Annotated in this window: 51 protein-coding genes and 6 pseudogenes (2 of these 57 only partly in view); 35 read left to right on the top strand and 22 right to left on the bottom strand. The window is 69.5% G+C overall.

Annotated features, from left to right (window positions below; all coding sequences use genetic code 11):
* Positions 1-533, top strand: the 3' portion of a protein-coding gene (locus OHU89_RS52585) for a hypothetical protein (protein ID WP_405654161.1). The gene continues 25 nt to the left of window position 1, outside the view; 533 of the gene's 558 nt are visible here — the last part of the coding sequence; its start codon lies off the left edge, out of view; its stop codon occupies positions 531-533.
* Between the two features lie 173 nt (positions 534-706).
* Here OHU89_RS52585 and OHU89_RS52580 read toward each other — a convergent pair.
* Positions 707-982: pseudogene (locus OHU89_RS52580) on the bottom strand (hypothetical protein); the annotation flags it as partial.
* A gap of 538 nt (positions 983-1,520) precedes the next feature.
* Between OHU89_RS52580 and OHU89_RS52575 the strand changes: the two are divergent.
* Both OHU89_RS52575 and OHU89_RS52570 read left to right on the top strand, forming a co-directional pair.
* On the top strand, positions 1,521-2,009 hold the full coding sequence (locus OHU89_RS52575; protein WP_405655085.1) for a DUF3592 domain-containing protein: 489 nt from the start codon (positions 1,521-1,523) through the stop codon (positions 2,007-2,009).
* A gap of 543 nt (positions 2,010-2,552) precedes the next feature.
* Positions 2,553-3,128, top strand: a complete 576-nt coding sequence (locus tag OHU89_RS52570) for a YdeI family protein (protein WP_405654158.1) — start codon at positions 2,553-2,555, stop codon at positions 3,126-3,128.
* A 73-nt stretch (positions 3,129-3,201) separates the two neighbouring features.
* Here OHU89_RS52570 and OHU89_RS52565 read toward each other — a convergent pair whose 3' ends face one another.
* Positions 3,202-3,750: a hypothetical protein gene (locus OHU89_RS52565; protein ID WP_405654156.1), complete on the bottom strand. Its 549-nt coding sequence runs from the start codon at positions 3,748-3,750 to the stop codon at positions 3,202-3,204.
* A 259-nt stretch (positions 3,751-4,009) separates the two neighbouring features.
* Positions 4,010-5,452 carry a hypothetical protein gene (locus OHU89_RS52560; protein WP_405654155.1) on the bottom strand — a complete coding sequence of 481 codons (1,443 nt, stop codon included), beginning with the start codon at positions 5,450-5,452 and terminating at the stop codon, positions 4,010-4,012.
* Positions 5,453-6,170: 718 nt separating this feature from the next.
* Here OHU89_RS52560 and OHU89_RS52555 point away from each other — a divergent pair.
* The 25 genes from OHU89_RS52555 to OHU89_RS52435 all read left to right on the top strand — a co-directional run bounded on the left by OHU89_RS52555 (position 6,171) and on the right by OHU89_RS52435 (position 30,276).
* On the top strand, positions 6,171-7,100 hold the full coding sequence (locus OHU89_RS52555; protein ID WP_405654153.1) for a conjugal transfer protein: 930 nt from the start codon (positions 6,171-6,173) through the stop codon (positions 7,098-7,100).
* The gene (locus tag OHU89_RS52550; RefSeq protein ID WP_327714014.1) at positions 7,097-7,441 is read left to right on the top strand and encodes a hypothetical protein; all 345 of its coding nucleotides are present in this window, start codon (positions 7,097-7,099) and stop codon (positions 7,439-7,441) included. Before OHU89_RS52555 ends, OHU89_RS52550 begins: the two co-directional genes overlap by 4 nt.
* A complete protein-coding gene (locus OHU89_RS52545; RefSeq protein WP_405654151.1) occupies positions 7,438-7,989 on the top strand; it encodes a hypothetical protein in 552 nt (183 codons plus the stop codon). Before OHU89_RS52550 ends, OHU89_RS52545 begins: the two co-directional genes overlap by 4 nt.
* Positions 7,986-10,673: an ATP-binding protein gene (locus OHU89_RS52540; RefSeq protein WP_405654149.1), complete on the top strand. Its 2,688-nt coding sequence runs from the start codon at positions 7,986-7,988 to the stop codon at positions 10,671-10,673. The genes OHU89_RS52545 and OHU89_RS52540 overlap by 4 nt, the downstream gene beginning before the upstream one ends.
* Complete coding sequence (locus OHU89_RS52535) at positions 10,673-11,053, top strand: hypothetical protein (protein ID WP_405654146.1); 381 nt, start codon at positions 10,673-10,675, stop codon at positions 11,051-11,053. The genes OHU89_RS52540 and OHU89_RS52535 overlap by 1 nt, the downstream gene beginning before the upstream one ends.
* Positions 11,054-13,816: a hypothetical protein gene (locus OHU89_RS52530; protein WP_405654143.1), complete on the top strand. Its 2,763-nt coding sequence runs from the start codon at positions 11,054-11,056 to the stop codon at positions 13,814-13,816. It begins immediately after the preceding gene.
* Positions 13,817-13,851: 35 nt separating this feature from the next.
* The gene (locus OHU89_RS52525; protein ID WP_405654142.1) at positions 13,852-14,964 is read left to right on the top strand and encodes a C40 family peptidase; all 1,113 of its coding nucleotides are present in this window, start codon (positions 13,852-13,854) and stop codon (positions 14,962-14,964) included.
* A complete protein-coding gene (locus OHU89_RS52520; protein ID WP_405654140.1) occupies positions 14,961-15,599 on the top strand; it encodes a hypothetical protein in 639 nt (212 codons plus the stop codon). Before OHU89_RS52525 ends, OHU89_RS52520 begins: the two co-directional genes overlap by 4 nt.
* Positions 15,575-18,205 (top strand): ATP/GTP-binding protein, encoded by a 2,631-nt coding sequence (locus tag OHU89_RS52515; protein WP_405654138.1) that lies wholly within the window; start codon positions 15,575-15,577, stop codon positions 18,203-18,205. The genes OHU89_RS52520 and OHU89_RS52515 overlap by 25 nt, the downstream gene beginning before the upstream one ends.
* The gene (locus OHU89_RS52510) at positions 18,196-19,110 is read left to right on the top strand and encodes a replication-relaxation family protein (protein WP_405654136.1); all 915 of its coding nucleotides are present in this window, start codon (positions 18,196-18,198) and stop codon (positions 19,108-19,110) included. The genes OHU89_RS52515 and OHU89_RS52510 overlap by 10 nt, the downstream gene beginning before the upstream one ends.
* A 153-nt stretch (positions 19,111-19,263) precedes the next feature.
* Positions 19,264-19,491: a hypothetical protein gene (locus OHU89_RS52505; RefSeq protein ID WP_405654134.1), complete on the top strand. Its 228-nt coding sequence runs from the start codon at positions 19,264-19,266 to the stop codon at positions 19,489-19,491.
* Between the two features lie 149 nt (positions 19,492-19,640).
* Entirely contained in the window at positions 19,641-20,180 is a 540-nt protein-coding gene (locus OHU89_RS52500) for a hypothetical protein (protein WP_405654132.1), read from the top strand.
* Positions 20,181-20,192: 12 nt separating this feature from the next.
* Complete coding sequence (locus OHU89_RS52495) at positions 20,193-20,501, top strand: hypothetical protein (RefSeq protein WP_405654130.1); 309 nt, start codon at positions 20,193-20,195, stop codon at positions 20,499-20,501.
* 346 nt (positions 20,502-20,847) lie between these two features.
* Positions 20,848-21,396, top strand: a complete 549-nt coding sequence (locus tag OHU89_RS52490; RefSeq protein ID WP_405654128.1) for a hypothetical protein — start codon at positions 20,848-20,850, stop codon at positions 21,394-21,396.
* Complete coding sequence (locus OHU89_RS52485; protein WP_405654126.1) at positions 21,390-22,259, top strand: ATP/GTP-binding protein; 870 nt, start codon at positions 21,390-21,392, stop codon at positions 22,257-22,259. The genes OHU89_RS52490 and OHU89_RS52485 overlap by 7 nt, the downstream gene beginning before the upstream one ends.
* Positions 22,260-22,654: 395 nt before the next feature.
* Positions 22,655-23,206, top strand: a complete 552-nt coding sequence (locus OHU89_RS52480) for a hypothetical protein (RefSeq protein ID WP_405654123.1) — start codon at positions 22,655-22,657, stop codon at positions 23,204-23,206.
* Positions 23,207-23,232: 26 nt separating this feature from the next.
* Positions 23,233-24,057 carry an ATP/GTP-binding protein gene (locus OHU89_RS52475; RefSeq protein ID WP_405654121.1) on the top strand — a complete coding sequence of 275 codons (825 nt, stop codon included), beginning with the start codon at positions 23,233-23,235 and terminating at the stop codon, positions 24,055-24,057.
* A gap of 22 nt (positions 24,058-24,079) precedes the next feature.
* Positions 24,080-24,784 carry an SAF domain-containing protein gene (locus OHU89_RS52470; protein WP_405654119.1) on the top strand — a complete coding sequence of 235 codons (705 nt, stop codon included), beginning with the start codon at positions 24,080-24,082 and terminating at the stop codon, positions 24,782-24,784.
* Positions 24,784-25,626 carry a hypothetical protein gene (locus OHU89_RS52465; protein WP_405654117.1) on the top strand — a complete coding sequence of 281 codons (843 nt, stop codon included), beginning with the start codon at positions 24,784-24,786 and terminating at the stop codon, positions 25,624-25,626. Before OHU89_RS52470 ends, OHU89_RS52465 begins: the two co-directional genes overlap by 1 nt.
* Complete coding sequence (locus OHU89_RS52460; RefSeq protein WP_405654115.1) at positions 25,616-27,124, top strand: CpaF family protein; 1,509 nt, start codon at positions 25,616-25,618, stop codon at positions 27,122-27,124. Before OHU89_RS52465 ends, OHU89_RS52460 begins: the two co-directional genes overlap by 11 nt.
* Positions 27,121-28,071 (top strand): type II secretion system F family protein, encoded by a 951-nt coding sequence (locus OHU89_RS52455; protein ID WP_405654113.1) that lies wholly within the window; start codon positions 27,121-27,123, stop codon positions 28,069-28,071. Before OHU89_RS52460 ends, OHU89_RS52455 begins: the two co-directional genes overlap by 4 nt.
* Positions 28,068-28,955 (top strand): type II secretion system F family protein, encoded by an 888-nt coding sequence (locus OHU89_RS52450; protein ID WP_405654111.1) that lies wholly within the window; start codon positions 28,068-28,070, stop codon positions 28,953-28,955. Before OHU89_RS52455 ends, OHU89_RS52450 begins: the two co-directional genes overlap by 4 nt.
* Positions 28,956-29,003: 48 nt before the next feature.
* Positions 29,004-29,219 carry a hypothetical protein gene (locus tag OHU89_RS52445; protein ID WP_405654109.1) on the top strand — a complete coding sequence of 72 codons (216 nt, stop codon included), beginning with the start codon at positions 29,004-29,006 and terminating at the stop codon, positions 29,217-29,219.
* Entirely contained in the window at positions 29,219-29,701 is a 483-nt protein-coding gene (locus OHU89_RS52440; RefSeq protein WP_405654107.1) for a TadE/TadG family type IV pilus assembly protein, read from the top strand. The genes OHU89_RS52445 and OHU89_RS52440 overlap by 1 nt, the downstream gene beginning before the upstream one ends.
* A gap of 59 nt (positions 29,702-29,760) precedes the next feature.
* Entirely contained in the window at positions 29,761-30,276 is a 516-nt protein-coding gene (locus OHU89_RS52435; protein WP_405654105.1) for a TadE/TadG family type IV pilus assembly protein, read from the top strand.
* A 20-nt stretch (positions 30,277-30,296) separates the two neighbouring features.
* Here the strand turns inward: OHU89_RS52435 and OHU89_RS52430 are convergent, their stop codons facing one another.
* Entirely contained in the window at positions 30,297-30,632 is a 336-nt protein-coding gene (locus OHU89_RS52430; protein ID WP_405654102.1) for a hypothetical protein, read from the bottom strand.
* A 36-nt stretch (positions 30,633-30,668) separates the two neighbouring features.
* Positions 30,669-31,202 carry a DUF4262 domain-containing protein gene (locus OHU89_RS52425; RefSeq protein ID WP_405654100.1) on the bottom strand — a complete coding sequence of 178 codons (534 nt, stop codon included), beginning with the start codon at positions 31,200-31,202 and terminating at the stop codon, positions 30,669-30,671.
* A 371-nt stretch (positions 31,203-31,573) separates the two neighbouring features.
* Between OHU89_RS52425 and OHU89_RS52420 the strand changes: the two genes are divergently transcribed.
* The gene (locus tag OHU89_RS52420; protein ID WP_405654098.1) at positions 31,574-32,026 is read left to right on the top strand and encodes a TadE/TadG family type IV pilus assembly protein; all 453 of its coding nucleotides are present in this window, start codon (positions 31,574-31,576) and stop codon (positions 32,024-32,026) included.
* Positions 32,026-35,493 carry a hypothetical protein gene (locus OHU89_RS52415; protein WP_405654096.1) on the top strand — a complete coding sequence of 1,156 codons (3,468 nt, stop codon included), beginning with the start codon at positions 32,026-32,028 and terminating at the stop codon, positions 35,491-35,493. Before OHU89_RS52420 ends, OHU89_RS52415 begins: the two co-directional genes overlap by 1 nt.
* A 47-nt stretch (positions 35,494-35,540) precedes the next feature.
* Here the strand turns inward: OHU89_RS52415 and OHU89_RS52410 are convergent, their stop codons facing one another.
* Both OHU89_RS52410 and OHU89_RS52405 read right to left on the bottom strand, forming a co-directional pair.
* Positions 35,541-35,996: a barstar family protein gene (locus tag OHU89_RS52410; RefSeq protein WP_405654094.1), complete on the bottom strand. Its 456-nt coding sequence runs from the start codon at positions 35,994-35,996 to the stop codon at positions 35,541-35,543.
* Between the two features lie 72 nt (positions 35,997-36,068).
* A pseudogene (locus OHU89_RS52405) lies at positions 36,069-36,617 on the bottom strand (GGDEF domain-containing protein); the annotation flags it as partial.
* Positions 36,618-37,070: 453 nt separating this feature from the next.
* Between OHU89_RS52405 and OHU89_RS52400 the strand changes: the two are divergent.
* The gene (locus tag OHU89_RS52400; RefSeq protein WP_405654092.1) at positions 37,071-38,660 is read left to right on the top strand and encodes an IS1634 family transposase; all 1,590 of its coding nucleotides are present in this window, start codon (positions 37,071-37,073) and stop codon (positions 38,658-38,660) included.
* A 24-nt stretch (positions 38,661-38,684) separates the two neighbouring features.
* Here the strand turns inward: OHU89_RS52400 and OHU89_RS52395 are convergent, their stop codons facing one another.
* Positions 38,685-39,380: a hypothetical protein gene (locus OHU89_RS52395; protein WP_405654089.1), complete on the bottom strand. Its 696-nt coding sequence runs from the start codon at positions 39,378-39,380 to the stop codon at positions 38,685-38,687.
* A 79-nt stretch (positions 39,381-39,459) separates the two neighbouring features.
* Between OHU89_RS52395 and OHU89_RS52390 the strand changes: the two genes are divergently transcribed.
* Complete coding sequence (locus OHU89_RS52390) at positions 39,460-39,687, top strand: hypothetical protein (protein ID WP_405654087.1); 228 nt, start codon at positions 39,460-39,462, stop codon at positions 39,685-39,687.
* A 66-nt stretch (positions 39,688-39,753) separates the two neighbouring features.
* On the opposite strand, the gene OHU89_RS52385 is transcribed toward OHU89_RS52390, so the two are convergent.
* The 4 genes and pseudogenes from OHU89_RS52385 to OHU89_RS52370 all read right to left on the bottom strand — a co-directional run.
* Entirely contained in the window at positions 39,754-40,068 is a 315-nt protein-coding gene (locus OHU89_RS52385; protein WP_405654086.1) for an integrase core domain-containing protein, read from the bottom strand.
* The gene (locus OHU89_RS52380; protein WP_405655052.1) at positions 40,049-41,248 is read right to left on the bottom strand and encodes an IS30 family transposase; all 1,200 of its coding nucleotides are present in this window, start codon (positions 41,246-41,248) and stop codon (positions 40,049-40,051) included. The genes OHU89_RS52385 and OHU89_RS52380 overlap by 20 nt, the downstream gene beginning before the upstream one ends.
* A 169-nt stretch (positions 41,249-41,417) precedes the next feature.
* Positions 41,418-42,116 (bottom strand): IS3 family transposase, encoded by a 699-nt coding sequence (locus OHU89_RS52375; RefSeq protein WP_405654084.1) that lies wholly within the window; start codon positions 42,114-42,116, stop codon positions 41,418-41,420.
* A gap of 136 nt (positions 42,117-42,252) precedes the next feature.
* Positions 42,253-42,432: pseudogene (locus OHU89_RS52370) on the bottom strand (transposase); the annotation flags it as partial.
* Positions 42,433-42,641: 209 nt separating this feature from the next.
* Between OHU89_RS52370 and OHU89_RS52365 the strand changes: the two are divergent.
* Complete coding sequence (locus tag OHU89_RS52365) at positions 42,642-43,070, top strand: hypothetical protein (RefSeq protein WP_327721772.1); 429 nt, start codon at positions 42,642-42,644, stop codon at positions 43,068-43,070.
* A gap of 30 nt (positions 43,071-43,100) precedes the next feature.
* Here OHU89_RS52365 and OHU89_RS52360 read toward each other — a convergent pair.
* Both OHU89_RS52360 and OHU89_RS52355 read right to left on the bottom strand, forming a co-directional pair.
* Positions 43,101-44,181: pseudogene (locus tag OHU89_RS52360) on the bottom strand (IS630 family transposase).
* Between the two features lie 110 nt (positions 44,182-44,291).
* Positions 44,292-44,980: pseudogene (locus OHU89_RS52355) on the bottom strand (transposase); the annotation flags it as partial.
* A 125-nt stretch (positions 44,981-45,105) separates the two neighbouring features.
* Between OHU89_RS52355 and OHU89_RS52350 the strand changes: the two are divergent.
* Positions 45,106-45,618: a hypothetical protein gene (locus tag OHU89_RS52350; protein WP_405654082.1), complete on the top strand. Its 513-nt coding sequence runs from the start codon at positions 45,106-45,108 to the stop codon at positions 45,616-45,618.
* A gap of 1,437 nt (positions 45,619-47,055) precedes the next feature.
* Here the strand turns inward: OHU89_RS52350 and OHU89_RS52345 are convergent.
* Positions 47,056-47,826, bottom strand: a pseudogene (locus OHU89_RS52345) (DUF2637 domain-containing protein); the annotation flags it as partial.
* Positions 47,827-48,118: 292 nt separating this feature from the next.
* On the opposite strand from OHU89_RS52345, the gene OHU89_RS52340 reads away from it, so the two are divergent.
* Complete coding sequence (locus OHU89_RS52340; protein WP_405654080.1) at positions 48,119-48,334, top strand: hypothetical protein; 216 nt, start codon at positions 48,119-48,121, stop codon at positions 48,332-48,334.
* 823 nt (positions 48,335-49,157) lie between these two features.
* On the opposite strand, the gene OHU89_RS52335 is transcribed toward OHU89_RS52340, so the two are convergent.
* The 7 genes in view from OHU89_RS52335 to OHU89_RS52305 are tightly spaced (at most 39 nt apart) and all read right to left on the bottom strand, a layout consistent with a single transcriptional unit that may run on beyond the window.
* A complete protein-coding gene (locus OHU89_RS52335) occupies positions 49,158-49,961 on the bottom strand; it encodes a class I SAM-dependent methyltransferase (protein ID WP_405654078.1) in 804 nt (267 codons plus the stop codon).
* Positions 49,962-50,000: 39 nt separating this feature from the next.
* Positions 50,001-50,867: a phytanoyl-CoA dioxygenase family protein gene (locus tag OHU89_RS52330; RefSeq protein WP_405654075.1), complete on the bottom strand. Its 867-nt coding sequence runs from the start codon at positions 50,865-50,867 to the stop codon at positions 50,001-50,003.
* Positions 50,864-53,023 (bottom strand): phosphoketolase, encoded by a 2,160-nt coding sequence (locus tag OHU89_RS52325; RefSeq protein WP_405654074.1) that lies wholly within the window; start codon positions 53,021-53,023, stop codon positions 50,864-50,866. The genes OHU89_RS52330 and OHU89_RS52325 overlap by 4 nt, the downstream gene beginning before the upstream one ends.
* Position 53,024: 1 nt before the next feature.
* Complete coding sequence (locus tag OHU89_RS52320) at positions 53,025-54,191, bottom strand: GGDEF domain-containing protein (RefSeq protein WP_405654072.1); 1,167 nt, start codon at positions 54,189-54,191, stop codon at positions 53,025-53,027.
* Positions 54,191-54,907: an HAD family hydrolase gene (locus tag OHU89_RS52315; RefSeq protein WP_405654071.1), complete on the bottom strand. Its 717-nt coding sequence runs from the start codon at positions 54,905-54,907 to the stop codon at positions 54,191-54,193. Before OHU89_RS52315 ends, OHU89_RS52320 begins: the two co-directional genes overlap by 1 nt.
* Positions 54,904-56,097, bottom strand: a complete 1,194-nt coding sequence (locus tag OHU89_RS52310; protein WP_405654069.1) for an enolase C-terminal domain-like protein — start codon at positions 56,095-56,097, stop codon at positions 54,904-54,906. The genes OHU89_RS52315 and OHU89_RS52310 overlap by 4 nt, the downstream gene beginning before the upstream one ends.
* Positions 56,097-56,716, bottom strand: partial view of a radical SAM protein gene (locus tag OHU89_RS52305; protein ID WP_405654067.1) — the 3' portion only. 442 nt of this gene lie beyond the right edge of the window; the window shows 620 of its 1,062 coding nt (coding positions 443-1,062); its start codon lies beyond the right edge, outside the window; it ends in the stop codon at positions 56,097-56,099. Before OHU89_RS52305 ends, OHU89_RS52310 begins: the two co-directional genes overlap by 1 nt.

Raw genomic sequence — 56,716 nt, 5'->3', positions numbered from 1 at the left:
ACGACGCTGAGCGAGCGCAGTGGAGCTTTGTGCCGTTCGAGACTGTTGGCCCGCTTCGGTTCGGCATGAGCATCGAGGAAGTAGCCACATTCATGGGTGCGCAGGGCTTCACCAGCACTCAGTCTTCTATGACCCGGCCTCATGGTGCTCTCGTGCAGCAAGCTGGGTTTCGCTCCAAGGACGCACCACTGTACGAGGAGGCCGTAACGGCCTATTGCAGGGCGTCTGGTGATCTGGCCGCCGTCGCGGTGGACGCCCTGTGTGGACCGCAAGTCTGCATCGATGGCCTCCGCCTGATCGGTCGGGCTCCGTCTGAAATAGCAGACCAGCTCCATGAATACGCGCAGGACCACGGCAGCGTGCCCACATTTTCCGTCGAGGGCGATGCCCTATCGGAGGAACTGGGGCTGCTGGTGCGGGCCCAGCGAGCTGGCGACATCCTCCTGTCGAGGGCCTTCTTCGTCGCAAACTTCCAGGACTGGGCGTACACCCTGCATGACTGCATACCGGCTGATGAGTGGGACGTTCGTTGACGCTGGTCAGTGGCCGTAGCTCTCATCTGGCGAGTCGCCGGTAGTTGATCAAGCGCGCGGCAATGGCAGCGAACGCGAGGACGTGTTCTGCTTGGTGCTCGTAGTCGTGGGCGAGGCGGCACCACCACCGCCGCGCCGCCGACGGGTGACGCACGGCCTGGCCGCGCGCCGCGTCACTTCTCGGTGTCGGTACTCTCGTAGGCGTCAGCCGCCTCCCGTGCATGCGGCACGACCACGCTCTGTACATCGTCCTCGTAGATGACCCGTCCCGGGTCTGCAGACCGCAGAGCCCGGCAATCGACGCCGTGCACGGACAGGATCTCCAGATAACCGGAGACCCGAGCGAGGAGATGCGTGGCTGACGGCTTGAACCAGGCCGCCGCACCAGGGTTGATCTCGTCGTCGTAGACGCTCGGGTCAACGGTTGAGGGATCGGTATACGCGGCGTCGGACAAGCAGGAGTCCTTCCGCCGCCGCAACAACAGTTGGTACGCGCACGTACTCGACGGCCTCACTGTCGCTATCGATCAGCCCCAACAGCACATCCTGCCACCGCTCCGCTCGTCACCCAAGAGCGTCCTACACGGGCCAAACACGCGAACAGGGATAGACCTCTCTTGAGCGGCGGACCGCCGAACGGTCCGGCCAACTCGTGGATCGCGTCGACCCGTTGGCGGAGGCAGTCGAACGAGACGACAGTCGCGCCATTCGCCCGTCACCGCCCCGGACAGAGTCCTCGATCCGTCTCCTGGACGCCTCGGACGTTTTTGACGCTTCTGAAGGCCACGGCCCTCATGTCCGGAGCCGCTCCGTCGCCCTTCGTTGCCGACAGCAGGCAGCCGGGCCGTGTCTGATGTGCCGAATCACTACGTGATGCCAACTCGGCAGACTTTTTTACCCTGTTCAGCAACGAGGTGCAGCCCACGGGTGAGACGTGGCAGGCCGCCTCGACACGAACTGAATCGGATGGTGAGAGTCGTGGTCGGCATGTCGGACCCAGGTGTCTGCGGCGCGCACCGGCAGAACGGTGGCTTGAGACCTCGTACGTCTCTACTGATTTCGCTGGCGCTCGCGCTCCTACTGGGCTCGCTGTCGGCGCTGGTGATGTTTCCAGCGGCCCAGCACCTACGCTCCCTCCAGGACGGCGAGCGGGCTCGTGCGACGTTGCGTACGAGCGGCTCGTGCATGTTGGGCGACTGTCAGGTTAGGTTCGAGGCCGATGGGCGGACCGTGGTGGCGAATCTGCCGGTAGGCAGCGGCGGCGGCAAGGACTCTGTCGGCACTCCGCTCACCGTCCGGTACCAGGCGGACGATCCACAGGTGGTCGCCCGTGAAGAGGATGTCGGGGGCGGCGGGGCAGCCGTATCGGTGGTGATGTCGGGCGCCGGTGCCCTGTTCTTCCTGATGATCTCGGTCGTCGTGGCTGTATTCGCGGTGCGGCAGCGGCGCGCAGGCTCGAGTCCTGGGGCGGGATAATCCGGCTGGCACGCCGGTACAGCGGCAGCCCATCCCCTTGTGGTCGGGTCGCCCGGGAGTGCGATTCCCCCGGGCGACCCGACTTCCAAGCCAACATGGCCGATTCCTGCCCCTATTGAGACCCGCGTCGCCCGGATCCACTGACCGGTGCGTTCAGTTCTCGGGGTTGATCTTCGAGGACAGAGCGAACAGCCCTACCGCCGACGCGATGAGACCTCCGGCCAGTTCTTCGTACCCCTGGAAGTAGGCGATGGGGATGGCGATGGCGCAGGCTGTTCCGACCAGGACGATGACGCGTCCGATGAACCGCCGGAGTCTGCCCGGCTGCGGAGGGTATTGGGGGTTCGGCGGGTTTCCCCAGTAAGGAAAGGGACCCGGCCTGGGTTTCCAGCCCTTCACCGGTCTCGACGTACTTGGCTCCCCAGCGCGACAGGTCCAAGCAGTCCGTCACGGTCGCGGTCGGCTGCTTGGCCTTGTACACGGGCATCCGGGGCCGTGCCCGAATGCGTCATGACAATCGACCGGGTGTGGTTCGCTGCTGGGATGACTCAGGACTTGGAGATCGTCGCATTCGAATCCGCCGCTGCCTTCCAGGCATGGCTCGGCGAGAATCACGCTGCCTCGTCCGGCATCTGGCTCAAGCTTCGCAAGAAGGGCCCCGGAATCGTCGCGCTGGACTACGCCCAGGCGCTCGAGGTGGCGCTCTGCTACGGCTGGATCGACGGCCAGAAGAGCAAGTTCGACGACATGTGGTGGCTCCAGCGGTTCACCCCGCGCAAGCCGCGCAGCAAGTGGTCCAAGGTCAACCGGGACAAGGTGGCCGCCCTGATCGAGCAGGGCCGGATGCAGCCCCCCGGGCAGGCTGAGGTCGACCGCGCTAAGGCGGACGGCCGCTGGGCGGCAGCCTACGACGGCGCGAAGACCGCCGCGGTGCCGGAGGACCTCGCGGCGGCCCTGATGGCCGACCCGGCCGCGGCGGAGTTCTTCGAGACACTGGACCGGCAGAACCGCTACGCGATCCTGTACCGGGTCCAAGACGCCAAGAAGGCCGAGACCCGGGCGCGCCGGATCGAAACGTATGTAGCGATGCTGGCGAAGGGCGAGAAGCTGCACCCGTAGGCGGCGAGCAGCGTGTGAGCGGCTGTGGCAGCGCCTCTCGGCCGTCGGCCGTTGCTGCACCAAGGGTGGTGGTCTACGCAGTGCGGAAGAGCGGAGGAAGCAGACCGTCGCCCGGCCAGAACGGCCGCTCAGCGACGAGGTTGGTGAGGAACCTGTCGACCTCGGCCAGGACGGCGGCGCGCTCCTGCGGCCCGTAGCTGATGACCTGGCCAGCGGGGGCATCGAAGGCCCGCACGTGGCTGTTTGGGCCGACGCAGACAAGGGCGCGCCCGATCTCGAGCAGTCCGAGGCTGAGGGCGTCACACTCTCCCGTGCGGACGAGCTGCACGAGGTCGGTGGTGACGGTCTCCCAGTCGCCGACCGACGGCCAGCTGGCACCGCCGTCCAGTTCATGGGTGAGCGTGGACAGCGGAATGATCTCGCCCGGCTGGCGTCCCCGGGTGAGGCGGTCGTGCATCCGGGCGCCGTCGGGCTGTCGCACCTGGGGGTGGAGCAGGGAGGCGGCGGCGACCACGGTGGTGTTGATCTCCTGGGTGCCGGAGTCGGGGTAGTACGCCTCGTGCGCGAAGAGCAGATAGGTGTCCGTGGCGCGGGCTGAGTCGTTGGTCTGGCTGTGCGTCATGGGCTGGGATCCCTTCAGCAGTAGTGACGTGCCGGGCGCGGACGCTTGGGTTGGCCGAGGCGCTCGCTCGAAGCCGGGCGGGAGCGGGCCCAACGTGCCTTCACCGCCAGGGGGCTGGTCCGCTTGTCCGGACGTTGATGCGGCGCGGGTGCGCTCGAGGGTCTAAGTGACGTGGTCGGCGAGCTGGACCATCAGCCGCTCCCGGTCGATGAGGTGCACCGAGGCCGCCAGGGTGTCCCTATCGGCGATGTGGGGGCCGTCATGGCGTGGTTGCTTCCTGCGCGCGGGCGAGGGCGGAGGTGCACGTGCGGCAGCGGCCGTCGCCGTCGGGGTGGGCACGCCGGGGAGTGGGGCCGGGGCAGGTGTGGCACAGCGGCCAGTCGAGGCAGGTCGGGCAGAGGTCTTCACCGGGAGCAGTACCGGGCCTGCCGCAGCCGGTGCATTCGACGAGCGCCCGGTAGGCCAGGACCTCGGTCACGCTGCGAACGGATGCCGTGGAGGTCCGCGCGGCCGCCAGCGCCCATGGCGCTTCCTCGTCGAGGACGTCGTCGTGCCGGTGGGGGGTCACGGTGGCGGGCGGCGGGTATGCCTGGGCGGCTCGCAGACGGGCGGCGATGATCGCGCCGACGGAGGTACGCACCGGCTGCGGCAGGGACCGGCTGGTGATGACGTGCTGCAGCTGCTCGCGGCTCCAGCCGAGATCCATCATCACGGTGAGGATGCGGCCCTGGTCGGTCAGAGCTTTTCCGGTCAGCAGGAGTTCGGGATGGCTTGCTGCGATTTCCAGCAGCAGTTGGATGCCGGGATGGAGTTCGTCCGCCGGCGGCATGGGTGCGGTCGCGTCCGGGGCGGGTGTCTCGCGGGAGGTGTGCGCGGCGTCGCCGCGCTCGCATGGACGGAGGGGGTTGGTGTTCTGCTGAGTGGTGTTCTTTGGGTTGGTGTTCTTAGTGGGGCGATTACCCGACGTCGGCTCATCCGCTGGCGGAAAATCCGGCATCGGTTGCGACCTGCTGTTTTCCAGGCTCGGCAGGTCCGTGATGCAGTACGCGACTGTACCGAGGGTGCCGTCGTGGTTGCGGGTCTGTTCCCGGAGCAGGAAGCCGTGCTGCTCCAGCTCCTTGAGGCCGCTTTTCACGGCCGCTTCTCCGTCGCGGCCGCGGCGCGTCAGGTCGGAGACTGTCACCTGCCAGCCGTCCCGGTGCGTGCTGATCAGACCGAACAGCCCTTTCGCCTTGAAGGACAGCCGCTCGTCGCGGAAGAGACCGTTGGTGATCTGGGTGAACTGATCCGCTGCCATCACCCCGCGGCGGATCCCCGCCCCGCTATGGAGGCCGTGCGCGGGGAGAGAGGTGAACACCGTGCCGGGTTGCCGGAGGCGGGTGTCGCCGGTCGCGGGGCGGTCGGTGATGGAGTAGACGATCTCGCCGAGGGTGCCGTCGTCACGCCGTAGTTGTTCACGCACGAGGTAGCCGTAGGTCTGCAGCTCGCTCAGGCCGGCCCGTATCGCGTCCCGCCCGTCGCGCCCGGCACGCATGAGATCGGCGACGGTCACCTGCCAGCCGGTCCGGTGGGTACTGATGGAGCCGAAGATGCCCTTCGCTTTGAAGGACAGCCGCTCGTCGCGGAAGAGACCGTTGGCGATCTGAGTGAACTGATCCGCCGCCATCACGCCGCGACGGATCCCCGCTCCGAAGCGGCTCATCGCGATCCCTCACGCGCCATGAACCCGCGGCCGCCGATGCTCTGCAGCCTACCTGAGCGGGCGGAGCGAACAGCGGCGTCGATTGAACAGACTAGATCCATGCCGTCAGCTCACCCGGCACCCCAGACCAGACTGCCGACCACCAGCCCCGACCAACGGTCACGATCCGACAACTTGCGCACTGGACGGGCCTGGTACGCCCATGGTCGGGCCGACCACGCGTCCCGGCACTGGCTGCGCAATCGGTGCGCACGACCGACTGCGCAGCCTTTCCGGCGTCCTGCGCAATCGGTGCGGGCCTCCTGCGCAATCGACTTGTGCGAGTGACTGCGCAGCCGAACCCACGTCCTGCGCAGCCGACTGCGCAGCCTTTGTCGGGTCCTGCACACCGGCGCGCGGACCCTGCGCAATCGACTTGTGCAGCCGACTGCGCAGCCCGGCCGGTATAGGGACGCGCCACTGCTTGCCCGACCGCTTCAGACGGCTGCGCAGTACGCATCTGACGTCCCTGCAACCGCGTGAAGTTCCCCTGGAGACAGGGCGTCGTGGAGGGCGAAATGTCGTGGTGCGGCTCGTGGTCTGGCCGTACCACAGGCCGTACCACGGGTTTGTGTCCCTTTCGTAATCGTGGTCTGGCCTTCGTGGTCTGCGGTGTGGTCTGGGGCAGCGGGTTGTCTCGGGTCAGAAGCAACGACTGGTTCTGACCTGGGAGTTCGGAATGTCTCGTGCCAAGCAGATGGCGCAGGAGCAGACGGTTCCTGCGACCGCTGCGGGGGCCCGGCTGCAGCAGATGCGGCGCCGGGTCCGCCTGACCCGGCTGAGCGTGTGGGCCGTGATGGCGGCCGGGCCCGTCGCACTGGCCGTCGCCGTGGCCAGCCCCGCGACCGTCGTCCGTGCCGCCCCCGCAACCAAGCCGGCCACCGTGAAGACAGCCGCGCCGGGCAACCCGTCCGGCTACGCCTCGGTGTTCCTCACCGCGTGGCTGCGCAGCCATGCAGGGGACGAGAGCAGTGCGCAGGCCCGGCTTGCGCAGTCGATGGCCCCCAACGTCGATCTTCCCGAGACGGCGACTGCGCAGCCCGCGCCCGAGTCGGTCGTGGCGGTGCGCAGTGCGCAGCAGACCGGCCACGCGTGGTCGGTGACGCTGGCTGCGCAGTACGCCGACGGAAGGTTGCGCTACTTCGCGGTGCCGGTCATCGCCGATCGCGCAGGCGCCTCGTTCACGGTGTCCGCTGCCCCTGCGGTGGTGGCGTCCCCGGCCCGCATCGAGGTGCCGCCGTCGCCGTACACGGTGACGGTGCCGACGGGCGGTGATCTTCCGTCCGCCGTCGTGGAGTTCCTGGCCGCGTATCTGACCGGTGCCGGGGAGGTCGATCGCTACCTGGCTCCCGGGGTGCGTCTGTCTCCGGTCTCCCCCGCGCCGTACCAGTCCGTCACGGTCGAGCAGCTGTTGGCCGCCGATGAGGCGGCGGCCGCCGAGTCCGTCCCCACGGACGGGACACGGGTTGGGGTGATGGTCCAGGCGGAGGCGCGGGACAACGGTGGTCGGTGGCCGCTGGCGTACGAGCTCGCGCTCACTGTCCGCTCTGGCCGGTGGGAGGTGTCCGCGCTGGAGTCGGGCACCGCTCAGGGCGGGGGCGCCCGATGACCACCACCGTGCACGGCCAGATGCTCGCGGGGAAGCTGGACGATCTCGGCGACGCGTGGATCACCATGTTCCAGGACTGGGCGACCAAGGGTCTGCAGGCCGGTCTGCTCGTCCTGGTCGTCATCATCATGATCCAGAAGTTCTCGCTGAAGGCGGGGATCGGCGCCCTGCTGCTGATGATCGTCGCGCTGGGGCTCTACAACTCCCGCGACTCGCTCGCGGACATGTTCGAGGACGAGGTCAACAACCCCTCCCAGGGCGCACCCGCCGTCCCCGGCACGGTCCGCTCCGAGCTCCCCGTCTCCCGCGTGCACGCGCCCGGCGCCGGGGGCTGGCTGTGACCGCCGCCACCGGCCGGGTGGGCCGCTTCTACACCGCCGCGCGCCGCCATCCGTGGGTGCTGGGGAAGGTCGCCGACTGGAAGATCCCCCTGGGCCCCTACACGCCCGCGCAGATCGCGGTCGCCGTTGTCGGCGGCTTCCTGCTCATCAAAACCATCGGCTGGTGGTCATGGATGGGGCCCGTCCCGCTCGTGGCCTGGCTGCTGACGATCTGGGTGGTCCGCCGCCCCAGGATCCGGGGGCGTGCCCCGATGCAGGCGGCGCTGGGCTGGGTGCTGCTGGGGTGGCAGCCGCAGGGAGGCCGCATCGGCGGGCGGGCCGCCCGCGATCGTGCTGCCCGCCCCCTGCTCGGGGGTTTCACGATCGAGGACGCCCCCCGCCCTGTTCTGTCGGCCCCGTCGATTCGTCCAGCTTCGCGGCCGGCCGGTGCCCGCTCGTCGATGCCCCGCCTCACGGAGCTGGTTGCTCCCGTGGCGGCGGGGGTGGGGCCGGTGTCGGGGGTCCAGCAACTGCTCAACCGTGCCGGGCAGAGCGGGGGTGTGCGGTGAGGGTGCCGTTCCGTCATATCGCCGGGCACCTGGTGTGGTCGACGCAGGGCAGCGTGTGGGCGATCTACCGCCTGCACCCGGGCCCGGACGCCCACGGCCAGGTCGAGGAGAGCGTCCAGGGCACTTATGTGCCCGCCGCGGTCCGCGACGAACAGCTCGCCAAGATCACCCACATGGTGCGTTCCCTGTCCGGGGCACCACGCCTGTTCGGGCTCGCCGCGCAGGTCGATCCCGGCGAGATCGCCCTGAAGATGATCGAGGGCATCGAGCCCGCCGACAGCGTGCCGGGCACGGATCACCCGTGGGTGGAAAACGTCGAGGCCACTTTGGATCTCCTGGACGACCAGGAGATGCATCGCCGCACCCTGTGGCTCGCCGTGCCGCTGCAGACCGAGACCTCCGGGCTGCCCGCGGCGGCATCGCTCAGTGCAGCGTCGGCGGAGCTCGCGGCCATGCTGGGTATGCGGCCCGCGCCGGTGGCGCGCCGCGAGGTGCAGGCGTATCGCGAGCAGGCCTCCCGGGTGGAGGCCGCGCTCGCGGGCGGGATCGCGTTCCGCCCGGCCCGCCCGGCGGAAGTCGTGTGGATGGTCCAGCACGCCCTGCACCGCGGCGTTGCCGAACCCCTGCTGGCCGAAGCGGAAGCCAGTGCTCTGTACGGCGGGCAGCTGCGGGACGGGGTGCTGCGCTCCCCCAGCTATGCCGACCTCGGGCAGGTGCGTCTGCAGGAGGGCGGCATCGACCCTGGCCTGGACGACGTCCGTGAGCTCAAGAGCGCGGGCCGGCTCACGCGGTCGGGCCGCACGGCCTGGTGGCGGGTCAAAGGTGGTTCGCCGCTGGGGCGGCGGTGGCTGCAGGTCGAATCCGATGCCGGGACCGGCTACCAGGCCCACTTGGCGCTGGCCGAGTGCCCGCCCGCGGTCAGCCAGGACGCCGCGGATCTCTTCGCCCAGCTGGAGTCCTTGGACTTTCCGGTCGATTACGCCATTGACCTCGCCTTGGTTCCTGCGGAGAAGGCGCGGGCGCAGGTGCAGCGCAAGAAGAACGAGCTCATCGACCAGGCCGATCAGTACGACGCCCGCCCCACCGGCATGCCCGCCTCGCTCAGCGAGGCGGCCCGTGACCTGGGCGAGCTGGACGCCCGTCTGTCACGCACCAGCGTGGAGGTGGAGGTGCAGTCGGTGACCGTGCTGACGGTGTGGGGGCCGACCGCCGCCATCTGCGACTCCCGGGCCCGCGCCCTGGCCGCCCTCCTCAGCGGGGCGGACTACCGGGCGGTGCGTCCGGCCGGTCTGCAGGAAGCCCTGTTCACGCTCGGGCTGCCCGGCACCGTGCGGCCGGGTGTGGTGCGGGAGTTCACCCAGCATCAGGTCAGCGAGGACTGGGCGCTGTCCGGGGCCTTCACCGTCGGGGAGGTCGGCGATCCGAACGGGATGTTCCTCGGGATCGATCTGGACTGCGGTACCACCCGCCCCGTGATGATCAACGTGGCGGATGCGCCGAAGCAGGACGCCTCCGCCTCGATGGGGATCGTCGGGGATCTGGGGGCGGGCAAGAGTGTCCTGCAGAAGCTGATCGCGGAGGCGGTGTGGGCGCGCGGCGGCTGCGCGATCTGCATCGACCGCACCCCGGTGCGGGAATGGGCGACGTTCGCGCGGACCGCGGCGCGGGGCCGGGTGCAGATCATCGACGCCGCGCAGGCGGAGGTGTCCATCGACCCGCTGCGGATGTTTCCCGGGCCCGAAGGCCGCCACTACGCCCTGTCCTATCTCACGCTGCAGCTCGGCATCGGCCCGATGAGTACCAACGGGGAGGTCCTGCACCACGCCGTCGAACAGGCCGCTGCGAGTGCGAGCCCGTCCATGCACCGGGTGCTTCAGGTCCTGGAGGAGATGGCCGCCGGCGAGGCGGGCAGGCGCCAGGACGCGGCCGCCACCCTGGCCGGCCTGATCCGTGTGGTCGCGACCAACCCGTTGGCGGCGATGGTGTTCGACCCGGCGCTGCCGCCGGTGCGGCTGGACGCCTCCACCGCCCACGACATGATCGTGATCACCACGGCCGGGCTGAAGCTGCCGCCGAAGGCTGCGTTCGTCAATCCGGAAGTGCTGCACCAGCAGCCGCTGGAAGCGCTGATCGGCCGGGCTGTGCTCTACCTGGTCGCCGCCCTCGCCCGGCAGACCGCGTTCGAAGACCCCGCCAGGTTCACCGCCGTGTTCCTGGACGAGCTGTACTGGCTCACCTCCTCCGCCGAGGGGACCGCACTGGTCCACGAGATCCTCCACGACGGCCGCAAGCACGGTGCCGGACTGCTGGCCGGCTCCCACGACGCCGCCGAACTCGGTCCGGACCGCGGGCTGATGGCCTACCGGGCCCTCGCCCGCACCGCAGACCGCGAGCGCGCCCGCCGCGGCCTGGACTTCATCGGCCTCGACCCCGACGAACCGGAACTGCTGCGCCTGGTGACCACCGGACTGTCCCCGGTCGGCCAGAAGGGCCGCGAAGGCGAGCTCCTGCTGACCTGCCCCCGGCAGAACACCGGCCGGATCAAGGCCGTCATCCCCCGCATCGCGCGCATCGCCACGTCCATCACCACCACCCCGGGAGGCCGCACAAGGGCGCCTGCGCCCGCTGCGACCGAACATCCTCCCGGCGAGAGCGTCGGTGCACACCCGGGGGGATACGCCTGATGCCCACCACTGCGTCGTCGTCCTTCCCCTGCGCCCGCTCCGGGCGGCTGGCCGCCGTGGCGAGCGTGCTGACCGTGATCACCGTCGCGGCCGCCGTCGTCGCCCTGGTGGTGGGGGCGAGCCTGCGGGAGTCGTGGTGGCCGCGCACCGGAGCCGCGTTCGCCGCCGAGACCCCTTCGCCTGGCCAGGATCCCTGCGCGGTGATCGTGGGACCGGCCAAGAAGTACTGCGAGCGCGGGGTGTCCGCCTCGATCTCGTCTCCTGCCGCTGCCCGCCAGGATCTTGGCGATGCGGCATGGCGGCTGGTGCCCGCCGGAGCAGGCCTGGCCGCCCTGGTGATCTGGCGGCGCCGCAGCACCACGACGCGAGGGCGGGCCTGAATGATCCGCCCAGACCGCGCCACGCTCCGCTCGGCCGGCCTTCTGCTGCTCCTCACCGGTGTGTTCGTGATGGTCAACAGCCAGGTCGTGTATGCGGCGAGCAGCACCAGTGAGACCGGAGACCTGCTGTCCCCGCTGAACATCACGTCTTCCGAGGGTGTGCCGATCAACGGCTACGAGCTCAATGCCCAGGGCGGGTCCATCTTCAGTTTCCAGGCGCAGTCGCTCTCGTTCGCCCTGTCCGGGCTGTTCACCGTGATCCGGCTGCTGGTCGGGTTGGCCGGGTGGGCGATCGAGCTCGCGTTCCGGTTCCCGCTGCTGAAGATCCTCATCAAGCCGGCGCAGCGGGTCGCCGACGCCTACGAGACGGTCGTCGTCGACACCCTGGGGCTGAAGGGGCTGTTGCTGGCGTGGGCGTTCGTGTTCGCCGGGTTCATGATCGTGCGGGGGCGGGTCGGCCGCGGTCTGGGCGAGATCTTCCTGACCCTGACGATCGCGGCATTCGCAGCGTCAACGTTCGTACGCCCCGATTACCTGCTTGCCCAGGACGGTCCGCTCGGGCAGACCCAGCAGGTGGCCGCTGAGGTGGCGCAGGAGAGCGTCGCCTCGTATGACTGGGGCGGCAAGCTGGCGAGTCTGGGTCCGTGCGATCGGATGGCAGGGGTGCAGGAGGCCAAGTGCCTTGAGGAGGAGGCTGCGGCGCCGGTTGCCGCCACTGACGTGGCCCGTCCGCTGCAGGACTCGATCACCAACGCGCTGATCGTCAAGCCGTACATGCTGCTGCAGTACGGCCGCATCTTGGACCCGGCCAAACAGTCCGATCGCAAGGCCTATGCCGTCCATCTGAAATGGATCACTGGCGGTTACAAGGCAGGAGCGCAGGACCAGCAGGGCGAAAAGGAAGGGGACGAGGACACCTGTGACCTGATCAAAGGGCCGGCCAAGAAGTACTGCGAACGCGACGCCAACCCTGGTGCTGCCGCTGATGATCCGACAGAGGATCTGCCCGCTGTGGGGGTGGTGCCGGGGCAGTCGCTGGGGGACATCGACAGCGCCGCTTTCAGCGAGGAAGGCCAGCAGTTCGCCGCGTTCCTCGAGGACCTTAAAGACGCCGGGACGGTCGGCAAGGCCTGTGCCGCTTATGCGCAGAAGCCCACCTGGTGGCGGGTCGGCGGCGCCGCACTGCTGCTGATCGCGGCGTTCTTCATCTGCGGGATGCTGCTGTCCAGCGCGATCGTGCTGCTGGGCACGCAGGGCATCGGCGCGGCCGCGGCGGCTGCCGGAGGGCTGGCGTTCATCGCGGGGATGCTGCCCGGTCCGGCGCGGCAGTCGGTGTGGAAGTGGATGTCGATCTGGGGCATCGCGATCCTCGCGATGGTCGGGATCTGCGCGTTCGTGCCGTTCTTCGGGATCGCCGTGGACGCCACCATCACCAACGGCCCCGACCTGATGGTCGAACGCATCCTGCTGATCGATGTGCTGGCGATCGCCGGTGCGGCCGGGCACCGCCGTCTGCTGACCGGCATCAGCTCCTTCGGGCGGCGGATGGCGATGCGGATGCGGTACGCCAAGGTAGGCGGTACCCACCTGCCCGGCGACAGCTCCGAACTCGGCGCTGCCCTTGCCATGAACTCCCCTGGCGCGCTCGGCGGGTACGGCGGCGGTGGTCTGCGCGCCTTCTCCGGCGGCGGGGGCCGGTTCGTCATGCTCGGCACCCGGCAGCGACTGATGGGTGCGCTCACCTCGCTGGTCGACGGAGCAGGCATGCCGGTGGACACCGGCAGGATGCTCGCCGACGCGAGGGCCGAGGCCGGCCGGGGCCTGGCCCCGGTCACCGCGGCGGCGGCCGCAGGCGGTCTGGGGGCACGGCTCGGCCTGAGCGGTGCACGGCTGGGGGCGAAGGGGGCGCACTGGCTGCTGATCGGCCGCCGCCCCGACCCGGAGAAGCTGGACACCTGGCGCAAGCCCACCGCAGACGGGGATCCGCACGCGGGCGGGCCGTCGGACGGCGGCGCAGGTCCGGGTGGTCGGGGGCCGCGGCGGCCCGGCGGGCCTCCGGACCGCTATCGCAACGAGGACGGTGAGGTGGTCGATGCCCGCACCGGCGAGGTGCTGCACGACCAAAACTCGGACCGCACCCTGCTGTCGACGCGGGCTCACAACCGGATGGTCCGCTACCGCGGTTACCGCATCCTGCACCGCGGCGGCCGGCTCGTCTACGGGGCAACGCACGGTCTGCCCGAGAACGTCCGCCGGGCACGGGCGGGAGGCTCCAACTACTCGCAGGATGCCCGCCAGCAGGCGCGGGTATGGGGCAACACCGTCCGCGAAGACGCCCACGCCTGGGGAGACACGCGGCGGCACGTCGAGCGCGTGCTGAGCGAGCACACCGACGACCGCGGCGGGACCGGTCCGTTCACCGGCCGCCGCCTGCCCACCACGACTACATCGGGCGCCTCCTCTGCCCCCGCCAGCCGCCCGTCAAGCGGACCACCGCCCGCTCCCGCGCGGCCTTCCCGGCCGGCCGCCGGTCCTGAGCCGGGGCTGCCTCCCGTGCCGCTCCCCCGCCGGGACGGCCCTACCCCGCGGCCGAGCCCCGGCAGCCGGCTTGGCGGACCGGTTCTCCCCGGGGGCGGCAGTGCAGACAGCCGCTCCCGCCAGGAGGCGGCAGCCCGGATGCGGGAGCTGATGCGGCGTACCGCCCCGGAGGCCGAACGGCTGCGCCAGGAGCGGCGACGCGACGAGGGTGGTGAGGACGAGTGAATCGGCCCGGCCGGCGGGTGAGGCGGTGGCTAATCGTGATCGCGCTGCTGATGTTCGCGGCGGTGTGCTGCGCTGCCCCGGTCGGCAACGCGATCAGCGCGTACGTCGCGCTGCAGACGGGTGCGCAGGACGACGGCGGGATCGCCGAGGGCGGCAGCGCGGCGGACATCCCGGCCCGGATGCTGATGGCGTACAAGAAGGCCGTGCAGCAGGTCGGCACGCATGTCCCGAAGTGTCAGGGGATGCGCTGGCCGGTCCTCGCCGGAATCGCCAAGGTCGAGTCCAACCACGCCACCGGTCATGGCATCGCCACAGGCGGCGACATCCGACCCAGGATCTACGGGGTGCTCCTCAACGGCTCCGGGGCCGGCGGAAACACCACGTCCTCCCCCGACACCGACGGCGGCCGCTGGGACGGCACCGCCCAAGGCGAACGTGCCGTGGGCCCGTTCCAGTTCCTGCCCTCCACCTGGCAAGGCGTCGGCAAGGACGCCAACGGCGACCAGGTCGCCGATCCGCACAACGCCGACGACGCCGCTCTCGGCGCCGCGATCTACCTGTGCGGGAACGGGCGCGACCTGTCCCAGCGGGCCCAGCTCAAGGCGGCGATCTTTCAGTACAACCACTCCGGTGAGTACGTGGCGAACGTGCTCGGGTGGATCGACCAGTACACGGCAGCCGCCACCGGCCCGGATCTGACCAGCGTCTCGGGCAAGGTCCGCACCGTCCTCGAGACGGCACTCGCCCAGCGGGGTGTCCCCTACTCGTGGGGCGGCGGCAACGCCCAGGGCCCGTCGTACGGGATCTGCTGCTCGCCCAGCGGGAAGAGCGGCACAAGCATCAAGGGCTTCGACTGCTCAGGGCTGACGACCTACGCCTACGCGCGGGTGGGCATTCGGCTGCCGCGGACCGCGGCCGCGCAGGCGGGCGTCGGCCGGCGCATCCCCGCAAGCCTTGGCCCGGGCGCGCTCAAGCCCGGCGATCTCGTCTTCTACGCGTACGCCCCGGGCCGCGATTCCACGATCTATCACGTCGGGATCTACCTGGGCAGCGGACAAATGGTCAACGCCGCCCGCCCCGGCACGCTGGTCCGCCACGACGCGGTCGACGCCATGTCCGGCTATGCGGGGGGAGCGCGGCTGCTGTGACTACTCCCCCGCGCTCGCCGCGTCTGCTGGTGCTGAGCACCGTCGTCCTTGCTGTCTGTGGCGTCGCTCTGCTGGCCGTGCCGCACGGTCAGGAGCAGGCGGCCCCGGGCTCGTCGCCGGTCTCCGTGACCGGGGTGCCGTCGCCGGCGGCCGCCGCGCCTTCGGTCATCGCGCCGACCGTCGCGGCGGCGCCGTCCAAGCCGCGCGCTGCCTCGCCATCGCCGGTTGTTCCGTCGGCTCTGCCGCCGCATGGCGAGGGGGTGGCCGGCGACCGGGCCGTCCAGCAGTCGCTGGAGGCGGCCTGGCCCGCGGACCTTCCCGCCGACGACGAACGGGAGTTGCTCGCCACCGGTCGTTCGCTGCTGCGCGCGGACGCCACCGGCATTGGCCGTGAGAAGTGGCCAGAGCTCTTCCCCCACTCCCCTGCCGTGGCCCCGGCGTTCGCCGCTGCTCGCTTCCGTATCCAGGCCGCCATCGCCCGCCAAGACGGCCGCCCGAACCAGGCGGTGGTCCACCTGGTGTGGGCCGGCACGGACCGCGGCGGCACCTTCACCGATCTACGCATCACCGACTGGCACTTCACCCACACCGTCAAGAAGGGAGCACCGACGTGGACTCCGCAGCCCCATACCTGACCCACCAGACCGATACGACCGCCTCAGGTGAGGTACTCGGCCTGGTCAGCGGCCTGATCGACACCGCCTCCTGGCTGTACGCCCACTGGTATGTGCTCGCCGTGGCCATCGCCGTGTGCTGGGGCGCGGGTGAGTGGGCGGTCCGTGCGATCGCGGCGCATGCCTCGGCCGAGCGGATGGCGCTGGAGCTGGTCCCCAACCGGCACTTCGACCCGGGCTTTGAGGTGATCTTCAGGCGTGGTGTCCAGCTCGCCCGCGCCTCCACGGCAATGCCGTGGTGGGCGCCGCGCCGGGCGAAGAGCGTGCAGATCCGGCTGCGGGCAGATGGCAGTACGCCGTTGCGCTACCGCATCGAAGGACCGGCCGGCGGGGAACGGCTGCTGTCCATCACCCCGTTCGGGCCGGACATCACCGTCAACCGGGCCCGGCCGATCGTGGATGAGCCCCGCGAGCACACGGTGCGTGCCGAGTTCATCCTGCGCGGCAAGCTCACCGCCCCGCTGCGCGACGTGCCGCTCGACCCTGATCCTCTGCAGCCGCTCGTGGATGCCGTGTCCGATCTGCGGGCCGAGCTCGGCGACCTCGCCGAGATACGGCTCGACATCCAGCGCGCCCCGAAGTGGGCCCTGCGGGCGCGCCGCCTGCAGCTGATGAGTGCCGCGCGCCGCTCCGAACGCCGGGAAGCACAGCGGTCCGCGCGCTGGCTGCGGCAGGATGCCAGCGGTATCGAGGACTCCTGGAGCGGGCAGCTGCAGCACCTCCTCAGCGACCGCTCCGGCTCCGGTGCCGGGCGGCGGCTGGTGATGCCGCCGGTGCCCCGCCGGGTCGAGCCGGCCGAGGCGCTGGGCAAGCTCGCCGAGGTCGACCACCTGGTGCGCGTGCAGCTGCTGGTGATGTGCGCCTCCAACACCGAAGGCCGCGCCCAGGCCCGGCTCGCCCAACTCCAGGCCGCGTTCGACGTGTTCGGCGGCCGCTCAAGGTGGGCGATGCGCGGCTGGCGGCTCGGTCCGTGGCGGATCGGCGCCGACCACTGGCCCACCCGGCACGCTTTCGAGCGCCGCTGGTCGCGGGGGCACTGCCAGCCACCACGCGCGAACTGGGTGCGGCTGGAGGAACTCACCGGGCTGCTCAAGCCACCGACCGTGCACTGCCGCCTGCCAGTCCTGGCCAGTGACCTGCCGACCTTCACGTTCGGCGATCCCGCATTGCTGCTGCAGGGCACCTACCGCGGCCCGGACGGCCGCAAGCGCCTGGTCGCCACGTACGCGGAGGAGACGTTGTTCGAGGTCGGGACAGGTAAGGCGGGTGGCGGCAAGACCGAGCGCGCGCTGGCGCAGGCGATCGGCTGGGCGCACGCAGGCGGCGGGCTGGTCTTCGTCGACCCGCACCGCGACTCCTGGCCGCGCGCCACCCCGTTCCTGGCACACGACCACCTGATGCCGCGGATCGCCCTGGTCGACCTCAACGCTCTGGGCGCCAACCCGAAGGTGAGTTCGTGGAATCCACTCGGCATGCACCACGGCCAGCCAGCCCACGAGGTCGTCGAAGCCATCGCCGACGCCTACGCATCCGCATTGGCCTGGGACGACGCGAGTGCCCCGCGCGCGCTCACCATCCTCACGGCCGCGCTCACCGTCTTGGTCGCGGTCAACGAGAAGGCCTGCCAGGCCGGCCGGCCCGCGGACCAGGCCACGATCTTCCACCTGCGGGCCCTGCTCACCGACGCCGGGTTCCGCACGGCCGCACTCGCCGCGGTCGCCGACCGGCTGGAGCGGGAAACCCGGGCGTGGTGGAAAGTGGTGTTCCCGACGCTGCCGCCGGACGCGTTCGCCGTGGTCCTCAACCCGATCGCCCGCCTGGCCGCCAACCCCGTCACCCGCGCCTTCCTCGGCCAGCCGATCGGCGTCTACAACATCCGCACGGCGATGGACTCCCAGATGATCGTGTGGGTGTGCCCGGGCGGCAACGGGCCCACCGACCGCCTGCTGACCGCGCTCCTCGCCCGCGACCTGCTGCGGGCCGCACGCTCCCGGCGAGACACGCCCCCGGAGCAGCGGGTGCCGTTCCGCCCGTACTTCGACGAACTGATCACCCTGACCGGCGCGGCCCCGGAGACCATCGCGGCAATGTTCGAGGATCTGCGCAAGTACCGGTGCCACGTCCACGGCATGACCCAGCTGCTGTCCCGGCTGCCCACCCCGGTGCGGCTGTCCCTGCTGCAGAACGCGTCCACCCTGGCCACCACCGCCGGATCGAAGTCCGCGATCGCCGCGGTCACCGCCGAGTGGGGCGACAACCCCAGCCCGGACCGGGTCGCCACCATGGAGCGTTTCGAGCACTACGTCTCCCTGACTGTGCGCGGCCGCCGTGTCGGACCCGTCCAGTTGCGCGGCCCGCACCTCGACACCGTCTTCGCCGCCCAGGCTCGCCCCGGGGACGTCTCTCAACTGGAGCGGGCCGCCCAGGACAACGCCGGGGCGCTCCCGCTGGACCAGCTCACCGCGCGCGCCGCCAAGCAGCTCGGCCGGGTCGCCGCGTTCCTCGCCGCGCACGCTCCTGCCGGCACCGCCGTCCACCTGTCGAAAGAGGGGAACGAATGGACCTGACCACTGCCCAGCCCCAAGGCCGGACGCCGGCGGGGTTCATTCCCAGCGCCGCCGAGACCCTCAAGCATCAGCTGCTGGCCGCGCTCGCCCTGCACCGCATGGCTGCCACCCACCAGCTGCACGTCCTGCTGCGGCCCGAGCGCTCCCGACAGTCGGTCTCGGAGCAGCTGAACGACCTGTTCGGCGAGCACCTGGTCGGCTTCGTCGTGCTGCCCAAGTCCCATCGCACCCGGGTCTGGTACCTCACGCCGAAGGGCGTCCGCCTCACCCGGGACTGGCCCGCGCTGCGCGGCCGCCCGCCCTACCCCATCACCTCGGCCACCGCGGCGTCCTTAAGAACACCGCACACCCTCACGGTCCTGCGCACCCACCTGGCGTTCGTCGCGGACGCCCGCCGGCGCGGCGACGAGCACGGCCACCTGGACTGGACTCCAGAGGCCTTCCACGCGATCGGCGACGGAGAAAGGATCGTGGCCGACGCCGTCATGCACTACACGCTCATCACGGGCCAACAGCGGCGCAAACTGCGGGCGTTCGTCGAAGTCGACCGCGCCACCATGAGCAGCGAGCGCCTGGCCGCGAAGCTGATCGAGTACGCGAGGCTGTGGACGTACGAACCGCAGCCGATCGGCCGACGCCAGCGGGCGGGCGGGCCCGGCTGGCTGCGCTGGTACCCGGCCTTCCCCCGGATCCTGTTCGTCCTGACCGGCGCCGGGCGCCAGGCGATGAACAACCGGATCAGCGACCTCACGTCCATGGCCGCCCATCACCCCCTTGTAGCGGACCTGGCCCGCGAAGTGCCGCTGGGCGCCGCCGTCCTGGACGACCTCGAAGAACACGGCCCCACCGGCGACGTGTGGGTACCGCTGGCCGGCGGCGACCGCCGCCCCTGGACACAGCTATGACGCGACGCGTGGGACTCCCGGGGCGAATGTCGCAGCCTTGCAACTACCCCGAAAACCTCTTGCAGTTTGCGCACGCGAACAATAAATTGTCTGCCACACAGAGAGCGGCGCGATGGCCAAGGCCATACTCAGAGCCGAAGTTGGGAGTTTCTGATGACGCAAGCAACGGAGCACGTTCGCAACGACGAAGCATTTGACGTAGACGAGTGGCCGCCCCTGACGCGGGCCGTCTCCTACGTCGGGAGCGCCTGCGTCATCCAGGGCGCCGGCGACTTCGACCCGCAGGACCTTGCTGCGGTCCGCCGCCGCTTCCCCGGCCGGTACGTGTCTCTGGACGGTGACGTGATCACCGTATGGCCGCCCAGCGGGCCGACTCGGTGACCGGCCGCCCAAGGCCGCCGCACCCCCACGTGCCCGGCCGACGCCCGCACCCCGTCGCAGGAGCGCCTGCAGATCGTTCATCCGACCCGAGAGGACACAGATCCATGAGGAGACGGGACACCACAGAACACAGAACGCGCCTGTCGACCGTGGGGATCACAGTGGGGGTGGCGCTGGCAGTGGCCGGCTGCTCGGACTCTGGCAGCAGCACGCTGCCGGACCGTGCTGCAGCGGCCACCGCGCAAGGGGGCGGTGCCGTACCGCGCAGCCAGCAGGAACGAACGGCAGCGCCGCAGGCGGAGCTCGCCGGCCGCAACGGGCTGGTCCTGGCGATCACGGTGGCCGAGCGGGACCGGGCGGCCGGCTACCTCACCGTCCGCGGTGACCTGACAAACACCGGCCCCAAGACGACCGCGGTCCCGGCCGAGTTACGCGGCAACGAGACGGACGTCCTCAGGACCGGCTCGTCGCTGGCCGGTGCGACGGTCGTCGATTTCGCGGCCCGCAAGCGCTACTACGTCCTGCGCGACACCGACGACCGCCCGCTCACCACGACCGGCCTGTCCACCCTCGAGCCCGGCGAGAGCACACGCGTCTTCATGCAGTTCCCCGCACCGCCGCCGAGCGCCAGCAGAGTCGGCTTCCACCTGCCCCTGTTCGACACCGCGAACATCGCGATCTCCGGGTGAGGTGACGTCTTCATGCGATCGATCCGTTCCCTCCTCACCGGCCTGCTCGCCGCCGGAGCGGCCGCGACAATCGCCCTGAGCGCGGCAACCGGCGCCACCCCCTCCGCGGACACGACTCCCGCTCCCGGCACCCTGAGGTCCGCCGATCCCACAAGGGCCGACAGCGGCACGGGCAGTTCCGGCCTCGCGCTGCCCACAGGGGCCACGCTCGCTCCGCCCAAGATCCTCGATATCGGCTCAGATCCGGTCGACATCACTCAGCGGATCTCGGACCAGGACGGTGCCGAGCACCGACAGGCCCCGGAGAAGGAGGAGCAGTGACGTTCACGCACCTGCTGCGTCCTTGTCCTGCGGGTCCCGGGAATCGTGCGCGGCCGAAACAGACGAATCCGCACCCCCATAGGTCGCCTTCCGGCCCCGCATGTGACCAGAGACGGCCCGAGTGGTTTGAGTCAACTCGCCGCCCTCAGAGCGTAGTTGGCTGGCATATGCGTTACCTTGCGGTCACTCACGAGCATCACAGCAGCTGGAAGCGGCCGTGCGCCCAGAACGCCGATGAGCGGCGGGCGGAGATAGCGGTCATGTCGTACGGGGAGACAACGTGACACGAGCACACCGACACTCATCCCGGCCTGCCGCCGTTCGCATCCGAAAGCACGCCGCTCTGATGGCCGTGACTGGCCTGGCCCTGCTGACCGCGTGCAGCTCCGGCGACGGCGACTCCGCTGCTGAGGCGTCAGCATCCGTCGCCTCACCGAGTCCTTCATCATCGAAGGACTCGACGCCCGCAGATCCCGACGCTGCGGTGAAGGCTGCCGTGCTCGCCGCCTTCGACGGCATGACCACCGAGCAGGCGAAGGCATACCGGCAGGCTTCCGCGAAGGGGACACGACTCGCGAGCTACGCCACCCTCGATGCCCTGTCGAAGATCGAGCTGGACCTGTATCGGATGAAGAAGGCCGGGACGGTCGTGCGCGGCCAGATCGGCCACGACGCCCAGGTGACCGACCTCGACATGAGCGCCAAGACGCCCAAGGCGACGCTGTCGGACTGCGTCGACCTGACGAAGTACGAGACCTATGACACGAAGGCGAAGAAGGTAATCCCGCTCCCGACCAACCAGCCGCTGCGGTACCAGGCGACGGCCAAGGCAGAGCGATGGGACGGCCGTTGGATGGTGACCGACATCAACACCCAGGGGGGCGGCGAATGCTGAGACGCGGGGCGGCGACAGCGGCCGCGGTGGTCCTGACGGTCGTTCTCGCCCCTGCCGCGTATGCCGAGGGCGATGGCTCCGGCCTCTGCGAGGGAGCCTCGATGTACGTCAAGGTATGCGCCCAGGACGGCAGCCGCGCGTCCGGCACGTCTGGCTCTGGCGAGGGAGAGGGCGCAGCCAGCACATCCAGCGCGGACAGCTCGGACGCGCCGAAGTGCACCTACGAGAAGCTCAACCCGCAGCCCCCGGCGGAGAACTTAGCCATGCAGGAAGGCAAGCGCCAGGGCGGCACCGGCGCCGTCTACCGCGTCGTATGCCCAGACACCGGCCGCATCGGCGTGGTCTGGATCCCCGACGGCACCGACCCGGCTGTGCCCGCGATCGACCCAGAGGTCCTTGCACGGCAGGCCGTCGACAAAATGAAGCTGGCAGGTCCTGATGTCGCCAGCCCACGGGCGGCGGGCAAGTACACCGTCGGCGTGCCCGTGTGGATGTGGGTCAACCAGAGCGCCACGACCTACGGCCCCAACTCCGCGTCCGCGACGGCCGGCGGAGTCACCGTCACCGCCGCCGCGAAGGTCTCGAAGATCGTGTGGCAGATGGGCGACGGCGCCACGGTGACCTGCACGGGCCCCGGCACGGCCTATCAAGCATCGGACGGCATGGCGAAGTCCCCGACATGCGGCCACGTCTACACAACAACGTCCGCCCATGAGCCAGGCGGCACGTTCGCCCTGAGCGCCACGTCGACATGGACGATCACCTGGCAGGTCACCGGAGGCGGCGGAGGAACAGGCCAGCTCACCGAGACACGGCAGTCCCAGGTCCCCGTCGCGATCGGCGAACTCCAAGTCGTCAGGTAGCACCGCCGGAAGGAGAAAGCGTTGAGCACCACACAAGAACGCCCCGCGCCCTCAGGCCGGCGTACCCCCACAGGGGCAGGTCGCCAGCCCCGAGAGGGCGCCGCGGGTGTCAGCGCGCCGACGCCGCCCAGGCGTGATCGCCCTGTCGCTGGCGCTGATCACGCCTCCGTCGCGCTGGACCCGGCCGTCAAAGCGGTCGAGGCATGCTGAGGGACTTCGGTCTGGCTGCGTTCCTGACCACCTCTTGCGATCACGCAAAAGCATCACCGCAGATGCGCCGGGCTTTGATGCCGGGCCGATGCCTGCTGGTAACCACAGCAGCGGTTCTGCCGCACCGCTTCGTACGGGGAGACAACGTGACACGAGCCCACCGACTCCGAAAGCACGCCGCTCTGATGGCCGTGACCGGCCTGGCCCTGCTGACCGCGTGCAGCGACACCGACGGGGACTCCGACGGCGCCGCATCAGCATCTCCGTCAGTGGCCACGAGCGAGCCGGCTTCTGCCACGCCTTCCGTGAGTGGAGACCCTCAGTCGGCAGAAGAGACAGCCGTCCTGAAGGCCTATGCCGCTTTCTGGGCGGAGCAAGTCAAGGCGTACTCCAAGGGAGATACGCAGGGGACCGACTTCGCCCAGTACGCCGCCGCGGAAGCCAAGTCCAGCACCGAGGCTGACCTCAAGGATCTGCGGTCCAAGGGCATCGTGACAACGGGTGCCCCCACGCACGAGGCCGAAGTCGACCGTCTGTCAGCGGCGAAGCAGGTGCCCTCGGCCCAGCTGACCGACTGCCTGGACAGCGCCGCCTGGAAGTTCATCCACAGCAAGACCCGCAAGCCAGTGCAGATGCCGGAGAACCGGCTCGTTCGCTACGTCACGAAAGTAGACGCTGAGAAGTGGGGGAAGCAGTGGAAGATCGTCAACGTCACGCCCCAGCAAGACGCCTGCTGACGCGCACCACCCTCGCACTGGCCCCCGTGACCGCCCTGTCGCTGCTGTGGCCCTCGCAGGCATTAGCCGTGCCGCCAGAGGGCGGTGATTGCAGTGGGGCCGGCAAGTGGGTGGTGTGCGAGGCCGACAACGACACAGCCACCCCGGGATCGGGCTCTCAACCAGCCGGCGCCGACAGCGGCACAGACAGTGCGGAGCCTGTGTGCACGGTCAGGAAGCTCGACCCGCAGCCACCCAAGGGCAGCATGTACTGGAAGGATGAGTCTCCCGGGGACGGCAAGGCCGTGTACGAGCGTGCCTGCGCCACCGGAGCGGGTGGCACCCCGGTCTACACGTACTTCGTCGCTGAGGATGCGGCAGACGTCCCGGCGGTCGACCCCGTTGTCGTGGCGCAGCAGGCCGTCAGCAAGATGCAGCTCACCGGTCCGGACATCGCGAATCCCCGCGCCGCCGGCAAGTACGTCGTGGGCATTCCCATGTGGATGTGGGTGAACAAGAGCCCCACAACGTTCGGACCGAACACCACCAGTGCCAGCGCAGGCGGGGTGACCGTCACGGCAACCGCGAAGGTAACCAAGATCGTCTGGGGCATGGGCGACGGGACGACCGTCTCCTGCAATGGGGCTGGCACCGCGTATGCGGCGTCGTACGGAAAACAGGAATCGCCGACCTGCGGCCACACCTACACGCGCAGCTCCGTCTCCAAGGCCGACGGCATGTACACCGTCACGGCCACGTCCACGTGGACCGTGGAATGGCAGGTCAACGGAGGCGGCGAAGCAGGCCAGTTCACCGAGATCAGACAGTCCCAGGCACAGGTAGCGATCGGCGAACTGCAGGTCGTCAGGTGAAGCCCGCCGGAAGGAGAAAGCGTTGAGCACAACACAAGAACGCCCCGCGCCCTCGGCCGGCGTGCCCCCACAGGGACAGGTCGCCAACCCGGTGAGGCCGCCGCGGGTATCAGCGCGCAGGCGCCGCCCGGGCATGATCGCTTTGTCGCTGGCGCTGATCGCCGCAGGCGGCGCCGGGGTTGCGGTCCTGCTGCTGCAGGTCGCGCAGCGCACCGAGGTGGTGACGGTGGTCCGCGATGTCCAGGTCGGGCAGGTGCTCACCGAGCAGGATCTGGGCCAGGCCTCTGTGGCGCTGGACCCGGCTGTGAAGGCGGTCGAGGCCGATGAGCTGGAGTCGGTGGTGGGCAAGCGGGCCGCGGTCGAGCTCAAGCCCGGTTCGTTGCTGGCTCCGTCGCAGGTGACGAAGGATTCTCTGGTCAAGGCGGGCGAGCAGTTGGTGCCGATCGGTCTGAAGCCGGAGCAGGTCCCGGCCACCGCGCTGGTGCCGGGGCAGAAGGTCCAGCTGGTCCATGTCCCCGCGCAGGGTGCGGCGGCCTCGGAGTCGGAGAGCGACACCACGCCGAAGACGCTCGCGGGCCGGGTGGTGAAGGCCTCCGCGGCCGCTCCCGGAAGCGGTGTGGTGGTGGTGGTCGATGTCGCTACCGCCGCTGCGGACGGTCCGACCGTCGCGGCGTGGGTGGCGGCCGGCACCCTGCGTCTGGTCCTTGATGCTCCGGACGGCAGCTGATGAGTGTGATCGCCCTGGCCGGCTCCAGCGGCGCACCCGGTGTGACCACCAGCGCGCTGGCCCTGCTGCTGAACTGGCCGCTGGAGCGGGGCCGGAAGATGATCCTGGCCGAGTGCGACCCGGACGGCGGCGCGGTGTTGCACGGTCTGCTGCAGGGCACGCTCGGCGACCGCTACGGGCTACGGAACTTGTCCGTTGCCGTCCGCAAGGGCGAGTTCGGGGAGGCGTTCTGGCGCCAGCTGATCGACCTGAGCAGCGAGGACAGCACCAAGGAGTCACCGCGGGACCGGATGCTGCTGCCCGGCATCACCGATCCGGCGCAGGCAGCGAGCCTGGCACCGGTGTGGAAAGCCCTCGCGCTGATGTTCCGCGGCATCGACGCCGAGCACGGACACGACGTGCTGATCGACCTCGGCCGCAGCGGGGCGTTCGGCCCCTCCGGGGTACTGGCCGAACACGCCGACACAACACTGGTGGTGGTACGCAACACGCTGCGCTGCCTGCAGGCCGCACAAGCGCGGGTGAGCGCACTGGAGGAGCGCGTCGGCGGCATCGGCCTGATCCTCATCGACGACGGCCCCTACCCCGCCGGTGAGGTGCAGCGGGTACTGCAGGCACCGGTGGTGGCAACCCTCCCCTACGCGCCGCAGGACGCGAAGGTACTGTCCGACGGCGCCGAACAGCCACGCCGCTTCGCCAAGTCGCAGCTGATGAAGGCGGCCCGCACCGGCGCCACCCTGCTGGTCCAGCGAGCCGCCTGGCAACAGGCCCACCTCGCCCCCGGCGCGGGCTCGGGCGCGGGCGCGGGCGCGACCAGTGGGACGGTGACCCATGCGCGGTAGACCGCTGCACGACAACCCCACCGTGACACCTCCGCCCGGACGTACCCCGGTGTGGCCACGCCAGACGAACGGCGTCCCCCTCGGCTCCGCGGCGAGCGGAGAGCACCTGGGGGCTGCGATGCCTCAGATCACGGTCGACTACCGGGTGGCCCGGCACATCGCCGGCCAGGTGGCCCGCCAGCGCGAGGAGCTGCTGAAGAAGAACCCGGAGGCGGACCGGGCCACCGAAGAACAGCAGTGCCTGAACTGGATCAATGAGGCCGTCGCGCTGTGGGCCGATGCCCAGGGCCTCGAGCGCGGCCTCAGCACCACCGCCCAGGAGGACGACGCGCTGCGGCGTGCCGTCTACGACCTGCTCTACCGGGCCGGGCGGCTGCAGCCGTACCTGGATGACGAGCGGGTCGAGGACATCATCATCCAGGGCCCGGGCGAGGTGTGGCTGGACTACGGCGACGGCGAACGCCGCAGGGTCGGCCCAATCGCGGACTCCGAAGAAGAACTCCTGGACCTTTTACGCGAGTTGGCGCGGGACTCCGGACACAGTGAGCGCACCATCTCCACCGCGAACCCGACGCTGGCACTGTCGCTGCAGGACGGCTCCCGGCTCCAGGCCATCACCGGGCTCGGGCCGATGACCTATGCGGTCATCCGCCGGCACCGCGTCTCGCACGCCGACCTGGACGAACTGGTCCGCCTGGGCACCATCGATCCGATCCTGCGCGAGTTCCTCGGCGCGTGCGTCCGCGCGGAGAAGAACATCATGATCGCGGGGAAGCAGAAGGCCGGGAAGACCACCTTGTTGCGGGCGATGCTGCGCGAGTTCGACCCCGAGACCCGCTTTGCCACCATCCAGACCGAGGACGAGCTCTTCGCCCACAACAACGGCTACCACCGCCAGGTCGTCTCCCTGATCGGGCGCGAGTCCAACGGGGAGAAGGACGCCACCGGCCGCGGCGCCGGCGAGGTCACGCTGCTGGATCTGATGCATCCGGCGCTGCGGATGTCGCTGGAACGGATCGTGGTCGGTGAGGTCCGCGGCCCGGAGATCGTCGCGATGATGCAGGCCCTGACCAATGGGGCGGGCGGCAACCTGTGCACGATCCACGCGCGTCGCCCCGACGTCATCGTCGACCGGATCGCCGAGCTGTATGCGCTCGCGCAGGGGAACCTGTCCGAGCAGCTCGCCTACCGGCAGACCGCGAACGGGCTGGACTTCATCGTGTTCGTCGACATGACGGACGAGACCCGGATCGGCGGCCGCCGCCACCGCTACGTCTCCCACGTCCTGGAGCTGACCGGGATCGGCGAGTCCGGCCGCCCGGCGATGAACGAAGTCTTCTCCCCCGGCGCCGAGTTCGGTGAGCTGCGGGCGGTGCCGCGGATGGACCCGGCGTGTGTCGATGACCTGCGCCGGGTCGGCTTCGACTCAACCCTCCTGCAGCACACGTACGGAGCCTGGGCGGCGCCGCTTCCGCTGAAGGTGGGGGCCGGCCGATGACCCTGTTGCTCGCCTTGTTGTCCGGGATGGCCGTGGTCGGCGGGCTCATCGGCACCGTCGCCGGGATCGTCGGCACCACCGCACCCCGCCGGGCCCCGCTGCGCCAGCGCTGGCAAGCCCTGCGCGCGGGCCAGGAGCAGGGCGAGGAGGTGCGGTTGCGTCGGCGGACCCTGACTGTCTGCGCGCTCGTGGTCTTCGGTGCGGTGTGGCTCATGTCTGGGAACTTTGTGGCCGGCCTGCTGTTGGGCGCGGCGGTGGTGGGGGTGCCGTGGCTGATCACGCCCTCCAAGATCGCGGCCGAACGCATCGGCCAGCTGGAAGCCCTGAGCGAGTGGACCCAGCGCCTGGCCGGGCTGCTCAGGTTAGGGATGGGCCTGGAACAGGCGATGATCACCAGCCGGAAGGGGGCACCGGACGCCCTCGCCCCGCAGATCGCGAGCCTGTCGGAGCGACTGCGCCGCGGCTGGCGCCCCGAAGAGGCTCTGCGGGCCTTCGCCGGCGAACTTGACGACGTCACCGCGGACAAGGTGACCGCAGCGCTCATCCTGTCGGTCAATGACCGTGGCCCGGGCCTGGCCCAAGCCTTGGAGGACCTGGCGGGCACCGTCCGCGACGAGGTCGGCCGCAAACGCTCCATCGAGGCGGACCGGGCCAAGCCCCGCACCACCGTGCGGTGGATGACGTTCATCACCCTGGGCGTGATCGTCGCCGGGTTCTTTGTGCCCTCGTACACCAGGCCCTACTCCACCCTGCTGGGCCAACTGGTACTCGGCTTCCTGACCGCCGGGTTCGTCGCGGTGCTGGCGATGATGCGGCAACTGGGCACCTTCCGCCGCATCCCCCGCTTCCTGATCACCGACCCGCGCAGCACCGTCCGCCTGCCCGCCCCCAGCATGGAGACGTCGGCGGCGACGGTCGGGCGTGAGCCGGAAGGAGCCCGCTCGTGAACCTGTTTCCCGTCGTCATCACCGGCGGCCTCATCGGCGGGGGCGTCGCTCTGTTTGTGCGGGAACTGCTGCAGCCGCAGCCCGCATTGGCGGCCGCGCTGGCCCGCAGTGCACCCGGGACGTTGAGCATGCCGGAGGAGGAAGTCCTCAACCGGGACGAGGTGTGGGGGCGGTGGCTGCTGGCCCGTCTGGAGCGGCTGCCCGGCGTGAAGGTGCCGGTCACCAATCTCGCCCTGCTCGGGCAGGGGCCGGGCACGTTCATGCTGAAGAAGACCGCGCTCGCTGGGCTGGGACTGCTGTGCCCGGTGCTGGTGACCATCCCGTGGATCATCGCGGGCATCTCGCTGCCGTTCTACGTGCCCGCCGTGGTCGGACTCGCCATTGCGGGGCTGCTGTTCGTCACCCCCGACCTCGCGGTGCGCGACCAGGCCAAACGGGCCCGCGAAGAGTTCGCGCACGCCCTGTCCGCCTACCTCGACCTGGTCGCACTCAAGCGGGCCGCGGACGCCGGCCCCACCGAAGCCCTGGAGAAGGCGGCCGCGGTCGGTCACGGCTGGCCGTTTCTGTATCTGCAGGGCGCGCTGCGCCGGGCCCGCCTGGAAAAGATCCCGCCCTACCAGGCGCTCACCGAACTCGCCGACACCTACGACCTGCCGGGCCTGAGTGATGTCGCCGACATCATGCGCGGCTCCGCCACCGACGGCGCCGCCGTCTACAAAGCCCTGCGCGCACGAACGGCCGCGCTCAACACCGAGCTGCTCACCGCACAGGCCGCCGAGGCGAACGCCGCCAGCGAGAAGATGACCGCCCCCGGCGCCTTGCTCGCCGTACTGGTCATGCTGCTGATGGCCTTCCCCGCAGTGATCCGCATGCTCGCCGTCTGACCAGCCCGTCTCAATCCACACTTTCAACTTGGTTAAGGAGCACTCCCGATGAAGCACCTGGCAGCCCGTAGCCACCGAGGCATCCGCTTACTGACCGAGCGCCTGGAAGAAGGCCTCGCCGAACTGGGCCGGCGTCCTGACCGGGGCGACATCAGCATCACCACCGTCATCATCTGGGTGGCCGCCGTCACCGGCGCCCTGCTCATCGCCGGAACCATCGCCGTCGTGATCAACAAGTACAACACCAGCCTAAACGGCATCTGATGCCCCGCCACGGCCGGCTCCGCACCTGGTGGCACGGGCGACGATGGCACGAGGACCGCGGGGATGCCTCCCTCCAGATGGCGATCGTCTATCCGTTCATCCTGCTCGCCACCATCGCCGTCATCCAGGCATCCATGTGGTACTACGCCCGCTCCATCGCCCTGACCGCCGCCCGCGAAGGCCTCACCGCCGCCCGCGCGTACCAGGCCACCCCCGCCGACGGCACCGCCAAAGCCCACGAGGTCCTGGACAGGGCGGCGGGAGACAGCCTGCTCGGCTACACCGTCACCACCACCGGCAGCACCGCAGAACGCGTGCGCATCGAGGTCTCAGGCACAGCCCAGTCGATGATCCCGGGCGTGGCAGGACTGCAGGTCAAGCAGGCAGCCACTGGGGCTGTAGAACGGTGGACGGTGGCGGCTGGCGGGTCCGTCAATTCCGAAGCAGCCGTGAACGGGAACCCCGGTGGCGGTGGCCCGTGATGAGGGTGCCAGGGATCTCGCGCAGTGTGAGACCTCGCGCCAGTTCAGACACCGGGACGATGAACGCGCGGCGGTGCAGGGCTTGTTGGGTGCGCCGGGGCAGGGCGGACGACGGCAGCGTGGCGATCGAGGCCGCCATCATCGTCCCGCTGCTGGTCATGTTCCTGTGCCTGGCGATCGCGGGCGGCCGCATCGTCACCTCCGGGGCGAAGATCGACGCAGCGGCTGAAGACGCCGCCCGGGAAGCGTCCATCCACCGCACCGTGGCCGCCGCCCAAAACGCCGCGCAGACCGCTGCCGCCGAAACACTGAGCGATCAGGGCATCAGGTGTGCCTCCACCAGTGTGGCCGTGGACGCCGGAGGACTGGCCGTGCCGGTCGGACAGGTCGCCACCGTCACCGTGACGGTGACCTGCACGGTCACCCTCTCGGACCTGCTGCTGCCGGTCCCCGGAAGCCGCACCCTCACCTCCACCGCCACCTCGGTCGTGGATCAGTACCGGCAAAGAGCTCTTGGGTTCGCCAATTCTGACGTGCCCTGGAGTACGAACCGACGTGCGGGTGCTGCACAGTGACCGCGCGGGAATGCTTGGGTTCACGCTCCGTACGTCGAGCGTGCTCGAGCTCTTGCCAGGCAGGTTGCTCGTGCGGTGAGCCAGACAGCTTCGAATTCTCCGGCGGTGAGGTCCTGCGGCTCGTGCGCGTCCCACTCGTGGACGGGAACCTCCGCCGTGGCACCGAACGTCGCTTCGTAGTCTGCGAGGGTCCCGGCCTGCCGGGCCGCTTCCCATTCGGCCGAAGAGGCTGCGGCGACGGGCTTGTTGAGCGGTCCGTGGAGTTCGACCTGGCGGGTGACCCAGCCGTCGGCGTCGACCTCGAAGTAGAACCAGGTGTCTTCCTCGGCCCAGTAACTGCGGAACCAGCGCGTCATGGCTTCATTGTCCGCGATGGCACTGCAGGTACCCCTTCACAGATCCTGCGTCCACACCCCGACGGGGTGTTCGTCGGGACGCAGCGACAACCGGGGCTGGCGGTCCAGGAGGTCTTCTCCACCGGGCTGCCAGGGGAAGGCTCCGTCGCGGTTGGGCCAGACGACTTGGAGGAACGGGAACGGCGGCTTGCGGTAGTAGCCGATGGCGGTGCCGAAGAACGCCTTGTACCAGCGGTAGTCAACGGGTTTGAGGACCAACGGGACGTTCGCGATGTCGTGCCGCTCCTGGTCGGCTTCCAGGGACTGCCCCTCACTAGCCCGCTGTGCGAGGTCGTTGAGGAGTGTCTGCATCCGCGAGATGTCCAGGCCGAACATTGCCAGCTCGGGTATCCGGTGCTGATGCCACAGGCCGATGGTGTAGGCCCAGCCCGGTCCCAGGTCGTCGGCGGGGATCATCATGACCTGCCAGCCGTGCTGATGGATGGTGTCGACGGTCGACTGGGTGCGGGGGTCCAGTCCGTTGATGTCCTGGCAGACGACGCAGTGGCAGGCGCTGTGACTGGTGGGCATAGCCGTGAGGCTATGCCACCGCGTCCGCGCCGCATCCGACGGGAACGGTCCCGGCCAGACCGGCCGGCCGTCCCCTACGGCGGTCGCCGCCCGGGCCAGCCCGCACTGGTCAATGCTCTCCTGCGCGGCGTCCGCACCGTCGACGTCCGGTCGCAGGAGTCGGGGCGGGCCACACTGCACACCCGCGCGCGTCATGACCGCACCGATTCACCGGGAGAGCCCACGTCTACGGGTGATACACCTCCGGCCCGGCGTCATGACAGTTCGTCACCATCCGCACCCCGTCGGGCGAACTTGCTGACCAGCAGCCGAGCACGACTCACCGGGGACATCGCTTCCACACCCACGACCGGTCCGACACGGGAGAGCGCATGAGCTGCCCACGCCACGCCCGGCACCTCGCGTTCGACGACCGCGGCGGGGTGACCGTGTTCGTCGCGGTGTGCGTCATCGCGCTGATCGGCATCATCGGCGTCGCCGTCGACGGCGGCAGCAGGATGCGCGCCATCGAACGCGCCGACTTCCTCGCCGGTGAAGCCGCCCGGGCCGGCGGACAGGCCATCGACCCCGCCCAGGCCATCCCCGGTGAGGCCATCGTCGTGGACCCGCAGGACGCGGTGGCCGCAGCCCGCGCCTACCTCGCCTCCGCCGGCGCCACCGGCACGGTCACCGTGTCGGGGGACGGCACCACCCTCATCGTCGACGTCACCGACGCCTACGACACCACGTTCCTGTCCGTCGCCGGAATCGGATCACTCCCGGTGACCGGACATGGCGAGGCCACCCTCCTGTACGGCGTCACCACACCCGAAGGAAACCAGTGATGGGCACCACCCCCACCACAACAGGAGGCCGCCGCGTGGCCCGTGGGGTCACAGCCGTGCTGAGCCTGCTGGTCCTGGCCGGCGCGCTCGCGGGGCTGCCCCTGCTGCTGGCCTGGGCCACGCCCGTGCTGTGGGAGGCCGGGCACGACGACCTCGCGCACCTCCTCGACCGGCAGGACACCGGCTCGGCAGCCCTGCTACTCATCATCGCGGTGGGCTGGATCGGGTGGGCGCAGTTCACGTACTGCACGGTGCGTGAGTTGTTCGCGCAGCTGCGTGGCCGGACCTGGCATGCCCCCCGCGGGTTGGGCTCTTCGCAGCGGGCCGCGGCGCTGCTGATCGGCAGCATCCTGGTGCTGCTGCCCACCAGTTCGGCGCTGGCTTCCGATGCGCAGGCCGCCCCGGCCGCGACAGCGGCTCGCCTGCCCGCCCAGACCCAGGCCGGGCACGACACCGGAGCCGACAGGGCGTCCACGGCGACCGGGCGCACGTCGTCCCCGACCTACACGGTGCGCCAGACGCGGCCCGCGGAAAGCCTGTGGAGCATCGCCGAGCAGGAACTGGGCGACGGCGAACGGTGGCGTCAGATCGCCGCCCTGAATGAGGGCCACACCATGACGGATGGCCAGGTGTTCCGCTCCAACGGGTTTCTGCAGCCCGGCTGGCAGCTGAAAATGCCCGCCTCCTACAGCCCAACAGGAGGCGTCCACACGCAGCTCGACCAGGCTGCTCCGGCGGCGGCCGACGAGCCTGCGCAGGTGGAAGTCGTCGAGCCGGGCGACTCCCTGTCCACGATTGCCGCGGAGGAACTCGAGGACGGCAACCGGTGGCCGGAGCTCTTCGCCGCGAGCAAGGATCAGCCGCAGCCGGACGGCCTGCCGGCCATCACCGACCCCGACGTGATCTATCCGGGCCAGCACGTCACGGTGCCCGGCACCGCCACGCCGGACGCCCCGCCACCGGCGAGCGATCAACCAGGAGAGGGCGAGCAGGACTCCGAGCAGCCGGCGCCGCCGGACCCTTCGGCCTCTGACGACGAGCAACAGCCCGGGCACGACGACGACCAGGAGGCGCAGCCACCGGCGCCCAGCCCCTCCGCCAGCCCAACACCAGAGCGGTCTGGCTCCAGCAGCCCGCCGGGCGAGCGCCCCGGGCCAGACCACGAGCAGGGCGCTCCGCCCCCAGCCGGCTCGACGGTTCCTGGGCCGAGCAGCAGCGGTGCGCCCTCGACCGCCTCTCCCCCGGCGTCACCCGAGGTGTCCGCGTCCGATGCGTCTTCCCCGGCCGCGGCGCCCTCGGCCGAGTCGGCTCCGGCCGGCAGTTCGCTGAACCTGCGCGTCGTGCTGGGCGCCGGCGCACTGCTGGCAGCCTCTATCACCGGGGCGCTCGCCCTGCGCAGGACGCTGCAGCGCCGCCGCCGTAAGCCCGGCGAGAAGATCGCCATCGCGCCGGAAACGTCCACGGCCGAGGCCCAGTTGGCGGCCGCTGCCGAGGCGGGCGGCGCCGTCCGTCTGGACCTTGCCCTGCGCACCCTGGCCCACCAACTGCCCACCGACGCCGATACCGCGCCCGGTCTGCCGCAGCTGCGGGCCGCGCGGATCGGCACGCACACCGTCGACGTCCTGCCCGAGGACCTCGCGCAAGAGCCGGTGGCGCCGTTCGTGTCCGGGACAGCGGGGTGGTGGGCCCTGCCCGGCGACGCCGCCCTCCTGGACGAGACGGCCGCCCGCGAGGTGCCGGCCCCGTATCCGGGGCTGGTCACGATCGGCAGCACGGACACGGGTGACCTGATGCTGCTCAACCTCACGGCCCTGCCCGCGCTGCTGCTGGACGGCAGCGCCGTGCACATCACGGAGGTCTGCACCTCCCTCGCCCTCGAGCTGGGGATGAGCCCGTGGGCCAGCGACGTCGAAATCATCACCGTGGGATTCGGCGAGGACCTGCCGCAGCTGCTGCCCACCGCGCGGATCGCCCACATGCGCCAAGCCGCGCACGCCTTGCGCGACCTGAGCGAGCGTCTGCTGGAAGCACACCAGATGCCCGACACCCAGGACCAGCCCTATCTCCTGCTGTGCGCGTCCGCGCTGGACGCGGACACGGCCTGGCGGTTCGCCGATCTCATCGACAAAGCGGGCCCGGTCCCCGTCACCCTGATCGCCCCAGCGAGTTCGGCCGCCGCGCACTTCCCCGACGCCGAGATCCTCAACGCCTCCCTCAACACCCCGCAGCAACTCGGCTGCGTCGGCACCGACATCACCGTGCAGCGCCTGGAACACGCCGCCTACCAGCAGATCACCACCGCCCTCGCAGTCTCCGGACAACCCGCCCAGCCCGCCGAAGGCCCCTGGAGAGACGTCCCGGACGAACCCAACCAGCTGCCCCAGCCCACGCCCGCCGACGAGCCCCGTACAGCTGCGACCGCCGCTGCCGAGGTCCCCGTTCCGCAGACCCCGTCGGATACCAGCTCTACTGGTGGGGTTTTTGCGGCCCTGGTCGCTGCCAGTGCCGATCCGTCCGGGCTGCGCCTGCTGCCCGGGGCGTCACCTTCAGCCGGCGACGAATCTGCGCCGAACACCGAAGGAACCCCGCCGACAGCTACCGAGCCGGCTACCGGCGCAGAGCCCGCGGGGAACAACGACCACCAGGACAGCGCCGGGAACGGTAAGGAGCCGACGGCTGCGGAGGGCACGGCGCAGGACCTGCGCGCGCCGGAGATCCGTGTCCTGGGGCCGGTCGAAGTGGACGGCGTCGGCGCCTCCGGGCACGGACCGCGCAACAGCCAGCTCGCCGCACTGCTGTTCTTCCGACCAGGCCGCTCCGCCGACGAACTGCGCACCGACATGAACCCGCTCAACCCCTGGAGCGTGAACACCCTCAACTCCCGGCTGCGAGGACTACGCGGCGCCCTGGGCAGCGACACCTCCGGCAATCCCTACGTTCTACGGCGTAGCACCGGTGACGACCCCTATCGCCTCTCCCCCGCGGTGCGCTGCGACTGGACACGATTCCTCCAGCTCGCCGAGCACGCGCTGCCCCAGGGACCAGCCGGTGTCCCGGACCTGGAGAAGGCCCTCAGCCTGGTACGGGGCAGGCCGTTCGGCGGCAGGCCCCTGCCCTGGGCCGAGCCTTTCCAGCAGGAGATGATCACGAGGATCATCGACGTCGCACACGCGGTGGCCACCCACCGCACCCCTCCTGGCCCGCTGCACGACCTCAGCGCGGCCAGGCGAGCCGTGATGATCGGCCTCGGTGCCGACGACAGCGCCGAGCTGCTCTACCGGGACCTGATGCGTATCGAGCACGCGGCCGGGAACCGCTCCGGCCTGCACACCGCCATCACCCGGATCCAGCAAATCAACAGGACACTCGACTGCGACCTTGAGACAGAGACCGAGCAGTTGATCAACGATCTTCTGCACACACGACGCGAGCCGGACATCGAGGGTCCGCGGCTCCGCTGCCCGTGAAGGGGCCCGATTGACAGTGGATTGGCCAATCCGCAGACACGTCGGCCTCACTGAGCCGAGGGCCACTCCCCCACGTAAAAGAGCTCCAACTGGCCGTAGGGCTCGTCAATGTCCGACAGCTCGAGCGACAGGTTCTGCAGGACCGAGACCGCGCGCACGAATCCGTGGACGTCGGCGCGGAGGAACGCGGGAGCGGAGGAGAAGACCATGGCGATGGCCCAGGGGGTGCTCGCGCCGCGCTCCCTGAGGAGGTCACGGAGCGCGTCCCAGTTGTCGTCGTACTCGTCGGGCTTTGCCAGGGCTCGTCCGAGTGCGGCCTGCAGATCGCCCTCCCGCCGCACGTCCGCCAGGTCGATCTCCAGTACGGACAAGCCGGACCCCGTCAACGCCTCCAGCAGAGAGCCGTGTTGTTCCTCGGCGACAAAGTACGGGGCCGCCGGCAGCCAGGGCAGCGCCTCCTCCACATCCACCCAGGCATCCAGGAACTCGTCTTCTACCGTCACCGAATCCGCCCCTCGCCACGCTCATCCACGACCAACATGATCCCCTACCGCGGGCGGTCAGGCTGCAGCCTCTCAGGCAGCCCGTACTGCATCGGCTGCTGCCATGCCGCAGTGGGCCCATGCAATGCCGAAGCTGACACCAATCCGCATGGCTCGCCCCTCGGTCCGGAATGGCTGGATGATCTCATTGCGTAGTCGCACTGCGAAGTCCTGGGCAACAACGCGGTCGAGTCCGTCAGCAAGAATCACGAACTCGTCGCCTCCGAACCGGGCAACGGTGTCACCCTCACTCACTGCCTGGGACAGCCGTCGCGCAACCTCCACGAGGGCCGCGTCGCCCGCTTGGTGTCCGAACCGATCATTGATCGACTTGAAACCGTCAAGGCTGCAGAAGAGGACCGCGAGTCCTTTGACGCCGTAGTCCCGCTCACCCTCAGGGGCGAGGGCGTGCACGTGGCAGTTGTGAGAAGCGTCGTGTCCTTCCAGCTCCGAAGACTCGATCGTTCTGGGGCGGGCCGCGTACTGACAGAGACGGGCCGAGAGGCGGGAGAGCAGCTCGGTGGAGTTCGGCAGACCGGGTAAAGGGTCGTGGGCTGCGCAGTGGGCGAGTTCGAGCACGCGGCCGGGAACCGCTCCGGCCTGCACACCGCCATCACCCGGATCCAGCAGATCAACAGGACACTCGACTGCGACCTTGAGACAGAGACCGAGCAGCTGATCAACGACCTTCTGCACGGCAACGGAAGGGACCAACGCAAAGCCCTCTAAGGAGCGTATGTGGTTGCGATCACCAGGTGGTCCGGGTGAGTTCTCTGAGCCAGATCATCCAGGCGCGCAGGTGGAGGCCGGCGAGGTGAGCTGCGACGGCGCCGTCCCCAAGTCCCTGTCCTGCACGGGGCCCCCTTCGTCCGTGCCTTCCTAGACCCGTACTTCGCGGGTCGTTGATTCGTATGGTGTGACTGGCCTGGGGGTGTCCTGGGCCGTTGGTGTGGCGTTGGGCGGGGTGTGTCGAAGACTTCCCGGTCCCCGCGGCCACGGTCGCAGCGTCAGCGCTTTGAAGTGGCGGTGACGTCCGTGGTGGAGAAGCGTCTGGGCGCTCTGCCTGTCGTTTCCGAGTTCACTCGTCGGCTGGATCTGGCCGGGATCATCGATGAGGTGTGCCCCGGCGGGGCGAGTGCGCATGTGACACACGGGCAGGTGATCGAGGTTCTGGTGGCCAACCGGTTGACCGCGCCCGCGCCATTGGTGCGGGTCGGGGACTGGGCCAGGTGCTGGGCGGTGGAGGAGGTCTTCGGGATCGAGGCCGGTCTGCTCAACGATGACCGTCTGGCCCGGGCCCTGGACGCGGTCGCCCCGCACCTGGAGTCCATCGCGGGCACGGTCGGGGCGCGCGCGATCGCCGAGTTCGGGATCGATGTGTCCCGTCTGCACTGGGACATGACCAGCATGTCCGTGCACGGTGACTACCCGGCCGAGGGCCAGGACGAGGACTTCCCCGTCATCGGCTACGGGCATCCCAAGGACCGGCGCACGGACCTGAAGCAGGTCCAGGCCGGACTCGCGGTGACAGCCGACGGCGGTATCCCCCTGCACGCTCGTGTCTTCGGCGGACCGGCGGCCGAGGTCAGCCAGGTCGTCGGCGCGATGAAGGACCTGCGCACGATGGCCGGCACCCGCGACTTCCTCATGGTCGCCGACTCCAAGCTGGTGTCCTACGACAACATCACCGCCCTGCTGGCCGCCGGGGTTCAGTTCGTCGCTCCGGCACCGGCCGCGCAGGTCAAGGACGAGGTCTACGTCGCCCTCGACCTCGGCCGGGCAGCGGTCGTGGACTGGACGCCGCAGAGAGACACGGACAAACCGGCCGAGCGGCGGGATTCCTACCGTGTGCTGGAGGACACCCACACCTTGTCCGGGAGCCGCAAGAGCGACCCGGTCCTGACCGTGCGCCGGATCCTGGTCCACTCCACCGCCGTCGCGGCCGGTCAGCAGGCCGCCCGGGACAAACGCCTGGCCAAGGCCGCCGAGGATCTGAACAAGCTCGTCGCCGCCGCGGGCGGTCGGCACTACAAGACCGCCGAGAAGGTCCTCGCCCGGATCGGCGTCATCACCGCCAAGCGCCGCGTCACCTCCTGTCTGCGCTGGAGCGTCACCGAGAACGAGCACGGCATCCCCGCTTTGTCCTGGCACTTCGACCAGGACGTCCTGGATGGCGAGGCCGCCGCCGATGGCTGGTACGCGCTGCTGACCAACATCCCGGCCGAGCAGGCCGACCCGGCCCAGGTCCTGATCCACTACAAGGGTCAGGGCGCGGTCGAACGCCGCTACCACGACTTCAAAGGACCCCTCGCGGTCGCACCGGTCTTCGTCCAGCACAACCGGCGTGTCGCCGCCCTGATCCAGGTCATCTGCCTGGCCCTGCTCGTCTTCTGTCTGATCGAGCGGCAGGTCAGACGCGCACTCGGCCCCGAGCAGACCATGACCGGCCTCTACCCCGACAACCGCCGGGTCCGCCCCACCGGCCGCATGATCTTCTACCACCTCGGCGAACTCACCCTGCGAATCGGCCACGTCACCGATCCGCCCACCGTCCAGATCACCCGCGGCGTCCAACTCCACCTCCTCGACACCGACATCGGACAAACCCGCTGGCCACAAACCTGAATCAGTGACCCGCGAAGTCCGGGCCTAGATCGTGCCGCTCCACGCCCGGCGGTTCTCCCGTCGGCGCACATGGCCGCGCCAGCCCGCGAGCAGCGTCATGCCCGTCCATGCGGCGACTCCCGTGACGAGGCCGCCGAGCCTGCCTTCGGGGTCGACGTCCACGGCGTCCTCCAGGGGGACGGCGCCTTCCGGGTCGCGGAGGATCTCGATGCGGTCGCCCACCCGGTAACCGGGGTTGCTCCCCCGGTACTCGAGGGTCTCGTCGAGTTCACCGCCCGGCCCGACCAGTGTGAACCGGTGGTTCTTGCTCGCCGTTCCCGCCGCACTGTCCGCGGTGATCAGGACGGTTTCGCGGACGCCACGCCGGTCGAGCGCCGCCTCGGGGGCGTACTGGACGGACCCGACGAGAATGAAGAGCGCGGGGACCACGGAGAGGACGGCGAGCCACCACGCCCTGTGGAGCAGCCGCAGCACGATCACGAAGACCAGGCAGCCGAGCACGCCCGCCGCGATCGGGATGAAGTCCATGCCCAGCGTGACGTAGGCGAGTCCGGTGTTGCCGGCGGCGATCCCCCAGGCGACCAGCAGCACCCAGAGCGTGGCGAGTACGGACGCCCCGGCGCTCCTTCCCGTGCGCTGCCCACCTGCAGCGGGCACTCCGGCCCCGGCCGCGTCCCCGACGCCGCCCACCACGGGCGCGTCCATCCTCTGATCACTCATCCGCGCAGCATACGAGGCGGCCGGAACGCCGTACCCACGTGGCCCGCTGCACAACCTCAGCGCGGCCAGGCGAGCCGTCGTGATCGGCATCGGTGCCGACGACAGCGCCGAGTTGCTCTACCGGGACTTGATGCGAATCGAGCACACAGCCGGGAACCGCTCCGGCCTCCACACCACCATCACCCGGATCCAGCAGATCAACAGGACACTCGACCGCGATCTTGAGACGGCCACGGAGCAGTTGATCAACGACCTTCTGCACGGCAACGGAAGGGACCAACGCAATCTAGGATCCGCAGTTTCGTGAGCACTTCCGCGTGATCATGGGCGTGAGGGGCCTCGCGTTTTCCGGACAGGCTTCTGACCGTTTGTTTCACGCGGCGATTCGCAACGTCTCGTACTCGGCGTGGACTTCGCGCGGAGGGCGGTAACCCACCGCCGAATGGAGGCGTTTGCGATTGTACCAGAATTCGATGTAGCGAGTGATGTCCTGCCGGGCGTCCTCGCGGGTCAGGTAAGTCACCCTTGATACGCGCTCGTTCTTCAGGGCGCCGAAGAATGATTCGGCCATGGCGTTGTCGAAACAGATCCCGGTGCGGCCGGCAGATCTGCGGAGCCCGAAGTGGTCCAGCATCCTCCCGAACTCGGCTGACATGTAGTTGGCGAGTTCAACCAGTCGTTGCAACACCGGGCTGTTGCAGCGAGCGTAGCTGCTCTTCGAAGACCTCGGCGGGTGTCCGCCAGCCGAGGGTCTTGCGGGGCCTGTTGTTGATCGCCATGGCGACGGCTTCGAGGTCTGCGGAAGACCACCGGGAGAGATCGGTGCCCTTCGGGAAGTACTGACGCAGCAGCCCGTTCGTGTTCTCGTTCGTCGGTCGTTGCCAGGGCGAGTGGGGATCGGCGAAGAACACCTTCGTCCCGGTATCGAGGGCGAACTGGGCGTGGCCGGAGAGTTCCTTTCCGCGGTCCCAGGTGAGGGTTTTGCGTAGCTGCTCGGGCAACTGCGTCATCGAGGCGGTGAGCGCTGTGTTCATCGCGATCGCGCCATAGCCCCCGAGCGAGGTGCCGTTCTTCACGGGCGGATTCTCACCCCAGCCCTCGAGCCGGGGCAGGTGCACCAGGAGCGTGGAGCGGCTGCTGCGCTCGACCAGCGTGCCGATCGCGGATCGGCCCGTTCCGATGATCAAATCTCCTTCCCAGTGTCCGGGGACCGCGCGGTCTGCGGCCTCGGCGGGGCGTTCACTGAGGATGACGTCCGCGGTGACATGCCCCTGCGGTTTGTTCTGCGACCGTGCACGGGGAGTCCGCAGCGCCCGGCCGGTACGCAGACACGTGACCAGCTCCCGCTTGAGCGCGCCACGGCCCTCGATGAACAGCGCCTGGTAGATCGCTTCGTGGCTGATGCGCATGGACTCATCATCGGGGAAGTCGACAGGGAGACGGTGCGAGATCTGCTCCGGGCTCCATGCCGTCGCCCATCGTCTGTCCTGCCGGTGCGGCTTGTTCAGCCCCTTCCACGCGGGCGTCCTGGGTCCGGGGACGATCGTGTTGTCGGGGCGGCGGACGCTGCCAGCGAGCCGGTCCTGTACGTACTCCCGCAACCTGTCGTTGCCTGTGAGCTTCGCGGTCTTCGGGCGCTTGGCGGCCTGCTGTGCTTTCCACTGGGCGACCGTCGCGCGGTACTCCTGCTTGCCGCTGCGCGTTGCGGCGTTGCGGCGCAGTTCGCGAGAGATCGTTCCGGGGTCACGCCCCAGGGCCCGGGCGATCTCGCGCACGCCCTTGTTCATCGCCCTGAGGATCGCGATCTCCTCGCGCTCCTCGAACGCGAGGTACCGGCCCGTGGGCTCGGCCAACGAGATCGGAGGCATGCCGCCAGCGTGACGAAACCACCTCGCACCCACCGGCCACGACACGCCGACCGCCAACGACGCCTCCACCGTCGTGACCCCCGTGGCGATCAGCCGCCAGAACTGGCGCTGCACGACTCGAGACGGATCAGGCCGCCCCGGCGAACGCATCGCCGGCCGCAACGCACGATCAGCGCGCCACTGCCGACGCCGACCCTCCGGAACATCGCTGGCCTTCAAACTCCAGTCCGCCGTGGCCACGTCGCACACCTCCGAGATCAAAGTGTTGCGACGACCAGTTGAATTCACCGTTACTTCCGCGATCCGAGTGAAATATCGCGTCGGCCGCGAGGTTCCTGTTCCGTGCCGCGTTACGGATCGCCCTGGATATCAGGGGGGTTTGGTAGTGGTCGTCCATCGCGTAACCGATGACTTCCTTCGTGCAGCAGTCGATGACCGTTGCGAGGTACAGCCAGCCTTCCCCGGTCGCGATATAGGTAATGTCACCGACGAGCTTCTCGCCGGGCGCATCCGCGGTGAAGTCGCGGCCGACGAGGTCCGGCACCTGGCCGGCCGCAGCCTGAGTGAGGTTGAACCTCTTCGGCTGTGGCAGGCAGGGCACCAGGCCCAGTTCGCGCATGAGGCGGCGGACCAACTCCACGCCCGCGGCGACGCCCCAGCGGTGCAGCTGGGCCTGGATGCGCCGGTGCCCATAGGTGCTGTCGGACATGTCGAAGGCTTCCTCGATGAGCAATTTCAGTTCTTCGCGCCGCTGAGCTGTCGCGGATTCCGGGCGGGATCGCCAGTCGTAGTAGCCGGATCTGGAGACGCCAAGTCGGCCGCACATGAACTCGACGCTGTATGCGCACTTCTCGGTGTCGAGCCGCATCTCGTCGATGAACTCGTACTTGCTTGCTACCGGGGATCCTTCGCGAAGTACGCTGCGGCTTTTTCAGGAAGGTAACTTCCATCTCCAGCTCGCGGTTGCGTCGTTCGAGTTCCTTCAGGCGCGCCCGCTCGTTCACCGTCAGTTCCGCATCGGGGGCCGGTTCCTGCTGCTTCTGGTACTTCTTCACCCAGCCGCGTAGCGTCTCCGAGTTCAGCTCAAGCTCCCGGGCGACTTCGGAGATCGTCTTGCTTGACCTCAACGCGATCTGGACGGCTTCCTCGCGGAACTCCGGCGAGTACTTACTGGGTGGCGCCACTTCTTCCTCGTTTCCTTGTTCAGGACAACCCTATTGGGTGCCTGTCCGGAAACTTCGTGGCCCCTCAGCGCTAGTGCTGTGACCGCATAGGTTCGCCGGGTTGGTCGTGTGTTCAGCTCCTCGCCGATCCGTTGCTGATGATGCGCGGAGATCAGCGCAAGGTGACACCTTCGTGATCCATACTCTGTGGCGGAAGCTTCGGGGAGGGCATGTCCTTGCAGCACAGCGGTGGGATTACACGAGCAGTCAGGCGAGCAGCGGCCGTTGTCGTTGCCGCTGTCCTGATGAGCAGTTGTTCGTCGGACGATCCAGCGCAGGCCAAGGAGCGGCAACGGGATTACTGCACCAAGCTGGGGTCCTGGCAGGACGCGGCGCACGCCACGACAACCGGCGAGCCAGACGCCGATGCCGGTGACGGACAGAGTGTCCAGTCGCCCGAGTTCGATAACACCGAATCGGCAGGGCATGCGGTCATCGAGGCCTCGAAAAGGCTTGACCGGGCAGGCCTGGAACACGGTGGCACCGACATCCTCGATGACACCGTCAACGCGGTCGGCGGCGACATCGGGGCTGAGGGTCGTGCAGTGTCCTACTGCGATAGCTCAGGTTTCGAGACCTTGGTCAGTTCGGCTGGCTAGTGCTATGAGCGCATGGGTTCGCCGGGTCGTTCAGGCCGCGGCGGCGAGGGGGCGTCCGCCCCATCGGATGCCCTTCTCGCTGCGGATGCGGGCGCGTTCCTTGCGTTCGGCGGCCAGGACGCCCGGGTGGCGGGCGTTGGCGTTGCGCCAGCGCAGGTAGGCGTGCAGGGCCCGGGTCTGGACGGTGTGGTTGGGGTGGTGGGAGTTGGCGATGGTGAACTGCCGCAGCGGTCCGAAGTGCGCCTCGATGGGTTCGCCCAGGAGGCGTAGGTCGGGGTGAAGCACAACTCGACCTTGTTCTTCTTCGCCCGGCGGCGGACGTCGGCGCCCTTGTGGGCGGACAAGTTGTCCAGGATCACGTAGATCGGTGCGCCGTCGGGCCGGGCGGCACGGATCGACTTCAGCGCGGCCAGCGTGTTCGCGGCACCTTTCCTGCGGTGGTTTGGAAGTACCGGACTCCGTGAGTGCGGTGGTAGGTGACCGGCAGCCTGTCGGGGCGTTTCCGTGGTGCCCAGCCCGAGCCTGCGGTGGGCCGGATGCCGAGCGGTCCGAACTCGTCGAAAGCGAAAACCCGGTCCGGGAAGCGGTCCAGGACCTCCTCGATCCGGTCCAGCTTCGCCTCGCGGTCCGGGTCGGGAGATTCCTTCCAGGTCTTGGTGCGCTGGAAGGTGACACCGCGGCGGGCGAGCAGGCTGCGTAACGCTTCGCGGCCGATGCGAATGATCCGGCCGTGGACTCTGCGCAGGTAGGCGACAAGTTTGCGCAGTGACCAGCGAGTGAAGGGCTGGCCGAGCTTGACCGGGCGGGTGGTGGCCGTCTGGACGACGAAGTCCTCGTCGTCAGGGCTGAGTTGGCGGGGACGGCCTCCCGCCCACTGAGGGTCCAGACAGGCCAGGCCGATCTCGTTGAACCGGTGGATCACATCCCGGACGGTGTCCTCGTCGGCCGCCACGAGTTGGGCGATCACCGGCACGCGGTTCCCGCCGGCCGAGGCCAGCAACATCATCGCGCGCCGGTAGCGCACCGAGTTGGTACTGCCCCGGCGCACGATCTGCTGCAGCTTCTGCCCCTCCTGGTCGGTCAACCTGCGCACACGGACAGGCTCAGCCACCGCGCCTCCAGCGGTCGGATCGGACGTCACCCCACATCCAACCGCCACCACGGCCAGCCCGGCGAACTATGCGGTCAGAGCACTAGAGGTTGTCCCGTATGGGGTTTGAGTTATCCCGTGAGAGCCATGTTGAGGAGGCGGGCGATGCCGAGTGCGGCCTGGTGGACCCCGTTGCCCTTGAGTCGGCAGTCCCGAGCTTCCAGTTCTTCAGCCGGGACAAGGCGTGCTCGACGCGTGCCCGAGCGCGACGGTGGACCGAGTTCTCCGCTTCCTGCGCGGGACTCAGATGTTCTTGACCACGACGTTTTCGGTGCGGAATGAGCAGCCCGGTGCCCTGGTAGCCGCCGTCCGCGATGGTGGGGACACCGCGGCAGGCCCGGTCGGCTCCGGACTCGCTGAAAGCCCGGCAGTCGTTGCGACTGCCGGGCAGCGGATCGCCGATGGCCACCACCAGGCGGCTGTTGGCGTCGATGACCACCTGCAGGTTCGTTGAGTACCGGTAGTTCTTGCTCGAGGCCGCGATGGTGCGGTCTCGCGTGGGGACCAGGGTGCCGTCGACGATGCACACGGTGTCTTCCCGTTGGCGGCGGGCCGGTGAGATCGCCAGCAACGGCGCGAGATGGTCCACAATCCGGTCCGCGGCCGACTTGGACACCCCGAACAGCGGCGCCACCTGCCGCAACGTCAGATTCGTGCGCCAGTACGTCGCCACCAGCAACACCCGGTCCTCGAGCGGCGATCGCCACGGCCGGCCTCGCTGGACGAGCAGCGAGGAGCCGGATCTGCGCAATGAGTCCACAGAGTGTTGGCTCTGTGTCGCCCTTCCACGGAAAAGCGTTGATCGGCCTCTCGGCTCGAGCGACGATTGCTGTCAATTGGATCTCCGCATCTACCACTCTGAAGGATCTCCCAATTTTCGCGATCATGAAATCTCTGAAGACTCTGAGACTGACGCTGCCCATGATGTTCGCCGCCCTCATGCTCACCGTGGCGGGCGCGATGTCCACCGCGTCCGCGGCGACCACCCGCTGGGTGTACCAGAACGCCTTCGAGGGCAACTGCCTCACCTACTCCGGCACGACCAGCAACGTCTGGTCGGGCCCCTGTGACGGGTTGACCGCCTGGTACTGGGGTGATTCGTGGACCGACAACACCAGCGGCATCACCCTGCGCCAACTGAAGGCCTGGTACGTCACCGGCGACCTCTGCCTCACCACGGACTGGAAGAGCGACACGAACGCCGTCTGGACGAGCCCCTGCGACACAGGCAATGACGGACAGTACTGGCGCGCTGACAACAACACGATCACCAACAGCCCCTGGCTCTCGGCCAGCCACCTGCGTACCTCAGCGAACGGTGACGCCGTCTACTCCACCCGCTACGCCCAGCCCGGCATCGAGTCCTCACGTTGGACCTGGTACGGCACACACAACTGACCACTCCACGACATGACGAAGGCCCTCACTCCCACCTTCCGTTCCACTCCCAACGCCGGCAATGGCCCAGTGGCCGGCCACCGGACCGGGTGAACTGCCAGGTGCCTGAGAGAATCTGTAGTTCTATCGGCAGACTGCAGACCAGTCGGGCCACTGCCGCTCCAGGTGGGCTTCTGAAGGCTTTTCCGCAGGGGCCGGACGGCCGTACCCACCGTGTTCCTGCTCCGGCCAGAAAAGCCGTCCCTATCCGCCCTAGAGGCTGCGCAGGCGACCTGGAAGGGTGGACGGGATCGGCCCTTGCGCAGCTGCTGCGCAAGGCCGGTTTCACTGCTGGTTCTGCGCGTGGTGGCGGGTGAGGGCCTGCCAGCGCCGTTCGAAGTCGTCGACCTGGCCGGCGATGTAGTCCGTGGTGATGGGCCGGTTGTGCTGCGCAGTGATGCCCTGCGCAGCACACTCCTGCGCAACGGCATCCAGGGAGGGTGTCTGGCTGCGCACCCGTTGCTCGGCCCACAGGTGGTAGATCCGGAACGGCAGGAGGTAGCGGCGCAGGTTGCTGGCGCTGACCGGCTTGCCGCCGCGGCCGCGCAGTCCCTTCTCGTCGGCGAGGTAGCGGGACAGCTCCGCAGCCTCCGCCGTCGAAGACGAAGGTTCCTCAGTGCGCTGCGCCTGGTGCTCCGCCCATGCCAGGTAGTAGCGGTCCACGGTGGTGAGCCCGGCCGCTTCCCCGGCTGACGCGTCTTCGTGGGGCGGCGGGCCGTCGATGGCGGCGCTGACCCGAAGGCCCCGCTGGTCCTTGGCCGCCTGTGCACCTGCGCCGGCGGGCGCGGACTCGGTTGTCTCTTCGTCGCCCGGTGCAAGCTCATCGCCGCGTTGCTCACGCATGTCGCCGGCTGGGTCTTCGGTGGGCGGGTTCTGCTCGGTGACCTCGCGCTGCTGGAAGTCCTCGACGAAGGCCTGAAGGTCGCCGCCGGTGAGGGGGCGGCCACCGGGGCCGGCGATCTGGTCCCGCTCGTAGACGTAGGCGGCGAGGGCTGCGGCACCGGGGTAGGCGCCGTGTTCCTGCGCATACGCAAGCCAGGAGCTGTAGAAGTAGTCGTCCCAGGACAGCTCGTCACCCGCCTGCTGCTGCGCGGCGATGGGCTCGGGTGTCGGGCCGTAGCGCTCGTTGAAGATCTGGAGCAGGGGCTGCAGCTGGGCGTCGGTGAGAAGTCCACCGGCGGCGGTGGTGATGCCGTGGTCCTGGAGCCAGTACGCGAACTGGGCTGCGGACGGCGCGGTCTGGAAGTTCGCGATCCAGGCCTGATAGGCCGCGGCGAAGCCCTCGGCCTCATCCGAATGCGCTTCCTCGGGTGCCTGTCCCGCACCCCTGAGCGGGGCGTGATCTGTGGTGCGTGGTGCCTCACTGCTCAGCTCGACCGGTTCGCCCTCGATGTCTGCTGCGGGCTCGAGTGCGGGTTCCTCAGCGGGTGTTGGAGCGGGTGCCCGTTCGACAGCGAAGGTGAACTCGATCGGCGGCTCCACGATGCCGGCGGCAGCGAGACCGCCAGGAGCCGTCTCGGCGAGCGGGACACCGTAGCGGGCCAACCGCAACGGCATCAGGGCCTCGACAGGGGCCTTGCGGCGCCAGGCGCGGCCGAACCGGGAACGGAGGCTGGCCTGGTAGACCAGACGTTCCTGCTCCAGCTTGATCACCTGCTCGTAGGAGCGCAGCTCCCACAGCTTCATCCGCCGCCACAGCAGGAACGTCGGCCCCGGGGAGAGCAGCCAGCGCGTGAGCCGGACACCCTCCATGTGCTTGTCAGCCGTGATGTCCGCGATCCGGCCGATCGCGTGCCGGGCGGCCTCGACCGAGACCACGAACAGGATCGGGATGACGGCGTGCATGCCGACGCCGAGCGGATCCGGCCAGGCGGCCGCGCCATTGAACGCGATGGTCGCCGCCGTCAGCAGCCAGGCCGTCTGACGCAGCAGCGGGAACGGGATGCGGATCCACGTCAACAGGAGGTCCAGGGCGAGCAGGACACAGATACCCGCGTCAATGCCGACCGGGAAGACGTAGGAGAAGCGCCCGAAGCCCTTCTCAAGGGCCAGCTCACGGACGGCCGCGTACGAGCCCGCGAAACCGATACCCGCGATGATTACGGCGCCGCACACGACCACGCCGATCAGCACCCGGTGCGTCCGTGTCAGCTCTAACGGCGCAGCCACCCCCACTCCCCCTTCGATCGCACTAGCGAACACATAACACTCTGTCATGCCCAGCCGGGCGGCGGGAGAGGTTTACGCGCCCTGCAGGAGGACTCGGCTTCGCCAGTCTCAACTGACCCCGCTGCAACCTGATTCGGCCTCATTTCTCGATCTCGGGACGGGCTTCGGGCAGGGTATTTTTGGTCCCACCAAACCGAGGGGTGAGAAGCCGATGCCGCTTGATCCAGCTCGCGTTGAGCGGATCTCCGCTCTCGTCACGGAGTGCGGGCCGCTGCTTGGCTCGCATGCGGGGATGAACGCCGTGCAGCGGCTGCTGAGTGACCGCGGGGTGAACGTGATGGACTCGATCCTCGTCACGCGCGAGCTGCTCGGCGCAGGCCCCACCTCCTTGGGCGAGGCGAAGGGCATCGTGCTGTCCAGCCCGTCACGGGGAGTGGAACGTCAGCGTCATGACGAACTGGTGGACTCGCTGCTCGACGCGGCTGACCAGGTAGCCGACGACCAGTGACCCGCCGCCGACACCAATGGGCCCAGCCCCGACGCCAAGTGGGGCCACGAATCGTCGTCCCGGACCGCAGTTGGGAAGTAGCCTACGAGTTCGCTTCCTCCGGTGGTGTGCAGTGAGAGAGCACCGCGCAGGCCAGTTTGTGGTTAGCGTCGCCTCGCAATGGAATCAGGGACCGGGCGGCAGTTCGGTGAGTGCCGGGCTTCCGTCCCACGGCAGTTCGCAACTCAGCCGCCATGGCCTGTGACCGGACGCTTCGCAGGTTGCCCACAACCGCATAGGGGCGCTGCGGTACTGCTCACGCCACCGGTGTTCACCTGTGGGGCCCTCGTACCAGGTTGGCCTCATACTGAGGTCAATCGCGAGCCGATGAAGATCGTCCGGTTCGAAGGTGAAGGGTGCCACGGCCCGGCCCAGAGTGTCCGCGCCGTCGACACCGGGCCGAAAGCGGTACGGCCCCCAGATGACCTCAGCGCGCATTTGCGCTGTCACGCCTCCACCAAGCACCGGATCCTGGGATCGGTCGCGATCGTCCCGTACTTGGAGCTGCACCTGAAGGCAGCCGAGCGCCGCAGGCCGCATGAACCGGACATAGACGAAGTGGTTGTTCGGATCGATCTGAAGTTGCAGCTGGGGGTCAGCTCTCGGTGCCAACGGTCACGCTCGATCTGCGCGACCGACGAGGCCGTCATGTTGGCTTCCCGGGAGGCCCGCCACGAGGCGACCACAGCGGCGCCGCTGAAGGCCGCTGCGACGGCAGCGATGGAGGTGTCTGCGATACCCATGCCGGACTGTAGCGCGGGGTGGAAATCCGCCGAGCGGAAGGTCAGGGACGGGTGGCCACGATGACTTCCGTCCGCACGACCTCGGCGAACGTGCCCTCCGGGCTGAACTCCGTCAGAGCCTGGCGCACGTCGCGCTCGAAGGCGTCCTTGCGGTCACCCAGCTGCGCGGGGCTGGAGTAGCTGTAGGAGAACTGCAGGCCGATCACGTCGTCCAGGGTGCGGGTGATCGTGCGGTCCCAGCGGGCAGTCTCGAGACTGGAGAACGGGGAGCGGGCCAGTACGTCCTGGTGGCGCTCCTTGGGGTGGGAGTAGGTGCCGGACCCTGCCCGGCGCTCGGGACCGAGATAGCGGGTGCGGACGTCGGCGATGACCTGCAGCCAGGGGGCGGGCTCGACGTCGCCGGGGGCCCCGCCGGAGGCGAGAACAACGGCCCCGTCCGGCTCGACGAGTTGGTCGAGGTCGTGCAGGGTCTGGTCGCGGTCCATCCAGTGGAAGGCCGCGCCCATCACGGTCAGCCGCACCGGGTCCAGGTTCATGCCGGGCATGGTGGTGGAGTCGCCCTGGACCCAGTCGATGTTGGTGATGTCCTGCTCTGCGGCGAGATTGCGGCCCTCGTCGAGCATGCCGGGCTCAGGGTCGACGGCGGTGACGCGGCCGACGAGCCGGGCCAGCGGCAGGGCGAGCACGCCGGTGCCGGTACCCAGGTCGAGGACGCGCTGGGTGCCGTCGAGGCCGAACCTCGCGGCGAGCATGTCGTACAGGGCGGGGTCGTAGCCGGGGCGGAAGCGCGCGTAGTAGGGCGCGGTCGAGATGAACAGCTCGTGCGGGGTGCGGGCGGCGGTCATCGGGTGAGTCCTCGTTTCGGTCGTGGGCGTACGGCGGTGTCATCCCGGCAAACGAGTCGGGGGTGAGGTGAGGTGCTCCCACCAGGTGCGCAGGGGTGCGGCTCCGGCGCCTTCGTGGGCGATGGAGCCGTCGGGGTGGCGGTCCGGCTGGCCCAGCAGCTGCCGTTCGATGTCGCTGAGGCCCTCACGCTGCAGCAGCTCGGGGGCAGGGTCATCGATGGCGGCGAGCCAGCGGTAGCCGTACTGCATCATGACCGCGAGTCGAGGGCGGCCGGAGGTATTCAGGCCACCCGCGTGCCAGAGACGGTTCTCGAACAGCATCACGTCGTACGGCCCCACGTCGGGGGTGAAAGCGCCGGGCGGGTCGATGGCCTCGGCCGGGACAGTAACGGGGCCGGTGTCGGTGTGGCTGCCGGGCACGACCATGGTGACGCCTGCGTCAGGTGTGAGGTCGCTGAGGAAGTAGGCGGCCTTGATCGACATGCGACGGACGGAGCCGATGCCGAGGTCGCGGGTGGCGGCGCCCATGTCGCGGTGCCAGCCATGACGCTCGGGCACGCGGATGGTCCGCGGGGCACCGGGCGGGATGGAGGGGAGGTGGATGAGGTTGCTGGACATCAGGTACACGTTCGGGCTCAGCAGGGCCACGACGACTGGCAGCACGGTTGGGTTGGCCACGAGGGGCAGGAAGGTGTCGTCCATGGCCGTGATGCCGCGGAAGCCGTCCTTGCCGTCGGCGCTGCGGTCGCGGCCGATGGCGCGGTCGCTGGCGAGCAGACGCGTCGCCGCCGCGGCGGCCTGCTCGCGCCACTGTGGTGTGACGGCGTCACGCAGGACGACATAGCCGTCGTCTTCGAAGGCGGTGAGGAGGTCTGGATCCGGTGGGGACGCTGTGCCGAGGATCATGAGCTGCTCTCCTTGAGCAGTTGGGCGGCCCGGGCGCTCAGGCTGGTGGCCGCGAGGCCGCAGTGCTCCAGCAGGCCTTCGGGGGTGAGGGGGTGGCCGGGCTCCTGATAGCCGACGACGTGGAAGCGGTGCGCGTCGCGGCGGACGGCAAGGAGCGCGCGGACCGTGCTGGTGTACGTGGGGGCGGCCAGCAGGACGGGGGTGTCGTTGCCGAACAGGCGGGCAAACGCCTCCTCACTGAGAGCGTACGGCCGGTGCGGGGCGGGGCCGAGGACGGCGAGATCGTTGACGTGGACGTAGCGGATCTTGACGTTGGGGTGCGAGCGGCGCAGCGTGGCGGCGGCGGAGGTCAGCTCGCGGGCCGGGACGTTGCCGGCTGAGGCGAGGATGATGTCCGGGCGTCCGCGGTGGCTCAGCTGGGGCCAGACTGCGGCGCCCTCGGTGAGTTCTTCGTGGAAGGGGTCGGGCGGGAATGCCGGGCCGGGGTGCTTGTCGGTGATCAGGAAGTTGACGTGGTCGTGGCCGGTGAGCATGACGGAGAGGACGGCTGCGGCCCGCGTGGTGTCCGCTGGGGTGTAGACGTGCACGGAGCTGTCCTCGGTATCCAGCAGGGACGAGACGAGGCCGGGGTTTTGGTGCGTGTACGTGTTGCGCCAGCCCAGCGAGGTGATCAGGTAGTTGACCGAAGGCAGGCCGCTGTGGCCGGCGCGGTAGCGCAGGCGCCGGTGCTTGAGGTGCTGGACGAGCAGGCTGGTGTTGACCGGTGCGAAGGCTTCGTAGGTGGCCAGCAGGGCGTCCCGGCCGGTCTCGGTGTACCCCTGGAGCCAGCTGTGGCAAATCTCCTCGTTGAGGATCTCAACGGCCCAGCCCGGAAACGGTCCGCCGTCCGAGAGTTGGAGGCGGTTGGAGGTGATTTCGTCCGGGCTGAACAGGCGGAAGGCCCCGTGCGTTGCGCGGTCGCGGATGACCGCGGACACGTCCGGCCAGGCCCGGGGGCTCCGGGCCGTTGGCGGGGACGGGGCCTTCGCGGGCGCAGGTGCCGGTCCGGGCAGAGCCTGCCGGATCAGGTCGGTGGGGCGGCCCTGGGTGGTGAACAGCTCCGTCGGCCGGTAGGAGCCGAGCCAGGATGCCAGTGCCGCGAACTCCGCGTCGTTCTCGGCCGGGCTCTTCAGTGGGGTCTTGTGGACGGCTGGGGTTCCCGCGATTTGTCGCCCGGCCACCTGCGCGGGGCCGGTGTGGCCCTTGGGCATGGTCAGTACGATCACCGGCTGTTGCCCTGCCTCGTTGAGCGGGCGCAGCTGTCCGAAGGCGTCGGCGAGCAGTCGTCGAAAGCCTGCCAGATCGGTGCCGTCGTCGATCAGGGGCGTGTAGCCGAGGCCGGCGAAGTAGCCGGATATCTCGTCCTTGCTCATGCCGGCGAGCAGGGAGGGACCGCCCATCTTCAGTCCGTTGGCCAGCACTACGGGCAGCACCGCTCCGTGCTTCCCGCTGCCGACCAGGGCGCGGCGGGCGAGCCAGGCCGCCGCCGTCGCCCCGGTCTCCAGCTCTCCGTCGCCGATGAGCGGGAGCACGAGACGGTGCGGGGCGTCGAGGACCATGCCCTGGGCGATGGCGAGCGCGGGCCCGAGCTGTCCGCCGGTGTGGCGTACGCCGGGGATCAGCGGGGTGATCTCCCCGCCGAACTTCGCAGTGTGCGGGAAGCCGGTGATCAGGGCGCGTAGGTCGGGCATCGACCAGCCCGGGACTTTACTGGTCAAGGGCAGGGTGCCGTTGAGGTAGGCGTGGGCGAGCGCGGCCGGGCCGGCGTGCCCGGCGCCGTGCAGCACGAGCAGTTCAGCGTCGGCTGGCCGCCGGGCGGTCAGCGGTCCGAGGTGGGCGAGCAGGTAGTTGACCGGCGGGCAGACTCCCCAATGCCCGCTCGGGCTCTCCTTGATGTCCGTCCGTCTGAGCGGACGGGCGAGGCGGGGATTGTCGGTCAGGTAGAGCTGGGCGGCCGACAGATAGTTCAGGGCGCGCCAGTAGGCGTTGATGGCCTGGTCGGTTACGGCGTCGGCGGCTTGGCGTGCCGCGCGGTTCCAGTCCGGGAGGCCCAGGGACGTCCCGGCAGGCGGGGGTGGCGGATCGGTGCCCGGGTCCAGGTCGGTGGTGGCGGTCATGTCAGCAGCTCCGGGTGCGGGTGGCCACCGCGTCGATGGCGGCGGTGATCCGGGCGGTGCGGATGCCGTCGGTGGCGGATTCGGTGATCAGGTGGAGCATCTGGGCCTGTTCGTGGTCAGGCAGTGCCGACCAATCCAGTTCGGCTCGTTCCAGGGCCGTGGCCAGGTCGTCGGGGACGCTGCGGGCGGCCCTGTCCCGGATGGGCTGGAGGGTGAGCGCGATGCCTGGTGTATCGGGCGGGATCGTGGCGGCGGTGTCGCCCGGGATGGCGGCCTGTCCGCGCACGGAGACGGCGACGGCGGTACGGGCGTGGCCATCGGGGAAGGTGACGCGTAGCCGCTTGCCGCGGAGGCCGGCCGGTCCGGCGCAGGGCAGCAGCAGCATGCTGTGCACGCCGGTGCCGAGCGGGCGGGCGAGCACGTGCAGTGTCTCGGTTCCGGCCGGCAGTGGCAGCAGCGCGCGGAGGTCACTGGCTGGGGTTGTGGGGCCGGGCAGCGGGGGCTGGGTGACGGCGATGATGCCGCCCTCTCCCCCGTTGGCGCAGCGGACGGACTTGCTCGCGAACAGGCAGCGGTCGGTTGCGGCCAGCAGTGCGTCGGTGAAGTGGTGCTTCCAGCTGCCCTGGCCGGGTTGTGCGGGGAGGTGTTCGGCGCAGGCCACGGTGAGTGCGAAGGAGACACGGACCGGCAGTTCGTCGGCCAGCCGGTCGCGAAGCTCGGCGATGGCCCGGTGGAAGGCGGAGGTGCCGTCCAGCGTGACGGCGATGATGACTTCGTCCCCGCCGAAGGTGGCTGCGCATCCGGCCTCCCAGGGCTGGGTGTGGAACCATGCCCGGGTGACGGCGCCGAGGCGGGCCATCACCCGGTTCCCGGCAAGGTGCCCGTAGCAGTTCGGATCGGTGGCGTTGGCCTGCTCAACGTGGTCCTTGAGTCCGTCGACGTCGCCGATCGCGAGCCCCACGAGTCCGCCGTCGGTCAGGGCGGCGGCGAGGGCACGGGGGATGTTGCTGTGGAAGTCGGGGAAGGTGATCAGGCCGGTGAGCGGGTCTTCGCGGCTGCCGGCGCACCAAGTACGCAGCGGCATCTGGGCGGGGTCGAAGAGGGGGACCGAGCTGGTCAGCGATTCGGTGACGGCCGCTTTCGGGCAGGGTTTGCCGGACAACTCCATCAGTGGGCCTCCGAGATCCTGGTCAGGACCGGTACGAGCCCGGCGGACAGCAGCAGGAGCAGGGTGGTGAGCGTGTGCAGACAGACCGTGCCGGGCGGTACGGCGATGTCGGCGCGGCCTCGGTTCAGCCAGGCGGTGTGAAAGCCCGCCGCGGCGGCGCCTTCGACGTCTGCGCGCAGCGAGTTCCCGACGTGCAGCAACTGCCGTGGGCCGAGCCCTGAGGCGTGCTCGACGGCGGCGAAGGCCGCGCGCTCTGGTTTCACCGCGCCGGTCTCGGCGGAGTAGAGCACCTGCGTCAGGTCCTGGAAGGCCACAGGAGTCTGGTCCGGGATGGAGGAGCCAAGGCTGTTGGTGATGGCGAACAGGGCCAGGCCCTGCTTGCGGAGCGTGGCGAGGGTGGGCCGGACGTCGTCGTACACATCCGGTCGGGCCGCCCGTTGCCGGGCTCGCTCCAGCACGTCGGTGAGCCGACCGCACAGGTCGGGGCAATGGAAGGTGGCGGAAAGTTCGCCGGCGAGGTCCGTGGGGCTGATCCGGGAGCGTTTGGCCTTTTGTTCCATCAGAGTGCGGGCCTCGGCCAATGAGATGCCCAGGAGTTGGGCAACCTGCCCGGTGGTCGGTTCGGCTTCGGGGCGTACCAGGGTGCCGCCGAGGTCGAAGGAGATTGCGCGTACGTCGGCCCAGGACCGGCGAGGACTGCGGGGCTGGCCGGTCATGGACCGGTCACCTCTCTCACCGCTGTTCCCGCGGGCACGTTGAGGGGTTCGGCGAGTCCGGGGGTGGCACGGACCGGCAGGTGTCCGTTCTCAACCTGGACGGGGGCGGAGAAGATCTCCTGGCGCAGCGGTTCCAGAGTGAGGTGCCACTCGACGGCAGGGATCTTGTCCCGGCAGCACGTTCCGGCCAGGGCGAGCGCCGCAGGCAGCCGGTCGCCGTGGGGGAAGGTCGCCATCCCCAGGTCCGCCGCGAAGTCGGTGATGTGCAGTGCGCGGGCCAGGCCTCCCGACCAGCCCGGGTCGACCTGCCAGACGTCCACAGCCTGGCTGGTCAGCAGGCGCACCTGCTCGGCTTCGTCGACCGCGTGCTCCCCCGCCGCGAGGGCAACTCCCGCCCCGGCGGACCGCAGCCGGTGCCAGGCCCGCGTGCCGGATGGCAGGAGCTCTTCAACGAAGGCGACGTCCAGATCGGCGAGGACGGGCAGCAGCCCCATCGCCTCGTCCAGGCGGCAGCGCCCGAGCGCGTCGACCATGAACCGGCCCTCACCCGCCGCCGCCCGCAACGGGCCGAGCGTCTTCGCGACAGCCCTCGGCCCGGCGAGGATGAGGTGCCTGGGCAGCGGCCACTTCTGTCCCCAGAACCCGGCCTCGGCAATCCAGGCCGCCGCGTCCAGGGCCGCCGGGTGGACCGCGTCGAGGCCAAGCGCGGTGGCGTAGGCCGGGACGGTAGTGCGGATGGTGCCGCCCAGCAGAGCCGTCACGCTCACCCCGGCGGCGCGGGAGGCCAGGTCCCAGCAGGCCAGTTCGACGGCCGAGGCGGCCTGGCGGGCGTGCGGACCGCTGTGGTGCCGCCCGGTCTTCTGGCGGTAGGCGAGACGGCGCGGGGCGGCGGCGTCGTGCCCGATCAGTCCGTGGGCGAGGTCATCGGCGATGATCTGCGCGACCGTCTCGGAGACCGAGGCCTGCCAACCGGAGACACCGTCGCCCACGAGTTCGATGGCGAACCGGGTACGGTGCTCGGCCCAAGCCGGACCTGCCGGCGGGGCACCCGCCGCCGCGGCGATCGGCTCGGGCAGGCCCTGCGGGAGCCCGGGGGGCTGGGGTGCCAGCTGCCAGGCGCGGACCGCGCGGATCATGGTGGCCGCCGGAACCGCAGCGGGTAAGTGGGTGGGGAGGGTGAGCGCTGCCATCAGACCTTCGCTCCCGTCAGTTCCTCGCCGGCGAAGGTGAAGCACCAGGGCGAGCGGTAGTTCTGCCACCACTGCGGACGCAGCCCGGTCGCAGCGAAGAGTTCCTCCACGCTGCGGCGCATCGTCAGGTGCCACTCGATCGTGTCCGAGCCCGGGGTGCGGTAGACGTCCATGAAGGGGTTGTGGGCCTGGTAGGTCTGGAACCGGGGGAAGGTCGTCGTGACGTCGACGAAGTCCCGCAGGTGGGCGACGGCTTCCTCGATCGGGTCCAGCCCGACGATGTACGTGAAGTCGGTGGTGATGTCCCGCTCCTTGGCCCGGGCGAGGACGTCGACCATGTCCTGAGGGGTGAGCTTGGCCTTGGACTCCTTGAGGATCTGCCGGCGTTCGGTGAAGCATTCGGCGGTCAGCGTCAGGTGGAACGGGCCCAGGCCGGCGGCGTCCATGCCCTCGTCGGTGGTGAGTACCGAGGACAGGAAGTGCAGGGTGCCGGTGCAGCCGTTCGCGCCCATTGCCGCGCGGACCTCGCGGAGGTGCTCGAGCGCGAGGTGCTCGTGGAGGAAGCACCCGGTGCAAACCGTCACCGTCTCCACGGCAGCGAGGTCGGACAGTCCGGAGT

The organism is Streptomyces sp. NBC_00019 (assembly GCF_045041015.1).
Taxonomy (GTDB): Bacteria; Actinomycetota; Actinomycetes; order Streptomycetales; family Streptomycetaceae; genus Streptomyces.
Note: the sequence above shows the minus strand (reverse complement) of the source record. Positions and strands in the feature narration are given on the sequence as shown.

Excerpts from the sequence above, each read along its gene's own strand:
- OHU89_RS52330 (WP_405654075.1), bottom strand. The coding sequence starts at position 50,867 with ATGATCCTCGGCACAGCGTCCCCACCGGATCCAGACCTCCTCACCGCC.
- OHU89_RS52505 (WP_405654134.1), top strand. The coding sequence starts at position 19,264 with ATGACGCAAGCAACGGAGCACGTTCGCAACGACGAAGCATTTGACGTA.
- OHU89_RS52420 (WP_405654098.1), top strand. The coding sequence starts at position 31,574 with ATGAGCTGCCCACGCCACGCCCGGCACCTCGCGTTCGACGACCGCGGC.
- OHU89_RS52340 (WP_405654080.1), top strand. The coding sequence starts at position 48,119 with ATGAACGCCGTGCAGCGGCTGCTGAGTGACCGCGGGGTGAACGTGATG.
- OHU89_RS52380 (WP_405655052.1), bottom strand. The coding sequence starts at position 41,248 with ATGCCTCCGATCTCGTTGGCCGAGCCCACGGGCCGGTACCTCGCGTTC.
- OHU89_RS52395 (WP_405654089.1), bottom strand. The coding sequence starts at position 39,380 with ATGAGTGATCAGAGGATGGACGCGCCCGTGGTGGGCGGCGTCGGGGAC.
- OHU89_RS52530 (WP_405654143.1), top strand. The coding sequence starts at position 11,054 with ATGATCCGCCCAGACCGCGCCACGCTCCGCTCGGCCGGCCTTCTGCTG.
- OHU89_RS52495 (WP_405654130.1), top strand. The coding sequence starts at position 20,193 with ATGCGATCGATCCGTTCCCTCCTCACCGGCCTGCTCGCCGCCGGAGCG.
- OHU89_RS52455 (WP_405654113.1), top strand. The coding sequence starts at position 27,121 with ATGACCCTGTTGCTCGCCTTGTTGTCCGGGATGGCCGTGGTCGGCGGG.
- OHU89_RS52575 (WP_405655085.1), top strand. The coding sequence starts at position 1,521 with ATGTCGGACCCAGGTGTCTGCGGCGCGCACCGGCAGAACGGTGGCTTG.
- OHU89_RS52430 (WP_405654102.1), bottom strand. The coding sequence starts at position 30,632 with ATGACGCGCTGGTTCCGCAGTTACTGGGCCGAGGAAGACACCTGGTTC.
- OHU89_RS52560 (WP_405654155.1), bottom strand. The coding sequence starts at position 5,452 with ATGAGCCGCTTCGGAGCGGGGATCCGTCGCGGCGTGATGGCGGCGGAT.
- OHU89_RS52550 (WP_327714014.1), top strand. The coding sequence starts at position 7,097 with ATGACCACCACCGTGCACGGCCAGATGCTCGCGGGGAAGCTGGACGAT.
- OHU89_RS52350 (WP_405654082.1), top strand. The coding sequence starts at position 45,106 with ATGAAATCTCTGAAGACTCTGAGACTGACGCTGCCCATGATGTTCGCC.
- OHU89_RS52440 (WP_405654107.1), top strand. The coding sequence starts at position 29,219 with ATGCCCCGCCACGGCCGGCTCCGCACCTGGTGGCACGGGCGACGATGG.
- OHU89_RS52535 (WP_405654146.1), top strand. The coding sequence starts at position 10,673 with ATGCCCACCACTGCGTCGTCGTCCTTCCCCTGCGCCCGCTCCGGGCGG.
- OHU89_RS52485 (WP_405654126.1), top strand. The coding sequence starts at position 21,390 with ATGCTGAGACGCGGGGCGGCGACAGCGGCCGCGGTGGTCCTGACGGTC.
- OHU89_RS52310 (WP_405654069.1), bottom strand. The coding sequence starts at position 56,097 with ATGGCAGCGCTCACCCTCCCCACCCACTTACCCGCTGCGGTTCCGGCG.
- OHU89_RS52375 (WP_405654084.1), bottom strand. The coding sequence starts at position 42,116 with ATGCGGCTCGACACCGAGAAGTGCGCATACAGCGTCGAGTTCATGTGC.
- OHU89_RS52570 (WP_405654158.1), top strand. The coding sequence starts at position 2,553 with ATGACTCAGGACTTGGAGATCGTCGCATTCGAATCCGCCGCTGCCTTC.
- OHU89_RS52365 (WP_327721772.1), top strand. The coding sequence starts at position 42,642 with ATGTCCTTGCAGCACAGCGGTGGGATTACACGAGCAGTCAGGCGAGCA.
- OHU89_RS52480 (WP_405654123.1), top strand. The coding sequence starts at position 22,655 with ATGGCCGTGACCGGCCTGGCCCTGCTGACCGCGTGCAGCGACACCGAC.
- OHU89_RS52315 (WP_405654071.1), bottom strand. The coding sequence starts at position 54,907 with ATGACCGGCCAGCCCCGCAGTCCTCGCCGGTCCTGGGCCGACGTACGC.
- OHU89_RS52565 (WP_405654156.1), bottom strand. The coding sequence starts at position 3,750 with ATGACGCACAGCCAGACCAACGACTCAGCCCGCGCCACGGACACCTAT.
- OHU89_RS52465 (WP_405654117.1), top strand. The coding sequence starts at position 24,784 with ATGAGTGTGATCGCCCTGGCCGGCTCCAGCGGCGCACCCGGTGTGACC.
- OHU89_RS52435 (WP_405654105.1), top strand. The coding sequence starts at position 29,761 with ATGAACGCGCGGCGGTGCAGGGCTTGTTGGGTGCGCCGGGGCAGGGCG.
- OHU89_RS52555 (WP_405654153.1), top strand. The coding sequence starts at position 6,171 with ATGTCTCGTGCCAAGCAGATGGCGCAGGAGCAGACGGTTCCTGCGACC.
- OHU89_RS52320 (WP_405654072.1), bottom strand. The coding sequence starts at position 54,191 with ATGGAGTTGTCCGGCAAACCCTGCCCGAAAGCGGCCGTCACCGAATCG.
- OHU89_RS52335 (WP_405654078.1), bottom strand. The coding sequence starts at position 49,961 with ATGACCGCCGCCCGCACCCCGCACGAGCTGTTCATCTCGACCGCGCCC.
- OHU89_RS52490 (WP_405654128.1), top strand. The coding sequence starts at position 20,848 with ATGGCCGTGACTGGCCTGGCCCTGCTGACCGCGTGCAGCTCCGGCGAC.
- OHU89_RS52460 (WP_405654115.1), top strand. The coding sequence starts at position 25,616 with ATGCGCGGTAGACCGCTGCACGACAACCCCACCGTGACACCTCCGCCC.
- OHU89_RS52325 (WP_405654074.1), bottom strand. The coding sequence starts at position 53,023 with ATGACCGCCACCACCGACCTGGACCCGGGCACCGATCCGCCACCCCCG.
- OHU89_RS52425 (WP_405654100.1), bottom strand. The coding sequence starts at position 31,202 with ATGCCCACCAGTCACAGCGCCTGCCACTGCGTCGTCTGCCAGGACATC.
- OHU89_RS52510 (WP_405654136.1), top strand. The coding sequence starts at position 18,196 with ATGGACCTGACCACTGCCCAGCCCCAAGGCCGGACGCCGGCGGGGTTC.
- OHU89_RS52415 (WP_405654096.1), top strand. The coding sequence starts at position 32,026 with ATGGGCACCACCCCCACCACAACAGGAGGCCGCCGCGTGGCCCGTGGG.
- OHU89_RS52445 (WP_405654109.1), top strand. The coding sequence starts at position 29,004 with ATGAAGCACCTGGCAGCCCGTAGCCACCGAGGCATCCGCTTACTGACC.